The following is a 56365-nucleotide window of genomic DNA, read 5'->3' as shown; positions in this document are numbered from 1 at the left end:
CCGCCCTCGGCCTCTGACTTCTCGCGATCAGGAATCCCCGCATGAGCCCTCTCCCGCCGGACGCCGTCGAGTTCATCGGCTTTGCCGCCCCCCGCCTCACCTCGGAGATTCATCCGGCGACGGGCCCGGTCATCGACCGTGACTACCTGCATCGTCTGGCCCGGGCGCACGAAGCCGGCGGCTTCGACCGCATCCTCGTCGCCTTCTACGCGACGGCCTCCGATCCCCTGCTCCTCGCCTCCGAGATCGCGGCGGTGACGGAGCGGATCGGCCTGATGATCGCCCACCGCACGGGCTTCACCGCCCCCACGGTGGCCGCGCGACAATTCGCGACCCTGGACCAGCTCACGGGCGGGCGCATCGCGATCCACGCCATCAGCGGCGGCGACGACCGGGATCAGGCCCGCGACGGCGACCACCTCACCAAGGACGAGCGCTACGCCCGCACCCGGGAGTTCCTCGACATCGCCCGCCTCGCCTGGACCGCCGAGGCGCCGTTCGACTACGCGGGGACGTTCTACCAGGTCGTGCAGGGCTTCTCCGAGGTGAAGCCCGTGCGAGAGGGCGGCATCCCGGTCTTCTTCGGCGGCGCGTCGGCCGCCGCCCTCGACGTGGCGGGGCGCCATGCCGACACCTACGCCCTGTGGGGCGAGACGCTGGACCAGGTCCGCGACCTGATCGCCCGCGTGCACAGCGCCGCGGCGCCCCATGGGCGCAAGCCCCGCTTCAGCCTGTCGTTCCGGCCAATCCTCGCCGACACGGAAGGTGCGGCCTGGGCGCGGGCCGAGGCGATCCTCGCCCGAACCAAAGCCGTGCGGGCGGCCCAGGGGCTCGGCCCCGCCGCACCACCGCAGAACGAGGGCGCCCGCCGCCTCCTCGCCGCGGCCGCGGGCGGATCGCGCCTCGACCGGCGCCTCTACACCGCCATCGCCGCCGAAACCGGGGCGGCCGGCAACTCCACCGCCCTCGTCGGCACCCCGGATCAGGTCGCCGAGGCTCTGCTGGACTATCACGACCTCGGCGTGCGTACCTTCCTGATCCGGGGCTTCGACCCCCTGGACGACGCGGTCCGGTACGGCCGCGAACTCCTGCCGGCGTTCCGTGCCGAGCTCGCCCGCCGCGGCGCCACGGCGGATGCCGCCTGATGCGCGTGCTCCTCACGGCCCTCGCCCTCCTCGCCGTCCTCGTCCCCGCACGGGCGCAGGAGGTTCTCCGGGTCGGCGACCAGCGCGGCAACGCCCGCGCCCTGATGGAGGCCGCCGGCGTCCTCGACGGCTTGCCCTACCGCCTCGCCTGGAGCGAGTTTCCCGCCGCCGCTCCCCTGCTGGAGGCCCTGAACGCCGGGGCCATCGATGCCGGCGGCGTCGGCGACGCGCCCTTCACCTTCGCGGCCGCCGCCGGCGTGCCGGTGAAGGCCTTCCTCGCCTTCCGCAACCGCCAGGACGGCCTCGCCATCCTGGTGGCGAAGGACTCGCCCCTCCGCACGGTCGCCGACCTCAAGGGCAAGCGCATCGCCACCAACCGCGGGTCCATCGGCCATCAGGTCGTGCTCGCCGCCCTCGAAGAGGCCGGGCTGCCCGCCGACAGCGTCACCCTGAGCTTCCTCCCACCCGCCGATGCCAAGATCGCCCTGGCATCGGGCAGCGTCGATGCCTGGGCGACCTGGGAGCCCTACACCTCCACGGCCGAACTCGCCGGTCTCGCCCGCGTGGTCCGTGACGGCAACGGCATCACGCCGGGCCTCAGTTTCGCCGTGGCGAGCGATGCGGCGCTCAAGGACAAGCGCGCCCTGCTGGCGGATTTCGGCGAACGCCTCGCGCGGGCGCGGGCCTGGGCCCTCGTCGATCCGGCGCCCTACGCGGCCGCGTGGTCGAAGCTCATCGGCCTGCCCGAGGGCGTGCCCCTGCGCTGGTTCGGCCGGGCGCAGTACCGCACCGTCCCCATCGACGAAACGGTGATCGCCGACGAGCAGGCCAACATCGACCTCTACGTGCGCGCCGGGCTGATCCCGAAGGCGCGGGCACCGAAGGCCGAGGCGATCTTCGATACCGGGTTCCCCCAGGCCGCCGCCGTGCGATGATCGGCCGGCCAGCGAGATTTCAGGCCAGGATTTTGGCGATGCACGAACAAGATCATGACGACCACGCTCATCCGCACGCCGCGCCCGCGGCGCCCGCCGAGGCCGCGCGCTGGAAGCACGACGGCATCCGGGTGATCCCCGGCGACAAGCTCGACGCCAACACGGCGCAGACGCCCGGCATGTTCCGGCAGGCGGCCATCAACCATGCCCGCGTCGGCGCGCAGAAGATCTGGGCCGGCACCGTGGCCATCGAGCCCGATGCCAAAACCGGCGTTCACCATCACGGCGCCCTGGAGAGCGTAATCTTCGTGCTCTCCGGCCGCGCCCGCATGCGCTGGGGCGACCGCCTCGAATACGTCGCCGAGGCCGGCCCCGGCGACTTCATCTTCGTGCCGCCTTTCGTGCCGCACCAGGAGATCAACGCCTCCCCCGACGAGCCCCTGCAATGCGTGCTGGTGCGCTCGGACAACGAGGCGGTGGTGGTCAACATCACGGATGTCGAGCCCGTCGAGCGGCCCGAGACCGTCCACTGGGTCGATCCGATCCACAAGCACCCGTAAGACGACGCGTCGCCGGGCGGGAACGGACCCGCGACGCGTCGGCGTCGAGGCCGCCCGGGGCGTTCGACCGCTGGAGGTGGACATGGGCACAGCGGCTCGAACGAGCCTCGGGCCCGACCGGCTGCCCCCGGCGCAAGCGCTCCTTCACGATTGGTCGCCATACTCGGCGGGGCCGCTGTCGGAGCAGGGCGTGTCGGGGAGACTTCGATGGGCGCGCCCGACATTCCAGCTGCCGCAGCGCGCCCTCGCGATGACGATCCCACTATGGCACCTCCATGGCCGGCAGCACCCGTCACCACGGCAAGTCGCGCGACGTTCTTCCGCAATCTGTCGACCGAGCTCGGTGTTCTCGTGGCATTCTGCTGCTCGGCGATGCTGCTCACGTATTTGGGCTACCACTACGATCACCCCGGCGGCCTCCCCTTCGAGAAATTCCATCCGGCAACCTTGATATTGATCGTAGCGTTCGGCTTCCTTTTGGCAGAGATCGGGCCATCCACAGTTTCAGCTCAGATGATTAAATATCATCCTCTGGCGCTGATCTATATCCTGTGTACATTCTACTACGCGCTGTATGTGACATTGATCGTCGCGCGGCCTGTCAGCTTCATCCTCGACACGCTTGTCGTACCCGTCGTGGCATGGGTGCTTCTTTTCCGCACCGAGCCCGCCCGACTGAATCGCTATGCCCGGTACATCCATATCGTCATGGCGATCAACGCCGTCCTCGGCATCGCGGAATCCGTATTCGGATTCCACCTGATTCCGATCTACACGGGCGGCGAGTTGCTCAACTACGAAGAAGCCCGTTCGACCGCGCTTCTCGGACACCCGCTGCAGAATTCCGCCATCGCAGCCATCTATGCGCTTCTCCTCCTCACGGGTCCTCGCGGAAACCTGCGCTGGTCGCTGGCCCTTCCGCTCTTCTGCCTTCAGCTTCTCTCCCTGCCCGCCTTCGGTGGACGCACGGCAACGGTCCTGCTCGGACTCTTGATGGCGCTCTGGATCCTGAAGAAGATCGTCTTTGTCCTTCTCGGGAACAGATTCCCGATCAAGATGATCGTCTGGGCGAGCCTGGGGCTACCGGCGGCGGCCGTGATCGGACTGCAGCTTTCCGAAACCACCTATTTTGCGAAATTCATCGATCGATTCATCGATGACGCGGGCAGCGCCGAAACCCGCGTTCGCATGTTCCGGCTCTTCGATGGGTTCAGCTGGGGTGATCTGCTGATTGGACCGGACCCGGCGATGCTCAGCTATCTCCAGTACGTCGAGGGGACGGAGATCGGCATCGAGAGTTTTCCGATCGCCTATATCCTGAGCAGCGGCATCTTCGCGGCGAGCCTCATTTTCATCGGCTTGACGCTTTTTGTCATCGATATCGCGCGTCTCGTCTGCCTGCGGTCGTTGATGGCCGTGGCCATGTTCATCGCCCTCAACGCCTCATCGACCGGACTGTCGAGCAAAGGCATCGCGTTCCTCCTGCTCATCATCATCATCATGTGCATGGAGGGGGCCGAGCGCGATTCGCGCCTGAGCCGAAAGCGGCGTGATTTCAACCGCGAAGCCTTGGGCAGAACCGCGCCGGCGGGCGCAGGTCGATCCAGCCTGCAACCCGGCTGACGACCGTTTTGCCGATTCGACCTCGCCGTTCGGGCCGGCATCGTGGGGGTCCCCATTCCGGAACCGCGGCAGAGCCCGTCCGTCCACGATTCGGTGAGCCCCAGCCGAAAAAGGCATCCCGCCAGGGCCTTTTGAAAGCCTGATGGCAATGGATCGACGCTATCTCTCAGACACAGACCGCGCCGCGCCGGCGGTCCGGCATCGGAGAACGCAACCGTGAAGCGCATGGTACACAACCTTACGCGCCGAGGGCTCCTGGCGGGCGCCTGCGCGCTCGCGTGGGACGCGCGCGCGGCCTCCGGCACCGACGACGGCAAGGCGATCGCGGATATTCCCTCGCTCGGGAGCCTGGCCGCCAAGCGGGGGGTGCTGTTTGGCGCCGCCATCGACCACACGGCTCTGACCGACCCGCGGCTTGCCGCGCTCTATCGCCACCAGACCCGTATCGTCACCACGGATACGGCGCTGAAGCTCGGCTCCCTGCGGCCGCAACGGCCGGAGGTGGTCGATTATTGGGAAGCGGACGCGCTGATCGACCTGGCGACCCGCTCCGGCCTTGCGGTGCGGGGACACACGCTCGCCTGGAACGCCTGGCAGCCGGACTGGGTCGAGCGCCTGACCCGCCGTGAGGCCGCCTACTGGCTCGAGCGGCACATCGAAGAGACCGTCGGCCGTTATGCCGGGCGCCTCCATTCCTGGGACGTGGTGAACGAGCCGCTGTGGCCGGACGACAACCTCCCGGGCGGCCTGCGCGGCGGGCCGTGGTACGCAAAGCTCGGACCCGACTACATCCGGCAGGCGTTCACCATCGCGCATCGCGCCGACCCGAAGGTCAAGCTCGTCCTCAACGAGGCCGGCTCGGAGTGGAAGAAGAGCTTCACCTCGGGAGAGCGCCAGCAGGCGCACCTGATGCGCCTCATCGACGATCTGCAGCACTCCGGCATCCGGCTCGATGCCGTGGGGCTGGAGTGCCATTACTTCCCGAACTTCGAATTCGACCCGAAGGGCTTTTCCGATCTGATCGGGTCCATCGCCGATCGAAAACTCGACGTGTACCTGACGGAGATCGACGTCAACGACACCGAGTTCCCGGCGGATCTGGCGACCCGCGACAGGCTGGTGGCGGAGAAATATGCCATGCTGCTGCGCCCGGCACTGACGAACCCAGCCGTGAAGGTCGTCCAGACCTGGGAGCTGACGGACGGACAGACGTGGCTTCAGGAGCAGGCCAAGGGTTCGCGCCGGCCAAGGCCGCTCCCCTTCGATGCCGACTGCCGACCGAAGGCGGCCTACCACGCCATCGCCGCGGCATTTGGGACGTAGGGTCTTTCATAAAACTCCCGTGGCACCGGAGTGCCCAGGGCGAGCACGGCTGGTGATGGGGAGTTTCGTGAGGTGCTCTTGGAGCGCCGGGGCGGGGCTCAGGGCGTCCGAGGTCCGTTTCGAGCGTCGAAGTGAGGATCTCGGGTCGGGCTCCCGAATCGGAATGCCCGCGATCAGGTGGACATGACGGCCTCGGTCAATTCCACCTCCCCGTCGTCGCGAGCCCCTGATGCGCGGGTCACCAGGAGACGCTGAAATCGCGTACGCCGTTCGGGCGGGCACGCAGTTCGACGAACCGCCGCTCCAGCGAGGCGGGACAGGGGATGCGCTTCTTGAAATCGAACAGGTAGCGCTGGCCGCCGATATAGGTCTGCTGCAGGGCGATCGCCGATTTAGGGAAGCAAAGCATGTACGGCCCCCGATGCGCCGAGATCCCCTGGACCGGTTCGATGACCCCGAGAACGTCCCCGTCGGTCAGATAGGCCGTCCGATCGGTCACGAGATAATCGATGGGTTGAGCCTGGACGAAGTCGCCGCCCCTGTCATCGCGCATGGCCTGGTAATAGGCGACCGGTCCGACCAGGCCCTCGGTATGCAGGAAGCGGTAGCGGTGTCCGAGAAAGAACCCGAACGAGCCGGCGCGATCACCCATGGCGAAGTAAGTCTCGTCGGGGAACGCGCGGCTGCGAATCGCTTCGATGAGCGCGATGTTCTGGATGCCGGATGTCTTGCGATCCGTATAGCCGTGGGTCGGACCCAAGGCCATGGCGACGCGATCCCAGGCGAAATGGACCGGCCGAAGCACGAGCACGAGGCACGCCGCGAGGGGAAGCAGCACGCGGAAGTCCGACGGCGACCCGCGCGTCCGGACGCTCGATGCGAGCACGTTGACGAGGTTGAGAAGCAGGTAGAAGTCCAGGAGCATCGCCGGCCAGAAGTACCAGCCCCAGACGCCCCATCCCGAGTTGACCCCATAGTAGGTCGCCGAGACCGCATAGGCGATCAGCAGAGCCGCCATTTCCCGGCGACACAGAATTTGCGGCCACGTCCGATTGAGTCCGGCCGACAGGACCACGATCCCCGCGGCGATGAGCGGGTACTTCAGGCTCGCGGCGAAGGTCAGCACGACGCCGAGATTTTCACCGCGTGCGTTGCCGATGGCCTTCACCAGGCCGGAAACCGGGACGGGCACGCCGAACAGAGCGACATTGAGGATGGCGTAGGCGGCGGCCGCCGGTATCAGGACGACGTAGTGGCAAACGGTGAGACGTCGGTCCCTCACCGCATTGACCAAGTCGTACGCGACGATCAGGGCCAGCGCATCGAGGCGGGTGAAGAACATGAGGGTGGCCAAACCACCGCGAACGCGCCAGTCCCGCGTGTTGAAGTAGCACAGGACGAGAACCGGCAGGAGCGCGGTTTCCATCCCATAGAGACTGACCAGGGTGAAGTGGAACGCCGCCAGGACAGCCGGTGCCAGGACGCCGTAGAACACCCGCGAGGCCGCGCAGAACAGGACGACGGCCATGACGTTCATCGCGAAGGCCTGAATGGCGAGCGATCCATCCGACGTGCCGAACAGGACCGCCGATGCCCACAGGATCATCTGCCAAAGCGGTTGATACCCGTTGGTCTCGAATGGCGGCAGGAACCAGCTCCGAGCCTGCTCCGCCAATCCGCGCGCGATGCCGAGGTAGTAATATCCGTCGTCGAAGATGACATCGACCCACCAGGACCTGTCGTAGATCAGGATCGATACGACCGTCGAGACCAGGACGATCAGCAGGGCGAAACCATGGACCCCATCGACGAGGGCGACGAGCCGAAGGTGCCGAGGTCGAGCCGTGGGTGAGCCCGCCAAGGGTGAGCTCGCTGGGAGGGATCGCGCAACGTCCGACGGCACGTCTGACCTCATGGCTTGGTTTCGCCGCATCCGTGAATGAAATTCGATACGCAGCGCATCGCCCGTGGTTCACAGAACGCCCGGTCACGGTCGGTTCTCGCTCCGAGAACGACGGCGCGACGGGCGTTTCGCGAGGGACACTGAGCGCCGATCCGCGTACCATGGAGACGTTAATGCCGCGTTCGGGCGGGCACGCCCCCGATGTCCGGGTGCCCTCGCACAGCCCGACCTTCACGGCGGCGCGCATTGTTGCCCGAGGGCGACGCTCGCCCCGCAAATGGGCACCGCACGCACGAGACAGCCGCATAATCCCGGCCGCCATGCGATGAGAGCCGACCTCGAGGACGGGCTGGTTTGGACCGCGGAATGAAGACAGTTCAATTTTTCCAGGCGACACATATCGGTGCCGTCGCCACCGCCCTCGCCCTGGGGTGGGCCGGCACGCCCGTCATGGCGGGCTCCTCGGCGCAGCCCGGACAGACCGTGGGGCAACCCCCCGGCGCGCCGCTGCCCATCGGCCTCTACTTCATCGACACATCGAGTTTCGGCTCGCGGGACATCACCCCGCGCTCCACCGACTCGACCATCAACCTGCCGTCCTTCCTCTGGGCGACGCCCGCCGAAGTGGTCGGCGGACGGCTTCAATTCGTCGTGCTGCAGCCGATCACCGCGTCGAGCACGCGGGGCGCCGCCTACCAGAGCGGGTTCGGGCAGACCCTGCTCGCGGCGCAGGTGGCCTGGAAGCTCGGACACGACCTCAACTTCAGCTACCTGCTCGGCGCCTACCTGCCGAGCGACACCAAGATCGTCATCCAGAACCCCGTCCTGCACCAGCGCTTCGCCGTCACCTACAACGGCGATGGCTGGAACCTGACGGGCAACGTCCTGTACGGGACTTTCTTCGATACGCGATCGGCCACCGGCACCTTCTATCCCGACTTCCTCAACCTTGACCTCACGGCCACGAAGCACTTCGGCAAGTGGGAAATCGGGCCGGTTGCGTTCGGTTCGACCGATCTGCCGACGAACAATCCGTCCTATGCGCGGCAGGGCCAGTTCGCGGTAGGCGGGCTCGTGGGATACAATTTCGGACCGGTCAATCTCCAGGCCTACGTCACGCGGGACGTGGTCCAGCGCAACTATGCCGGGCTCGAGACGCGCGGCTGGCTGCGGGCCACGGTGCCGCTCTATCAGGACAAAGGCGAGACCCCCGCGCCGAGCGCGCTCATGCGCAAGTTCTGACGCGCTCAGCGGCGGGACCTCGATGCCCCCCCGCCGCCTATGCAATCTTCGAAGCGTGTTCGGAAAGGGCCCGATCGACCGTCCTGACGACATCCGCGACGGAGATCTCCCAGACCTGAGCGTGGAAGCCCGGATTGAGATCGGCCCACGGGCGCTGGGCGGTGCCGATCGCGCAATCGTAGTCGAGCCCGCGCAGGGCGGCGATTCGACGAAAGCACCAGTTCAGGTACGCATCCATCATGAGTTCGATGACGATGCATCCGGGCGATGCGAAGCCGATATTCGTCAGTCCGGCCCCATGCGGTGAAACGATGATAGCCGCCTGACGAAAGAGCGCGACCTGCCGGTCGATGGTCAGATCCTCGAGCCGGACCGGCACGAAGCCCATCGCTTCGAGGGCGGTCACGACCTCGTCCTCGTTCAGCAGCCTCCGCTGCTGGGACCCGCGTCGATCGATGTAGAGCCGCTCGATCCGATTCCGTCCGTCGAGCGTATGGTGCCTCAGCACCGTATCGAAGAAGCCATTGAGGACGGGGTGATAATCGAACACCCCGTGAAGATCCCACGGGAGAACGAGGGTCTCGACCCTGAACGTCTCCCCTGGCTGGACGGGCCGCAGGGCCACGGACCGCGGCAGGCCGGCCAGCCCGAGAAACTCCTCCTGGCCGATGGCATCGGACGAGAACAGAATCGTCTCGATGGCGTCCATCCGAGCCCCGGGAACGACCGACAATCTGGCGACGCCATCGATGAGCGCGTGCCAGTAATTGCCGGCCCCGGGCGTCAGGAGACACAGATGGGTGCCGGGCAGGAGCGGGACCTGATCCGCCTCGATGCGAAGCCCGGCGTCTTCCATCCGGTACCGATGCCGGCCCGGTTCGGTGTGCCACGTCGTTTCGGTCACCACCTGGCCGCCGATGCCGATGAGGCCGGCCGATCCGTGGACGAGGGCGTTCGCGATGACGTAGGCCGACGTCGGCAGGGACAGGTACGCGGTCTGCTGCCAGAAGCTGTGCCGCTCGTTCTCCCGGATCGCGACCCGGCCGAGCGCCTCGGCGCCACTGCGGAGGGGCGCGAGCGCCACGGTCTCGCGCGGATAGGACACCAACGTTGTGATCGGCTCGGGACCACCCGCGGCGTCCCGAACGATGTCGGCGAGCGGACGCAGTCGCAGGGTCATGACGACTGGCTCCGACGGCCTTTGCGGTTCGTCCGAGGGACCCGGCTCATCCGGCGTGGTCGGCGGACCGGCGTGGTCGCGAGCCTTCCGCCTTGGGCGAACAGCGGCGAGAACGCTGCGTATCAACTGACCGATTGCCGCGCGAACGGTGCCACCGCCCCGCAATCGCGTCGGTTCGTTCACAGATCGTCCCCCCTCCAGTCCGAACGCGATCTTGTCCGCAACCCCCGACGTAGCCGGGCTCCGACCGCCGCCGCGACCGTCGATGGCCGCCCCGCGTCCCGCGCGGTGTCGATCTGAATCGGCCTCATCGTGCTCTCGAAAACCTCATGACCATGGAAACCCGATCACATCCACCGGCAGGAAACCTCCCTGCTTCGGGGTGCTCGGACGCTCATCGGCGGCGCACGCGAAAGCTGCACCGACCCCAAGCATTCGTCGCTTGAATGCGCGATTTTCCTGATCCCAGAATAGAATTCCGGTCCGTTGGAACAGTGGCAAGAATCGTCGGTACACCGGCGACCGACAAGGCGCCCAGCCCAACATTCGAGCCGATGGCGGATCTACACGGGTCATATCCCGACCGCCAGCAGGACCCAACAGCCACACGAGCTCCGCAAGCACGACAGCCGCATCAAGCCGTTGAGTCCGAACGCGTTCTTCCATCCGATCCACAGACTCGATCGCGTCCAGCGACGCAGAACGACCAGTCACGCTTTTGTGATTCTGCAGCGATGAAACCTTCCAACTCCTTCATACGTAAATGTCCTCCTGAGCAATCTCCATTCAAGATTAGACTGGTATAGAAATTCTGCCAACGCCCTGATATCGCACAATTTTTTCCTTTTTGCATCACAAAAAAGTTATTTCGATGGATGCCGCTTGTAAACAAGTCGGCATTTCATCTACGATCTGGCGATCGATTACGTCCGATCAATACAAGGGAGCGAACAAGAACCATGGAAAACACTTCCGATCTCCAGCCCAATTTTGCCGGCTTTGACTACACTGCTGGACGCCGGGCGTTCATGCGGACACTCGGTCTCGGTGCAGCCGGCGCGGCGCTGCTGAGCGCGGCCGGTGGCCCGGTCAATGCGCAGACGGCCACCGTCGGCGCGGCGGAGGTGTTCAACTTCGCCCTGAACCTCGAATACCTCGAGGCTGAGTTCTACCTGCGCGCCGCGTTCGGTCGTGGGCTCGCGGATTCCGACATCTCCGGCACCGGCACCCTCGGCGCCGTCACGGGCGGTCGTCAGGTCACCTTCGCCACCCCGCTGATCCAGGGTTACGCCAACGAGATCGCCGACGACGAGGAGAAGCACGTCCGGTTCCTGCGTGCGATCCTGGGTGGCTCGCGCGTCGCCCGTCCGACCATCAACTTCGTCGACAGCTTCAACGCCCTGGCCCGGTTCTCCGGTCTCGGCAACACCTTCGACGCCTTCGCCAACGAGACCAACTTCCTCCTGGCCGCCTTCGTGTTCGAGGATGTCGGCGTTACAGCCTACAAGGGCGCCGCCCCCCTCATCCGCAACAACGAGTTCCTCGAGGCCACCGCCGGCATCCTCGCCGTCGAAGCCTACCATGCCGGTATCATCCGCACGGTGCTGGCTAGCCGCGGTCTGTTCCAGCAGGCCCAGGCGATCTCCGACCTGCGTGACTTCTTCGACGGCCCGAGCGACCTCGACTTCGGCATCGGCACCTCCGCGCGGCCGGACCTGGTTCCGACGGATTCCAACGCACTCGCCATCAGCCGCACGCCGGCCCAGGTCCTGGCCATCGTCTATGCCAGCGGCACGGCTCAGCCGGGCGGCTTCTTCCCGAACGGCCTGAACGGCGCCGTTCGCTAGTCGAGCCTACTGGGCCCGCCATCCGTCCGTGCGCGAACGGATGGCGGGCGTGATACGGAGAGATCCGGAAGGAGACCGCGCTTCGGCGCGGTCTCCCTTTTTCCGCCTACTCTGCGGCGTGGTTTGGCAGGAACGGTCCCCTGGTTACGCTGATCGACGGACTGGCCTGTGCGACGCTCGTCTTCGTCGCGGTGGAGGATGCCCGGCGGTTTCGCATCCGGAACAGTGCCATCCTGGTTTTGGTCGGCCTGTTCGGTCTCGCCGCGGGGTTGTCGGGCACCGGTCACGATGCCTTCTGGCACGGCGTCTTCGCGACCCTCGTCTTGGTCCTGATGTTCGGCGCCTTCTCCCTCGGACTGGTCGGGGCCGGGGATGCGAAGCTGATGGCGGCGGCGTGCCTGTGGATCGGTCCGGAGAATGCGCTCCTGTTCGCGATCGCCCTGCTCTGCCTGACCGGCCTGTACGGCATCGGAGCCACATTCGGGTTTTTCCCCGCACGGCGGGATGACCACCGGGTCAAGATCCCCTTCGGTCCAAGTATTGCCTTGGCCTGGATCATGACGATTGTCTTATCGCGATAGGTATTGAACGCAATGCATCGGTTCGAATGCATTATCTCCAGGTTTTATGGTTGACGAGCGACGCATTCAGATTGACACCCGAACGGCCTTAAGGGATCATTTACCATCTTGGTTCGGCACGGCAGCGGAACACGCGCGCCGGGCGACAAATGGGAACAGGTCACATGAAGCATCTCATCAAGCGCTTCTGCCGCGAGGACGACGGCGCGGCGATGGTCGAGTATGCGCTGCTGGTCGCGCTGATCGCCCTCGTGGCCATCGTCGGCCTGACGGCGACGGGCACCAGTCTGAACGCGCAGTTCGCGAAGATCAGCTGCAAGATCGCCACGCCGACGGCGGATTGCACACAGACCCAGTGATCGCCACCATACGGAAACCGGCAACCGCGCCCCATCGCGCGGCACGGAACGTCGCGCCGGATGGGCGGGGGTGGCTTATGGGTGTTCAGGAGCGCGGCGCATGAGGGCATCCTCGGCGATTTCCCTCGGGGTGGCCCTGACATTCGGCGCCCTGGCCGCCTTCCTAGCGCGCGGCCTGCTGCTCAACGTCGATCCGCAGGCGCGGCGCCCGGTCCAGGGGCGCATGGTCGTTGCCTCCGCCCCCGTTGGGTTCGGCACGGCACTTACCTCGGCAAATCTGCGCGAGGTCGATTGGCCGGCGGGCGACGTCCTCGACGGCGCGTTCACCTCCATCGCCGACCTGACCCGGGACGGGCGTCGCCTCGCCCTGGCGCCGCTCCAGCGCAACGAACCGGTACTGGCGGCAAAAGTCACCGCCCCGAACCAGCGTGCCACCCTCTCGACCCAGATCGACGAGGGCATGCGCGCGGTTTCCGTGCGCGTCGACGAGGTGCGCGGCGTTGCCGGCTTCGTGCTGCCCGGCGACCGGGTTGACCTGATCCTGACCCGTGGTGAGGGTGGAACCCAGGACAACGCCTATGCGGACGTGCTGATTCAGAACGCCAAGGTCCTGGCCATCGATCAGGTCGCCGGGGACCGGCAGGACAAGCCCACCGTGGCTCGCGCCGTCACCCTGGAGCTCTCCGTCGCTGAGGCGCAGAAGGTCGTGCTCGCGCAAGGGGTTGGGCGCCTGTCCCTGGTCCTGCGCCAGACCGGCGAGCCAGTGGCACAGGCCGCCCAACGCGTCACCACCGCCGACCTCGGGCCCGGAGAGAGTGCCGCCGCAAAGGACCGCATCACCGAACTGACCGCCCAGGTCGAGGCGCTGCGCAAGGCGTCCGAGGCCGCCGCGGCCCAGGCCGGCGAGGGTGCGCGGGCGCAGCTCGCCGAGATGGAAACCCGCCTGCGCGTCGAACTCGGCCAGCGCATGCCGCCCGGCATCGCACCGTCTGCGCCAGCGCCGCCGAAGCTGACCATCAACGTCATCCGCAACGGATCGAAGCGCGAACCCTATTCGGTGGATGCCGAGGATTGAGACGCGCGTGACCACCACCGGTCGCGGCCGGCGCGTACCGATGTCCGCACCTTGAATCCATTGCCCCTTCCGGAGCCGTCGTGAACTGTTTTCTCATCGCGGCCGAGCGCGGCGCGGCCCGCGTGCAGGCGCTGGTCAGGCTCGCCGAGGGTCTGGGCTACACGGTGCTGTACGCGGCCGACTTCGCCGCCCTGAACCGCGACCGGGCCTTCACCGAAGCGCGCCGGCCCCTGGTGCTGGTGCCGGAGGGGGAGGGGGCCGCCGAAGGCGCGATCCAGCTCGCGCGCGCGGAGCCGAGCCGGGCCTTCGTGGTCTACGTGGCCGACGCCCTGGCTCCGGAACTCTACAAGGCCCTGGTGCGCAGCCAGTCCGGCGAGTGGATCGGCTGGGGCAACGCCGCCCAGGAACTGCGCGACGTGACGAAGGGGCTCGGCGCCGCCGAGCCGGCGGATCGCGCCGCCCGGATCGTCAGCTTCCTGCCGAGCAAGGGCGGGGTCGGCAACACCACCCTCGCGGTGGAGACCGGCATCCGCCTGTCGAGCCGGCGCAAGCAGCCCCTGCGCGTCGCCCTCCTCGACCTCAACCTGCAGGGCGGCACCCTCGCGGACGCCCTCGACGTCGAACCCCGCTTCGACATCGCCGAGATCGTCGCCCAGCCGGAGCGCCTGGACGAGCAGCTCGTCGACGTATTCACGAGCCGGCATACCCCGCGCCTCGACGTGTTCGCCTGTCCGCCCCGTCGCATCGCGCTCGGCGACGTGCCGCCGGCGATCCTCTTCACCTTCATCGACACCATCGCCCGGCGCTACGAGGCGATCCTCGTCGATCTGCCCCAGGCCTGGGTGCCCTGGATCGACAACATCCTGCAGGGCTCCGACGCGATCGTCCTGTCCGGCGGCGCCACCGTGCCGGGCCTGCGCGTCCTCACCCAGTCCCTGACCCATCTCGAGACCCTTGAGATTCCCGCCGACCGCCTGGCGGTGGCCGTCAACGCCTGCGAGACCGATCTCCTCGGCCGCATCGCCCATCGGGCGCAGATCGAACGGCCCCTGTCCGGGCGCTCGGTGTTCTGCCTGCGCCGCGACGGGGCCACCGCCGAGGGAGCCCTCGATGCCGGGCGATCCTTGTTCGAGATCGCCCCCAACGCTAGGCTGACCCGCGACATCGGCCGTCTGGCGGAGTGGTGCGTCACGGCGGCCAAACTCGCGTGAGCCCACCACCGGAGGACGCATGAACGCCGGATTGTCCGATCGCTGGCGGACCGCGAAGGCGGAGGCGCCGGCCGTGCAAGGCCCGGCCCCGGACGTCGCGGCCCACGTCGTGCCCAAGGTCGCGCCTAAGCCTGCACCGCCGCCCGAGCCGGCGCCGCGGGCGTCCCTGACCGACGCCAAGGTGAAGCTCCACGGCCAGATCATCGACGAGTTCAACCTCGCCCTCATCGACAAGATCTCGCCGGAGGACCTCGCCCGTCAGGTCGGCCGCTTCGTCGCCGAATACGCCCTGAAGGAGCGCCTCGCCCTCAACCAGCGCGAGCTCGAGGCGTTCTCGGCCGAAGTCCTCGACGAGATGATCGGCCTCGGACCCATCGAGCCCCTGCTGAAGGACCCGAGCGTCAGCGACATCCTCATCAACGGCCACCGCTCGGTCTTCGTCGAGCGCGGCGGCCAGCTCGAACCGACCCTGGTCCACTTCAAGGACGAGGCGCACCTCCTGCGGATCGTCAACAAGATGGTCGCGGCCGTCGGCCGGCGCATCGACGAATCCTCGCCCATGGTCGATGCGCGCCTGCCCGACGGTTCGCGCGTCAACGTCGCCATCCGACCCATCGCCGTCGACGGCCCCCTCGTCTCCATCCGCAAGTTCTCCAAGCGCCCGATCTCCATGGACCGCCTGGTTGAGCTCGGTGCCCTGCGCCCGCCCATGGCGGAGCTCCTCAAGGTGGCGGTGAAGGGGCGCATCTCCCTCATCGTCTCGGGCGGCACCGGCTCGGGCAAGACCACCATGCTCAACGCCCTGTCGTCCTACATCTCGCCCTGCGAGCGCCTCATCACCATCGAGGACGCGGCCGAACTGCAGCTGCAGCAGCCCCACGTGGCGCGCCTCGAGACCCGGCCGCCGAGCGTCGAGGGCCGCGGCGAGATCCGTCAGCGCGAACTGCTCAAGAACGCCCTGCGCATGCGGCCCGACCGCATCATCCTCGGCGAGTGCCGGGGCGAAGAGGCGTTCGACATGCTCCAGGCCATGAACACCGGCCACGAAGGCTCGATGACCACCATCCACGCCAACACTCCTCGCGATGCCATCGCCCGCGTCGAGCAGATGATCGGCATGGCGGCGGCCAACATGTCGGTGACCTCCATCCGCAGCCAGATCGCGTCCGGCGTGCAGATGCTGCTCCAGCTCCAGCGCCTAAGCGACGGCCGCCGCCGGGTCACCAGCATCGCCGAGATCACCGGCATGGAGGGCGACGTGATCCAGATGCAGGAGATCTTCCGCTTCGTGCGCGAGGGCGTCGATGAGCGCCATCAGGTGCTGGGCCATTTCCGCGCCACGGGCGTGCGGCCGAAATTCCTGCAGGAGCTGAAGGCGCAGGGCGTCGACATGCCGGCCCAGGCCTTCGATCCGTCGGTGGCCCTGTGAGGCCGCGTCACCGGGAGGAACGCCGTGGCTGAGCCCTGGCTGATCTACCTCCTCATCTTCGTCTGCTCGGTGGTGGCGGCCCAGCAGCTCCAGGTCGGGCTGGCCGGCGCCCTGCGCGGCCGGAAGCGCCGGCGGCAGCGGCGCGCGGACCTCGACGGCCCCGTAGTCGCCGCCGCGCCTGAGTCCCTGCGCCGCCGCGAGGCCGGGAAATCCGCTTTCGTCGTCGCTTGGAACCGGCTCCTGCTGCAATCCGGCACGGGCAAGAGTTCGGCGGCCCTGGCCGGACGGACCCTCGGCCTCGCCGTCCTCCTCCTGCTGGTTCTGCCGGTTCCGGGCTTCTGGCTGCGCCTCGCCGCGAGCCTCGGCGTCGCGGGCCTGCTGTGCCTCCTGGTCCTGCGGATCAAGCGGGCGCGCCGCCTCGCGCGCTTCGGCGAGCAATTGCCGGAGGTCCTCGACGTCATCGTCCGATCCTTGCGCGCCGGCCATCCCCTCCCGGTTTCCCTCGGCCTCGTCGCCCGCGAGACGCCGGAGCCGGCCGGACCGGAATTCGCCCTCGTGGTCGACGAAATGAACTACGGCCGCAGCATCGCCGAGGCCCTCGACGGACTCTACCTCCGGGTCGGCCATCCCGAGCTCGCCTTCGTGGTGGCGGCGATCTCCATCGCCAACCAGACCGGCGGCAACCTCGGTGAGGTCCTGGCGCGCCTGTCGCGGATGCTGCGCGAGCGCTTCCGCCTGTCGCGGCGCGTGCGGGCGCTCACCGCCGAGGGGCGGTTCAGCGGCTACGCCCTCAGCGGCCTGCCGATCATCCTGTTCGTCGTGATCAACCTCGTCAGCGCCGCCTACTACGCCGAGTTCTGGGTGAGCCCGTCCGCCAACACGATCCTGGGTGTCGCCATCGTCCTGCTGCTGCTCGGCAATCTCACCATCTACCGCCTCGTGAACTTCAAGGTCTGAGGTGGCATGAGCGTCGTCCTCCTCGTCACCGTGCTCGCCTTCGCCAGCGTGGCGCTCGCCCTCTACACCGCCACCTCCGCCCTCTCCCGGCGCGAGCGCGTGCGCCGCCGCTACGGCGGGCTCGGTGCACCGGCCGCCACGGCCGAGGAGGTCGAGCGCGATCAGGAGAGCTGGCTCGACATCGATCCGTCCCGCCTCGGCCTCGACGTCGATGCCCGCCGTGCCCTACGGCGCGGACTCATCCGCTCGGGCTTCTTCGCGCCCTCGGCGGTGGTCATCTTCACCCTGGCGCGCCTCGGCCTCCTCGTCGGCCTGCCGACCCTCGGCACCGTCGTGGTGACGCGTTTCCTGCCGAGCTCGGGCCTCGCCGAGGCGGCGCTCATCGCCCTTGTCCTGTTCATCGTCGCCCATTACCTGCCGCGCGCGTACCTCAGCCGGCGCCAGCGCCACCTTGAGATCCGCTACCGCTCGGTCTTCCCGAACTTCCTCGACATGCTCGTGGTCTGCATCAATGCGGGCCTGAGCCTCGACGCCGCCCTCGATCGCGCGGCCGGCGAGATCGGCGCCTCGGACGCCGAGTTCCGGGCGAATTTCGACCTGATGGCCGGCGAGATGCGGGCGGGCAAGAGCACGCCGGAGGCCCTGAAGGCCTGCGCCGAACGCCTCGGCCTGCCCGAGGCGCGCTCATTCGCGGCCCTGCTGCAGCAGACCATCGAGCTCGGCACCGACGTGTCGCTGGCCCTCACCACTTTCTCCGACGAGATGCGCGACCGCCGGATGTCGCGGGCCGAGGAGAAGGCCGCGTCCCTGCCGCCGAAGCTCACCCTGCCGCTCGGCCTGTTCATCTTTCCCGTAGTCCTCATCGTGATCCTGGCGCCGGCGGTGATGAAGGTGCTCCGTGCCACGGCCCCGTGAATTCCTCGCCCGTGAGTCCCTCACCCGACGGCTGCGGGCCCTGCGCGACGGGGATTCGGGGGCGGCGATCCTCGAATTCGCCCTGCTGCTGCCGATCCTCGTCGTCCTCGTCTACGGCTGCTTCGAGGTCGGGCGCGCACTCCTGGTGCGCCAGGCCCTGGAGGGGGCCGTGCGCACCGGCGCCCGCATCCTCGCGCGGGTTCCCGATCCGGTCTGCAACCCCGCCTGCGCGCCGGGTGCGGCCCGCGCCGTGCGGATCACGGAAGGCCAGATCCGCGACAACACCGGCCTGCCGTCCGACGCGGTGACGGTGGCGCCGCAGCCCGACCCGCCAGCGGGCACGGTGGCCATGCAGGCGAGCGTCGCCTTCGACGTGATATTTCCCGGCCCCGTTCCGTTCAAACGCTGGACCCTCAAGGCCCGGCATCAGGAGCCGCACGTTGGCGAATGACCTGACCGCCTTCCGGCGCGACGAGGACGGCGCCGCCCTGGTCGAGGCCGCCCTGGTGCTGCCGATGCTGCTGATGCTCGTCTTCGCCCTGGCCGACCTATCCCTGTACTTCTGGCAGCGGGGGCTGGCCGCCAAGGCGGCCGATCTCGGCGTGCGCGCCGCCATCGTCATGGATTCCGTGGCGGAAGGCCCGGGCCTGACGCCCGCCGACGGCGCGGCCTACTGGTCCGGGCGCCCGCCCGGCGCCCGCTGCGCGTCCGGTGGCGAGGCCAGTCCGTGCCCGGCGTTCCGGGTGGTCTGCGATCTCGCGAGGGGCTGCGTCTGCCCAGGGAGTTCGTGCCGGTTCGGCTATTCGCCGGCCAACCTCGCGCCGATCCTGCGGGCGATGCAGGCGGTGCTGCCGCGGCTCGAACCCGCCAACCTGCGGGTAACCTACGCCACCAACGGCCTCGGCTATGTCGGACGCCCGCCGCCGGTCCCCGTCGATGTCACCGTGCAGATCGTCGATCTCGCGTTCGATCCGATCTTCGCCGGGTTGCTGTTCGCCAAGGCGCTGCCGCTTCACGCCACCGCCACCCTGCCGGGCGAGGATCTGGTGACCCGCCGATGACGGCTCGCTCGCTGCGCAGCTTCGGCCGGAACGAGGACGGCTTCGTCCTCGTCTTCGCGGCTGTCTGCATTCCCGCCCTCCTCGGCCTCCTCGGCCTCGCCGTCGACGGCACCCGCCTGATGACCTTCGACACGCAGCTCGCCGCCACCGTGGACGCCGCGGCGCTGGCCGCCGCCGGCCAGCTCGACTGGACCGAGGGCGCCATCGAGCGGGCGGTGACCGCTGGGAACGCGCTGACCAACGGCGTCGCCTTCGCCCGGCGCAACCGCGCCGGCCCACGCCTGACCTTCCGCTTCGCCGCCACGCTGGCGGATCTCCGGACCGACCCCGCCTACACCCTGCCGGAAACGGCCGGCGCGCAGGCCGTGTTCGTCGAGGCGACCACGGCCGAGTTCACCCTGACCGAGAGCCTGCTGCAGGTTCTCGGCACCCCGATCCGACGCCGGGCCGTCGCGGAAGCGCAGTACTACGCCTGCGACGTCACCCCGATGGTCCTCTGCCATGCGGATCCCGAGCGCTTCGCGGCGTCCGCCCGGCCCGGCCGCCAGTATCTCCTGCGCATGGACGGCAACATCGCCGACGGCTCCGTCGTCCCCCTCGACAGGCCGGACGATCTCGCGAGCCGCACCACCCTGCGCAACCTCGCCTCGGACGCCCCGGCCTTCTGCTACGGCCAGGGTGTTTCCCTGAGACGCAACATCGCCCCGCGCGACTTCGACGACGCCCTGAACATCCGGTTCGACCGCTACTTCAACGGCATCGCGGCGGTGGCGAGCGACCTCGCGGCCTTTCCCCCGGCGCCGAGCGTGATCCAAGGGCGCCATCTCCAGGCCTGTTCCTCGCCGCCATCCTCCGGCGACGTGAACCCGCCCTACCACCTGCCGCGCGACGCGGCCTATCGCACCGTCCGGCCCTCGGCGGCCTACGACCAGGGGCTGGGCGACTGGGCGGTGACGGCGGCCTATGGCGGCCTCGGCGAAATCTCCGTGGCGCGCGCCATCGACGAGTACATCCTGTGGAATCACGCCGACAAGGACAACGGCTTCCAGGCCTCCCTGCGCGAGGCGCCGACGCGCTACGACATCTATCTCCGCGAACTCGGGCTCACGCCGGAGACCGAATCCCGGCCGGTGGCTACCCAGGGCAACCGCCTGATGGGCAAGACCATGCCGACGGGCGGACCCCTGACCGGCCCCTTCGCCTTCGTGCGCGAGAGCCCGATTCCGGTCTGCTATCCGGGCGTGCGGCCGGCGACGGATGCGCGTCGGCGCGTCCTCTACCTGTCGGTGGCCGATTGCCGCGCGTTCTCCGCCGACCCGAGCCCCGCCCGCCTGTCCCGCCACGTCGCCAAGGTCTTCCTGACGGAGCCCGCGAGCGGCGGTTCCCTTCTGGTGGAACTCGTCGGCATGCTCACCCCCCGGAAGGACGACGGCAAGCTCCGGCCGGTGGTGCAACTCGTCGAGACCCATTAACCACGAATCCGTCTCCGGCGGCGCGCCGGCCCGCGCGAACCGCGCCTTAAGGACCGCTTGCCAGGATGCGCCATGTCGCGCGCCCTGAATGCCCAGACCTTCGGCTCGCTCGTGGTGATCGGCGCCTTCGCGGCGGCGGAAGCCTCCGCCGCCTGGCTCGCGGCCGCCCCGGGATCGAGCCTCGCCTGGTACCTGAACCTCGCGGTGTTCCGGCCGTTCGAGACCGCGCGGGTGGAGACCTCGCCCCTCCACGTCCTGTTCGGGGTCGATGCCCTGCGCAATGCCGCCGTGCTCGCCCTGATCACCCTCGCGGTCCGCGCCCTGCGGTTCCGGTTCGGCGTGGCGGCCATCGCGAATCTGAGTTTCGTCTTCGCCGCCGCCCTGGCCTACGCCTGGCTCGGCCTGCGCGGACCGCTCCAGGCCGTGTCCCTCAGGCCCGTGGCGGCGATCCAGGGACCGGATTTCGCCATCATCACGGTGATGCTGGGGAGTTCCTTCCTCGCCTTCGCGATCAGCCACCTGTCCTTCGCCATGCGCATCCGATCCGAACGCCGCCGATCCGTCCCGATTCCCAACTCCGTGCCGTGACGGCTCGGCGGCCGGCTTGTCTTGGCACGTGTCTCCTGACCCTGGTCCTCGTCCCGGTGCCATCCCTCGGACAGGGCAGGACGCCGTCATCTCCCCCGCAGCGGGGGCCGGACCAGAGCTTCACCCTCGGGGCCGACGGGTGGGTCCTGGAGCGGTTCGGCCGCGATCTCGCCGTCCTGCGCACCGACGTGACGCCGGCCTCGGGCGCGGCCGGACTCCTCGTCCTGTCCTGCGAGGGCCATGAGCGGCGCTGGCGGCTGAGCCTTCCCCGACCCATGCCCGAAGTCTTGCCCGAGAACGCGACCTCCGGCGACATCCTCCTGCGTCCGTCGAGGTCGCCGGGGCGGCTCAACCTCGCCCTGATCGGCCGTGCCCAGATCACCGGTCGACGCGTCCTCACCCTGGCGGAGACCCGATCGTCGGGCGACGGGTTCGTGCCGGCCTTCGTCCGCCTGCTCAAGGCCGGCCCGGAGCGCTTCGATCTCCTGATGCGGACGGCCGGCCCGGCGCTCCGCCACCGCCTGTTCGGAACGGCCGTCCCGGCCGTCGTGTTTGCGCCCGTCGTGCGGCGCACCGATCTCATCGCGTTCGACGACTTCCTCGCGACTTGTCTCGCCACATCCGAGTGACGAATCCCGCGCGATATTCTTGTCACGGCGGTTTGGATACCCAGCGAGGGTCGATGAACCGCTTGGTCGGTCCCGCCGACTCTGGCATGTCACGCGGGAATGGATCGCTTCACTCGATCGGGTCCGTCCGAGAGGGCGTCTCACGACATGCGCGTCGGCCATCCCTGTCGTCGGGATTCTCACGGGCCGACCGAGTGTCTCTCACAGAACTCCCGTTGCGCGGCCGTGTTCGGAGAAGAACCGACCGGGACCGGACGTTTTGTGAGGCAGCCTGAAACTCTTCGCCTCGGCCGCCGTATGGGAGACACCCGGCATGTTCAGAGCTGTCCCATGCTTCTCCCCAGTCATCGCGCGATCGTGGATACAAGCGTGGCCGCTCCTATGGCAGGGTCGTCGCCTGGGCCGAGGATGACGGACGGATGAGGGTGTATCGTGCGGTGCGGGCCATGGGAGTCTGCGCCTGCCTGTGGCTGGCCGGGTGTCAGACCCGGTCGGACGAGGGGATCGCCGTCGTCCCCGGCGTGGAGCCGACGCTGCCGGCCACCAACGACGCCTATCGAGTCGGCCGGGTGAACCTCGCGGCCGGCAACAACGGTCTGGCCGAGCGGAATTTCCGGCAGGCCGTCGAGGTCAACAAGGACGATGCGGCGGCCTGGCTCGGACTCGCGGCGTCCTACGACAACCTCGGGCGCTACGAACTCGCCGACCGGGCCTACGATCAGGCCACGAGCTTGAGCGGCGAAACCCTCGAAATCGTGAACAACCGGGGGTATTCGTACATGCTGCGCGGAAACGGCAAGCGGGCGCTCGGCCAGTTCGAGCAGGCCCTGGCCATGGACCCGGGTAATACCGTGATCCTGAACAATATTCAGATCTTGCGCTCGGCCCAGCGTCCGACCCGATCCACGCCCTTTTAAGCCGGCGCCGCGATCTGATCGTTCGATCTGCGCCAGAGCGTTGCTCGAACGCCTCTCTCCTCCCGATAAAACTGTGGCAATCAGCACCTGATCTTGTGGTGACCGCGCCGGCCCGCTTAACCTGATTTTAACCAGAAGGATGTTTGCGTGATTGGTTGCCGGCGAAAGGCTCGACCGACATTTCGCCGGGTGATCGATCTCGCCGTGGTGCTGTCGTTGACGACCGCCGTACTCCCGGCGCCGGTCGGCGAGGCGCGGGCCCAGGTCCGTGCCGTGCCGCGCACGGGCGGCAACGCGATCCTGAGTCGCCTGAAACTGACGATCAACAAGTCTCAGACCGTGAAGGTCGGCAGCGCCTTCGCCGACGTCCTCGTCGGGTCGTCGGACATCGCCGACGTGGTGCCGATCAGCGACCGGACCCTCTACGTCCTCGGCAAGCGCGCAGGCACCACCAACGTGTCCCTCATCGATTCCGAGCGCAAGCTCGTCGGCCTCATCGACGTCGAGGTCCGGCCCGACACGGGCGTCATCGAATCGCAGGTCCGCCAGAGCACCGGCGATCCGGGCCTGCGCGTGGAGAGCCAGGGCGAGCGCGTGATCCTCGGCGGCGTCGCGGGAGATGCGGTGAGCGTCGACCGGGCCATGCAGGTGGCCCCCCCCGGCACCCTCAACCTCACCCGCGTCCGCTCGCCCCAGCAGGTGATGCTCAAGGTCCGCTTCGTCGAGGTGAACCGCAATGCCGGCCGCGAGCTCGGGGCGCGGTTCGAGTTCGGCGGACGCAGTACCCTCGCCAGCGTCGGCGCCTACGGCGCCCAGAACCCGGTCTCGTCCTCGGGCGGGGTAATCTCGGGCATCGTCGGCTCGGCGGTCAACGCCGCGACCACGGGCGGCGTGCCGTTCGCGAGCCTCGTCCAGGGGTTCCGGGGCAATGCCGGGCAGCTCGACCTGTTCGTGAGCGCCCTGGAGACCAAGGGCCTCCTGCGGCGCCTCGCCGAGCCGAACCTCATCGCCATGTCGGGCGACCGGGCCGAATTCCTGGCCGGCGGCGAGATCCCGATCCCCATCGCCAACCAGAGCCTCAACGGCGCGCCGCAGATCACCGTGTCCTACAAGGAATTCGGCGTGAAGCTCGGCTTCACCCCGACGGTCCTGCGCAACGGCATGATCCATCTCCAGCTCGAGCCCGAGGTGAGCGACATCGACCCGACCCTGGCGGTGGCGGTGGGCGGCGGCATCTCGGTGCCGGGCCTGACCAAGCGCCGGGCCAAGACCAATGTCGAGCTCCGCGACGGCCAGAGCTTCGCCATTGCCGGCCTCCTGCAGACCAACTCGACCCGCTCCATCGACCAGTTGCCCTGGCTCGGATCGATCCCGGTCCTGGGCGCCCTGTTCCGCTCCTCGGAGTTTCAGGAGCGGGAGACCGAACTCGTCGTCATCGTCACCCCGTCCCTGGTCAATCCGGCGCGGCCGGGCCAGATGCTGGCGACGCCCTTCGACGCGAGCGTGCCGGCCAACGACGTCGATTTCTTCGTGAACGGCAAGACGGAGCTGCGCCGCAACATGCGCCAGTTCGTGAATCAGCGCGGCGGCGCCGTCGGCCCCCACGGCCATATCCTGCCCGAGGCGACGCTGCCCGCCGCCATCGCCGTGCCGCAGGGCACCGTCCAGGTGCTCAATTGAGTCCGGCGGCACGTCGGTCCGCGCGCGCGCGCGCGGTGCGTCCGGGTCTTGCCGTCGCGATGATCTTCGCGGTGGCCCTGGCCGTGTCCGGCTGCACCGATTACCTCAAACGGCGCGACACCCTGACCCTCGAATCCGGCGAGGCCGTCCAGGCCAACATGGCGGTCCACGTCATCGATCCGTCGCCGCCGGCCTCCGCCCGGATCGTGCGCGATACGGACGGCGAACGCCTCCAGCACGGCATCGAGCGCTACCGCAATCCGCAGGCCGGTTTCGGCGGCGGCGGCGGGATCGCTCCGGTTCCCATCGGCGCGACGGCGGCGCCGCCGGCGGGAAATCCGCTGAACCGGTAGGACCGCGCGCATTCGAAAAGGACCAGGAGGACGCGGGGGGCACGGTGCCTGTTCAACTCGACATCGAATTTCCGGACGACAACCAGATCACCCTGTCGCCGCGGTTTCTGGAGGAGAGCGACGCCGTCGTCACCATCCGTGGCCGCGGCAACCGCCTGCACGTCGAGACGCCCTTCGCGCCGAATGCCGCCAAGTTCATCCTCTCGGGCGGGGCCGCCGTCATCGTCGGTGCGGACACGAACCTCAACCAGCTCGTGGTCACGGCCTCCGCGGAAGGGGCCGTGGTCGAGATCGGTGCTTGGTGCTCGTTCAACGGCTGCAGCCAGATCACGGCACACGAGCGCGCGACCATCAGGATCGGCGCGTTCTGCCTGTTCGGGCCCGGCTGCCGCATCGCGTCGAGCGACGTCCACAAGGTGCTCGACGTGGTGACCCGCGAACGCCTCAATCCCGCCGGCGACATCACCATCGGCGATCACGTCTGGGCGGCGGGCGGGGTGACGATCCTGCGCAACGCCGTGATCGGCCGCGACAGCGTGATCGGCGCCGGCTCCCTGGTCCGGGGTGCGTTCCCCACCAACGTCTCCCTCGCGGGTGTCCCCGCGCGTGTCGTGCGGACCGGCGTGACCTGGGAGTTCTGAGGCGCCGTCCGGGCCTCCCGATGCTCCCCGCAACGCCATTGGGATGCAACCGTTGGGGTACGATTCGACAGCCGTGACCGCTCACGTTGGACTGGACTGATTGACAGGAGGAAGCTGTCGCACAGGCCGCTGCGGGCGATCAGGTCACAGTCGGTGCCGGATACGGAGGCTGCGGCGCCCGGATCGGTGGGCGACGCCCCTCCGCCTTGCCCACGCGCATCCAATGAACGAGGGGGGCGGTTCCCGCCGCCTGAACGTCCGGGTAGTGCTCGGCGTAGGCCTTTCCGTCGAAGAAAGCGGCCGGTTCCCGCCCTTCGCGGAAGCCATCGGTGATGTAGTGAACGATGGGATCGAGGCCGCTCCCCGCGATCTCGGGATTGGTCTTGAGGTAGTAGGCCGCATCGAACAGGCCGCTGCGGGCCACCAAGGCATAATCGGTTCCAGGCCGGTCCGGCGAAGACGCGGACCGGACCGGAGCCAAGCGCCCCTCGGCGCTGCCGAGACGAAGCCAGTGGACCAGCGGGTTGACGCGTGCTTCGCGCACATCGGCATTCTCGGCACGGTAGCGGTTGCCATCGAAGAACGCCGAGGGCTCGCGTCCGTCGAGGTATCCAACCTGAAGGTAGTGAACGATGGGGTCCTCGCCCGAGGCGCCGACATCCGGATTGCCGGCCAGATAGTAGCCGAGGTCGAACAGGCCGCTGCGCGCCACCAGGGCATAGTCGGACCGGACTTCGCCGGGTAACGACGCATTGTCCTTTCGGACGGGCGCGGACCGACCCTCGCCGGCGCCGGCGCGGAGCCAGTGCACGAGGGGATTGATGCCAGCGGCCTTGATGGACGGATCTGCCTCCCAGTAGCGGGTGCCGTCGAAGAAAGCGGACGGCTCGCGCCCTTCCAAGAAGCCGATGGCAAGGTAATGCGTGATCGGATCCGCCGCGGCCTCGGCGACATCGGGGTTCTCGCGCAGATAGTAGCCGCTGTCGAACAGGTCGCTGCGGGCGAGAAGATGGTAATCGGATTCGAGGGTTGGGTCGGTTTCGCGGCGGGCGCTGGGGCCGAACAGGGCTTTGATCCATTTCATCGGTTGAGAGTATCCAGCAGCCGCATGATTGCACTCAGAGCCTTCCGGATCCGCATAGGAATGCCTCACATAACTTACGGTCGCCAGTGTCAAGAGAGGGTTGAAGGCGCGAAGGGGGCAGGGTGCCCCAGCGTGATGGGCACGCGGCGTCGGTGGCCGTCACCGGGATCGAGTCCGTCGACGGGTCCCACGGCGAAGCGGGTTCGCGATCGCCGGCTGACCGCGAGAGCGTCGTCCGCCTCCGGCAGAACCGGGGCGGAGGGCGGGGCAAGGTCCAGGCCGAGGAATGAGCGCGTGAACCCGATCCGGGCCGCTACCGCGTCGGGGAACGGACCGGGCGCGCCAAGCCCCCGATTGCCTCGATGATCACGTCGAGACAGTCGGCGCGTTGCTCGTGGCGCCGGTTTTCGTGAAACAGATCGCCCGCCATCGCCCCGGAGGGCAATTGCTGCTGATGGACGAGGTGGCGCCCCGGCACAAAGCGCCCACAGCGCGGCAGATCTTGCCGATACGCAGCCTGCAGGAGACGCCAGGACTCTCGCTAACCCTTTGTAAATCCTGACAAACAACGGCGGCACACGGATTGCTGATCCGAGGGGAAGCATCCCCCGCGGACCCCAAGGCCGATCATGGACATCTTCAGTGCGTTGCAGACGGCGGTGTCGGGCCTCCAGGCCCAGTCGTATTCGCTGAACAACATCTCGGGCAACATCGCCAACTCGCAGACCACCGGGTTCAAACGGGTCGATACGAACTTCGTCGACATGATCGCCGAGCAGCCCCTGAACAAGCAGGTGTCCGGTTCCGTCGGCGCCTTCTCCCGCCTGACCAACACCCTGCAGGGCGGCCTGATCTCCACCGGCATCGACACCAACATGGCGCTGAGCGGGCAGGGGTTCTTCACGGTCCAGACCAAGACCGGCGACGCGGCGGGCCAGGCCAGCTTCTCGCCGACGCCGTCCTATACCCGGCGTGGTGATTTCAAATCGGACAACCTGGGCTACCTCGTCAACGGCGCCGGTGGCTACCTCACGGGCCAAAGCCTCGATCCTCGGACCGGGCAGACCACCGGGACCGGCCCCATCAAGATCTCGACGGCCTCCCTGGCGGCCAAGCCCACCACCAGCATCGCCTATGCGGCGAACCTGCCGATGACGCCCTCGACGAAGAACGCTTCCGCGGCGACGCCGGGCTCGGAATTGCTCACGACCCTGACCTCGGGCGCCTATACCCCCGTCCTCGCCAATCCGACGACCCCCGCCCTCGGGACGGCGATCAAGGGCGGCGACACGACGAAGTTCCTCAATGATACGCTCTCGGGCGGATCACTGACCACCTACACCGAGACCGGCGCGCCCATGACGGTCCAGGTGCGCTGGGCCAAGGTTCAGAACGGGGGTGCGGCGACCGCCGCCGTCGCCGCCGATCCGACGGCGACTCCGCCCGTCGTGGCGGTCCCGGCGAAACCCGCCACCGACGACGTCTGGAACCTGTTCTACCTCGGGAACTCGAAGGCCGGTGCCGCCGACGACGCCTGGCAGAACACCGGGCAGGCCTTCATTTTCAAAGGCGGCCAGCTCACCGAGCCGACATCGCCGGTGATCCCCAACCTGACCGTTGACGGGGTCAAGCTCAGCAATATCGGCCTCAACATCCCCGCCGGCGGCCTGACCCAGTACGCCGCCAGCGAGGGCATTGTCCGCACGGACACGATCCAGCAGGACGGCTACGCCTCCGGCACCCTGACCTCGCTGGCGGTGACCAGCGACGGCAAGATCACCGGCACCTATTCCAACGGCAACTCCGCCGCCCTCGCCCAGGTCGGCATCGTTCAGTTCAAGAACCCGGACGCGCTGAAGGGCGAGGCCAACGGCAACTACACGCAGACCCTGGATTCGGGCGCACCGATCTCCGGCCTGAACGGCTCGTCCGTGGTCGGTGGCGAGATCGAGCAGTCGAATACGGACATCGCGGCCGAGTTCTCGAAGATGATCGTGACCCAGCAGGCCTACTCGGCCAACACCCGGGTGATGTCTACGGCGCAGACGATGATGAGCGACCTGATCAATATCATCCGATAATGTTCGATCCGGATGTCAACCGATGGGTAACCATCCGGATCATTTCTTCGGGTACGCCCGATAGCCGACGCTTTTCCCACCCCGATTCCGCGGCAGGGTGGCGGCGCCCGAAGCGAGATCAACGCTCCCCCGATGGTCCCGCGGTGGCGCGACCCGTGCGCGACGACGAAAGGCTGTCCCGATGTCGCTGAATGCGATCAACACGGCCACGGCCGGCCTGCAGGCCGTGCAGGCGCAGATCGGCGTCGTTTCGCAGAACATCGCCAACGTCAACACCGTCGGCTACGTCAAGCGCATTCAGTCGCCCGTCAGCCAGAACGACGGGACGGGCGTCAACGCCGGCACGGTCTCGCGTATCCTGAACGCGACCTCGCAGAAGCAGTTGCGCCTGGAGACCTCGGGCGCGGCCTACACCAACACCGCCGCCAACGTCGCGATGCAGCTCGACGCGCTCTACGGCGTGCCCGGCTCCAGCACGTCGCTGGACGGGGTGCTGAACGGCTACACCCAATCGCTTCAGGCGCTGGCCAACGATCCCACGGTCAGCTCGGTGCGCGCCACCGTGGCCAGCAACGGCGCGACCCTGGCCAGCCGGATCGGCACCATCGCCAACGGCATCCAGACCCTGCGCACCGGGATGGAATCGCAGATCGCCAGCGACGTGAAGAGCGCCGGCTCGCTCCTCAAATCCATCGCCCAGCTCAACGTGAAGATCGTCGCCGCCAACGGCATCGGCGCGAGCCCCGACCTCCTCGACCAGCGCGACCAGGCCATAAACCAGCTCGCCCAGTACATGGACGTGCAGGCCAACCAGGTGGGCGACGGCTCGATCACGGTCATGACCCAGTCGGGCGTCACCCTGGTCGATCACGGCACAGCCGCGTCGCTTGGCTTCGACAGCCGCACGGTGCTCGGCCCCGGGAACCTGTATTCGGCCGATGCGGGGAAGAGCGGCGTTGGCACCATCACGGCGACCACGCCCGGCGGCGCCCGGATCGACCTCATCGCCACGGGTGCCCTGCGGTCGGGCTCCCTCGCGGCCGCCGTGACCGCCCGCGACGACACCCTGGTTCAGGCCCAGCGTCAGCTCGACGAGCTGGCGGCCGGACTGGCGCAATCCACCACCGACCGCACGGTGAGCGCCCCGGCTGGCACAGCCATCGACATCGCCGGGCTGAAAAGCGGCAACCGCATCACCCTCGCCCTGGCGGACGGCTCGCAGATCGCCCTCGTCGCCTCGAAGGACGGCAACGCGGCGTTCCGGCCCGGGGATGTGGATGCCGGCTCGGTCCGAAGCTTCACCCTCGGCACCACCGACGCCGCCATGGCGACCAACATCGGCGCGGCCCTCGGGGCGGACTATTCCGTCGCGGTCACCGGCGGAAAGCTCACGATCACCCGCAGCGCCGCGTCGCTGACGCCGGCCGTCGGGACGGTGGGCGCCACCGTGACGGTGCCGTCCAGCGCCACCGAGACCAAGAACTCGGCCAACAACGCCGAGATCGCCCTGTTCGTCGATTCCGGCCGGGCCAACGGCCTCTACACGGGCAACTTCGACGGTGGTTCACAGCTGACGGGGTTTGCCCAGCGCATCGCCCTCAACCCGGCGATCAAGGCCGACACCAGTGCCCTCGTCCTTTCGTCCCCCACCACGCAATCCGGCGACGCGACGCGGCCTCAGCGCCTCCTGGCCGGACTAACGACCAACACCCACACGTTCTCGTCCGCCTCCGGTATCGGCGGCGTGCGCGCGCCGTTCACCACCAACGTGGCCGACTTCGCCCTGCGCATCATCGACGCGCAGGGGGCGAACGCCGCCTCGAGCCTGAGCCTCGACGAGGGCCAGCAGATCGCCCTCGCGACGGCCCAGAGCCGATTCGCTGGCGAATCCGGCGTCAAGATCGACGAGGAGATGGCCAACCTGATCCAGCTTCAGACGGCCTATGGGGCCAACGCGCGGGTGCTCACGGCCGCCCGCGACATGCTCGACACCCTGCTGCGGATCTGACGCATGCCCCCGCAGACCACCGACCGCCCCTCGATCCCGAGTTCGCGCCCATGACCATCACGCCTTTCGCGGCCGGCAGCTACAACACCACCCTGAACACGCAGCGCCTGCTCGCGACCAAGGAGAAGCTTGACGGCCTCACCACTCAGCTCTCCACGGGGCGGGTGGCGGAAACCTATGGCGGTCTGGGGGCCGCCCGCACCACTAGCCTGACCGCGCACGCGCAGGTCGCCCGCCTCGACGGGTATGCCGCCAGCATCACCGGCGCCCTCAACCGCATCACCCTCGGATCGGCCAGCCTGCAGAACCTGTCGAAGGTCACGTCGACCACCGTCAGCACCATCGCCACGGGACTGACCAACACGAGCTCATCCTCGGCCCGCGACACTACCCGCACCACGGCGGCGGCCAACCTCGACCTGTTCGTCGATACCCTGAACCAGAACTACGCCGGAACCTACATTTTCGGGGGGCGCGCCACCGACACCCCGTCGGTGGCGTCCGCCGACGCGATCCTCAACGGCGACGGCACCAAGGCCGGCCTCACCGCGATGATCGCCGAGCGCAAGGCGGCCGACGGGGCCACCGGATCGCCAGGGACGGGCAATCTGAGCATCCCGGCCACCACGACGGCGACGGTCACGATCTCGGAGCCCGCGAACGTCACCGGCGACAACGGCAAGACCGCGGCCGACCGCGCCAATTTCGGCTTCACCCTGGGGACGATCACAAGCTCCAACCCGACCGCGTTCAGCCCCACCGTGGCCGCCGCGGCCGCCGCGCCGACCGTAACCCTGGGATTCGGCACGCAGCCGAAGGACGGCGACGTGGTCCGGGTGAGCGTCAACCAGGCCGATGGCAGCCAGACCTTCGTCGACTACACGGCGCGGACGGCGACGACGGGAGCGACCAACGAATTCGTCATCGGCGCAAATGCCGCCGCGAGCGGGGCCAGCTTGAAGACCGCCCTCGGGACCAGCCAGATCGCGGCCGCCCAGAGTTCGTCCCCGCCCGGCGTCACGGCGACGTTCAATGGCGGGACGGCCGCCAGCACCACCCTGACGGTCAGCAGCACGACGCCGCCCCAGAACGGCGACACCATCACGGTGACCCTCGGCCTGCGCGACGGCACCACGACGACACTGACCCTCACGGCCAAGACCACCACGGACGGCAAGGACCCGTCGGTGTTCCTCATCGACGCCGACCCGGTGGTGACCGCGCAGAACCTGCAGCAGGCCCTGTTCGCGACAACCAAGGCCAGCGCCGGCACCACGCTCTCGGCCTCGTCCGCCGTTCTGGCCGCGAAGGATTTTTTCGCGGGCTCGAAGTCCGACGTGTTCGCGCCCCGCCGGGTGGATACCGCCAAGGGCGGCTTCGCCAGTAACCCGGCCGGCAAGACCGTGATCTGGTACACGGGCGACGAGAGCCTGGCGGACCCGCGCGGGACGGCCACCGTGCAGGTCAGCAGCGGCCAATCCATCGGGATCGGTGCCCAGGCCAACGAGACCGGCATTCGCAATGCCCTGTCGGGCATCGCCGCCCTGGCGAGCGAGGGCTTCGCCAGCACCAAGGACCCCAACGACGCGACCCTCTCGGCCACGGACCGGACCTTGGCGTTGAGCGAGCGCAGCCGCTACACGGCGCTGACCGACCGTGTCCGCTCCGTCCTCACGCCCAAGCAGGACGATCAGGGCATCGCCCAGGTGGCCACGGAACTGAGCCTCGCCTCGGCCCAGATCACCAACGCCAAGGCGCAGAACGGCGCCACCCGCGCCCAGCTCCAGAATACCCTCGACGGGACGGACACGATCTCCACCGAGGAAGTCGCGGCCAACCTTCTCGCCGTGCAGAACCAGTTGCAGGCGAGCTATCAGGTCACCTCGATGCTCTCGAAACTGACCCTGGTGAACTACATGTCGTGATCGAAGATTTCAGGATCGGCCTCAGCAGCCCGAGGCCGAAGATCTCGGCATCGATCGAGACGTCGAATTCAAAGTTTGATTGACCTTCGAAATCAACGAACTTCAAGCAGTTACGGGATAGGTACAATTGCGGGCCGATCGCGAGCCGGCACCGTCAAGCGTATGAAGCGCCGAACGCCGCCGTTTGACTGAAGGGACATCTCGTCCGCGAAGTCGCCTGCATCGCGACGAGGCGATGAGCATCCGCAAGGTCGCTGATTGCACCGAGAATGGCGCGCCCTACGGGAATCGAACCCGTGTTTTCGCCGTGAAAGGGCGACGTCCTGGACCGCTAGACGAAGGGCGCTGGTCGGAGCGAGGCCTCTATAGGCGGGATCGGAGGCGGGGGCAACGGGCGTTTCCGGACAAGTTTGTCGCTTGACGAATGGGCCGGTGGCCGGTTTGTCGCGGGAGACAGCGGCGGGCGCGTCCCGCCCGCGCACGACAACAGCGGACGACCCTCATGACCACGCGACGCGACGGCCCGCCGGGCCGGCAGACGAGACGGCCCGGGCCCGGCGGCGACCGGTTCCGGCCCCGACCGGCCGGGCCGGAGGGCGACCACGTGGTGCTCTACGGCTGGCATCCCGTGGCCCAGGCGCTCGCCAACGAGGGTCGGCGCCTGCACCGGCTGCTCGCCACGGAGAATGCCATGGTGCGACTGACGGAGGAGATCGGTCAGCTGCGCATCGATCCCGAACTGGTGCGGCCGAGCGCCATCAACGCGCTCCTGGGACCGGACGCCGTGCATCAGGGCCTCTACCTCGAAGCCGATCCGCTGCCGGGGCCGGATCTCGAAGACCTGCCGGACGACGCGCTGCTCCTGGCGCTCGATCAGATCACCGATCCGCACAATGTCGGGGCCATCGTGCGCACCGCCGCCGCCTTCGGCGTGGCGGGCATCATCACCACGGCGCGCCATTCGCCCACCGCCACCGGCGTCCTCGCCAAGTCGGCCTCGGGTGGCCTGGAGCACGTGCCCCTCGTCGTCGTGCGCAACCTCTCGGAAGCGCTGATTGATCTGGGCAAGCGCGGCTTCACCCGCATCGGCCTCGATTCGGAGGCCGGCACCGACCTCGACACCCTGGGGGCCAAGCGTCCGGCGGTGATCGTGCTGGGTGCCGAGGGCAAGGGCCTGCGCCAGCGCACCCGCGACAATTGCGACGTGCTGGCGCGGATCCCGTTCCGGGGCGAGATCCGCAGCATCAACGTCTCGAACGCCGCCGCCATCACCCTCTACGCCCTCAGCGTCGAGCGCTGAGGGCGCGGCCGCCTCAGCGCCAGAACGGCTTGAGATCGACGAGGTCGGCATGGGCGTCCGCCGCCTTGCCGAGCAGCGCCTTGGTTTCGACCTCGTTGTCGCCCGCCGTGAGACCGGCGGCGAACAGGGTCGGGGCCGGGATCGTGCTGCCCTCCGTGGCCAAGCTGGCCAGAACCTCGTGGGCGGTGGCCATGTCGTTCAGGGCGCCGAGGTGGTCCTGGAGTTCGGACACGGCCTGGACGAAGGCCTTGTGGCGCCGGTGCGGTTTCTTGTCGGTGTAGAGGCTGGCGAAGAACTCGGCCCCGTAGCGCAGCTTCTTGCCTTCGATGCGCACGCGGTGGCGGGCTTCGGCATCGAGGCGTTCGAGGTGGCGGCCGCGCTTGCGGATGCGGCCGCGGATGCGGTCGAGGATATCGGCGGCAAACTCCGCCGCCGGAGCGTCGCGGGCGGGCCCATCGCCCTGCGCATCCCCTTCCGTGCGCCAGGCCCCCGTCTCGATCCAGGCGGCGACATCGAGGATCAGGCTGCGCCAGGCCGGCGATTCGAGGGTGGCGATGACGGCATCGTGCGCCCGGTCGCGCTCGGCTTCCAGGCGCGTGCGCAGGTCGAGGAGACCGGCCTCGTCGGGCCGCTTCTCGAGTTCCGCCGGGAGGGTGGTCTCGAGGAAGACGTCGAGATTGCGCGCCCGGCCGAACGGCTCGGTCACCCGCTTGATCTCGTCGCGCAACTGCGCGGCGGTGGGATCGGGCGCCAGGATCGGCTTGAACAGGGTGAGGGCCGAGCGCAGGCGCCGCAGGGCGACGCGGATCTGGTGCAGGCCCTCCGGGTGGCGGCCGTGGAGGAACACGTCCTCGTTCAGGCGCAGGTGATGCAGGCAGGCTTGGGCGACGGCCCGGAACGCCTCACCGGCCGTGGCATCCGGATTGAGGCGCACGGCACCCGCCTTGCTGGACTTGCGCAGGGTGCCGTCGACGAGGCTCCAGCCCCGGGCGCTCTTGCTCAGGGCACCGAGACGCAGGGGCACGGTCTGGGCGAGCACCTGGGCGAGGCCGAACAGGTCGGCAGGACTGCCCTCGTCGAGTTCGAGCTCGACTTCGCAGAGGGGCACGTCGCCCTCCGGCGTCTCGATGCGCCCCTGATCGAGGGTCGCGGAAATGAGCGAGGCGCCGTGCACGACGAGACGCGTCGTGCGGTCGACCACGGTGGTGAAGACAGGCACGAGATCGGCTTTGGATGCCGCCGCCAGGAGGGCGGGCACCGGCGTCTCCGCCAGAACCGCGAGGTCGGGGGTCTCGCCCGCGATATCGGACTCCCACTCCGCCCGGTCGAACAGGCCCGCGCTCGCGGAGGCCGCCTTCACCGTCTGGATGCGACGGTCGCCCTCCCGGCGCACCCGCAGGGTCAAGCCGCCCTTGCGCAGATCGCCCTTGGCCGTGTCGAAGTAGGTCGAGGTGAGAACCACCGCCTCGGGTGTCCCGTCCGCCCGCAGCAGGGGATGGTTCGCGAGAGCGGCCAGGTCGGCGACCTCGCATTCCAGCTTCAGCTCGATCTCGCGCGGCGTTGTCATGGTCAGTCCTGTTGTGGCGGCCGGGTCGGGAGAGGGCCGAACGGTGGGACCTCAAGACCGTGGTCCCGCGTCCGTTCCCCCATGGGCGGTCGCGCTCTGGCTTGCCAGTATGCGACAGGTGTGGACGGCGGCGCGACCCAGGCGTGCATGATTTTCGTTCGCGGACGCCACTTTGTGGTGTAGCGGAGGGCCATCCGTGCCGGCGTGCGGACAGCAGGACGCCGAAGGTTTGAGTTTGGGAATGACGCGGGACCGGATCAGGGCCGATCGCCTTCTGGTCGAGCGCGGCCATTTCGAGAGCCGGGCCCGGGCGCAGGGCGCCATCGCGGCGGGCCTCGTGCGGGCCGATGGCCGCGTGGTGGCGCGTGCCTCCGACCTCGTCGCACCGGATGCGCGGATCGAGGCTGAGGCGCCGCACCCCTTCGTCTCGCGCGGTGGACTCAAGCTCGTCGCCGCCCTCGACGCCTTCGGGTTCGCTCCGGCTGGGCTGACCTGCCTCGATGTCGGGGCCTCCACGGGCGGGTTCACCGACGCGCTCCTCGGGCGCGGGGCCGCCTATGTCTATGCCGTCGATGTCGGGCGCGACCAGCTGCACGCGTCCCTGCGCACCCATCCCCGGGTGACGAGCCTGGAAGGACGCGACGCCCGCAGCCTCGACGCGGCGACGATCCCGGTGGCGCCGATGCTGGTGGCCATCGACGTGAGTTTCATCTCGCTCCGCCTCGTGGTGCCTGCGGTCGCCACCCTGATGGGGGAGGGGGCGGCCCTGGCCGCACTCGTCAAACCCCAATTCGAGGCGGGCCGCGATCGGATCGGACGCGGCGGCATCGTCCGCGACGCCGCCGTCCACGACGCGGTCTGCGCCGAGATCCGAGACTTCATCGCAGGCGTGGGATTCTCCATCCTCGGCCTGATCCCGTCCCCCGTCACCGGCGGCGACGGCAATCGCGAGTTCCTCATCGGGGCACGCCGGAAAGCAGTTCCATGATCGATTCCCCCGACCTCGTCACCATCGCCAAGCTCGGCGCGCGGGGCGACGGCATGGCCACGGACGGCACGGCGGTGGCCTATGCCCTGCCGGGCGAGCGCGTCGCCATCCGGCGCGAGGGCGTGCGCGGGCAGCTTCTGTCCGTCGAGACCGCCTCGCCGGAGCGGATCGATCCGTTCTGCCCGTATTTCGGAACCTGCGGCGGCTGCGCCGTCCAGCATTGGGCCCCCGAGCCCTACGCCGCCTGGAAGCGGGCGCTCGTCGGTCAGGCCCTGTCGCAATCCGGCCTCGACGCCGAGCCCGAGGCTCTTCGGGACGCCCATGGCGAGGGCCGCCGCCGCCTGACGTTGCATGTTCGGGCCGGTGAATCGGGGGCCCGGGCCGGCCTGATGGCGGCCCGCAGCCACGACCTCGTCGCCATCGACCATTGCCCGATTACCGTGGAGGCCCTCCACCGGGCCCCCGTCGTGGCGACGGCGCTGAGTGCCCCCCTCGGCCATGGGCGCAAACCCCTCGACGTCGCCTTCACGGCCACCGATGCCGGCCTCGATGTCGATGTCCGGGGCCATGGACCCGTCGCCGAGGGCGTCCGCGCCGTCCTCGTGCGTCTGGCCGGTGAGCTGGACCTCGCCCGCCTGTCGCTCCACGGCGAGATCCTGGTCGAGCGCCGCGCGCCCGTCATCGAGGCCGGCGGCATCCGTCTCAGCCCCCCGCCGGGCGGCTTCCTCCAGGCGACGCAGGCCGGCGAGACAGCCCTGACGGCACTGGTGCTCGCCGCCCTCGACAGGAAGACCAAGCGCGTCGTCGATCTCTTCGCCGGCAGCGGACCGTTCAGTTTGGCCCTCGCCCAACGCTGCGACGTTCACGCCGTCGAGGGCGAGGCGGCGGCGCTGGCGAGCCTCGACCGGGCCGTGCGGGCGACCCCGTCCCTGCGCCGGGTGACCACGGAGCGGCGCGACCTGTTCCGGCGCCCGCTCCTGCCCATCGAGCTCGACGCCTACGACGCCGTGGTGTTCGATCCGCCCCGCGCCGGAGCGCAGGCGCAAGCCGCCCGCATCGCCGAGAGCAAGGTGCCCCTGGTCGTGGGTGTCGCGTGCGATGCCGGCACCTTCGCGCGTGACGCCGCCGCCCTGGTGGCGGGCGGCTACCGCCTGGAGACCGTCACCCCCGTGGACCAGTTCAAGTATTCGAGCCACGTCGAGGTGGTGGGGGTGTTTCGCCGGACCGTCGTGCGCAAGCGCCGCGCGTCCCTGGCGTGATTCCCCCCTAGAGAAGGTCCGGCTCGACAAGCGCGGAGCCTCCCCTAGTTGGCGCTTTATGCGCATCCCGTTGACGATCCTCGGCCTCTCCCTCGCCCTTGCAACGCCGGCCCGGGCGGATCGATGCGGGGATCTCATCGACCGTGTGATGGCGGCGACGGGGGCGACCCTGGTTCGGCGAACCATCGACTTCGCCGAGTTCAAGGCCGCCGAGGATGTCGGCCTGACCCTGGCCTGCGGCGACCTCTCGGCCGTGGGCGCCCAGTTCAAGGGGCCGACCCTGCCGGCGGGCTACTTCGCGCTATTCGGGTGTGCCGGGCAGGCCATCAACGGGCTCACCGCGGAGGCTATCGCTGAGGCCGGCCGCACGGCACGGGCGAGTGCCGAGACCAAGCGCCACAGCAAGGTCGACGCGGGCAAGGCTCTGGTCACCTGCTCGGTCTCAAATTCCGCCGACGGTCCGGTCACGGCCTGCGCGGTCATCGACAAGGACGACCGGACCTGACGCGCAACCGCGACGCCCTCACGACCGCATCGCGAAGACCATGTAGCCGGAGTAGGTAACGGCCGCGGCCATCCAGAGCCAGATTGTGGTGTCCATGGCGCGACGGTAGGGTCATGCTGCAGTGCGGTCGATTGGGCGGGTTGCCGCTGCGTCATCGCACGGTTCATGGCGGTAAGCTCTTCTTAACCATGCGGCGGCGATCGTCCGCCGGCACCACAGCCGACCGGGGAGCCGATGCGCCGTTCGATCCTCGTCCGCTTTGCCGTCCTGGCCTCTGGCGTACTGAGCCTCCCGGCTGCTATCCCGCCGGCCAGGGCACAGGAGCCGGCGCTGGAACCGCTTCTCCTGCGCATCAGGCCGCCCGGTGAGACGCCGCGCGACCTCGGCGTCGGATCGGGGGCGATGACGGACGACGAGGTCCGTCAGGCCCGCGCCCGCAACGAGGCGGTCTGGGCACGCGCCGAGCGCCGCGCCCGTATCGCCATCGCGTCGGTCTGCACCGGCTGCCTGCCCCCCGCCCGGCCACCCGCCGAGCGACCGTCCGCGGCCGCCGTCGAGGCGGCCGCGCCCATTCCTTCCCCCTCCGCCCAGACAGGTGCCCCATGACCCAGTCCCACCCGACCAGCGGTCCCGTCGCCGATCCGGCCTGCCCGGTCTCCCTCGATCTCCTGGGAGAGGTCTACCGGGCCGATGCCGACGACCTGCCCGAACTCCTGGCCACCATCGCCGAACCGACCCGCTCGAAGCTCGCGGTCTACCTCTACGGCAAGAGCCACATGCACCAGCTCGGCCTCACGGTGGCCCGGGCCTGCGAACGCGACGACCTCGTGCGCGTCGCCGGCGAGATCGGCTCGGTGGTCTTTGGCCAGTCGCGGATGAAGCCGGCCCGGCCCGCCGTCCCGACGGAGGCCGCGCCCGCTCCGGCCCGCAAGATCAGCCTCGCCGGCTCGCCCCCGAAGAAGATCAGCCTGGGCGGGTCCGCCGCGAAGGGCCGCTCGTTCGATTGACGGCGGGGCAACCGCGCACGGAGAAGACAGCATGTACGGTGCGTGGTGGAAGCTGGGTCTCGACGCGACTCTGCTGGCGATGGAATCCCAGCACGTGATCGGCCTGCGGCTGGCCAAGCTCGCCGCCGGCGGAAGCGGTGCCCAGGCCGAGGCGCACCGCATGGTGAGCGAGAAGATCACGGCCGCCAACGAGGCGGCCCTGCTCATGGCCACGGGCGGCTCCACCGCCAAGGTGGTCGCCGGATATCGCCGAAAGGTGCGGGCCAATGTCCGGCGCCTGACCAGGGGCTGAGGCCTCCGGGAACGGTTAACCCGACATTAACCGTCCGCTTTCATCGTCGGCCTCGAATCCACGGGGAGACCGCGATGCATCCTTTCGAGCAACAGGTGCGCGAACGCGCCTACTTCATCTGGGAGGGCGAAGGCCGGGTGTTCGGCCACGCCACCGAGCATTGGCTGCGGGCCGAGCGCGAGTTCTGCGCCGACACGCCCGTCCAGGTCCGTCCGGTGGCCGCCGAGATCAGCTTGGCGCCGAGCCCAGCCCGCGCCCTGAAGCCCAAGGCCGGTGCCCGCAGCGCCGCCGCCAAGGCAGTCGCCGAGACCGCGAAGCCCGCCAAGGCCGCGGCTGCCAAGACCACCAAGACCGCCGCCCCGAAGACGGCCGCAGCCAAATCCGCGACGACCAAGTCGGCGTCCACGAAGTCGGCCTCCGCCAAGGCGGCTTCGGCCACAGCCGCTCCCGCCAAGGCCCCCTCCGCCCGGACTGCGGCGTCCCGCGCCAAGGCGTTCGAGGCCGGAGTGGTCATGCACTGACGGCGTCCCGCGCCCGTTTCCAATGCCCTCGAAGCCCGCCGTTCGAACAGGACGGCGGGCTTCGCCGTTTCGAGCGTCCACACGGGAACAGGCCGATCAAGCGTGACGTTGGGTCACGGAACACTCCCCGTCCGTTGCCGTGCCGTCGGCGACCTTGGCTCCGGCCGCATTCCGCGAGGTCGCTCATGAAGACCCTTCTTCCCACCCTCGTCGCCCTCGCCATCGCCGTCCCCGTGACCGGGCAGGCCACGCCCTACGGCTACGGCACCGCCCCCATCCCGGGCGAGGTCGAGACCGTGGCGGGTGTCGGCGGCCGCGCGCCGTGGAGCCGCCCCTACGAGTACGATTCCGGCAGCGACAACGACCGCCGCCCCGAGTTGCCCTACTACCAGCAGGGCCGCGGCCAGCAGACCGGCGGCCCCGCCCGCAACCTTCTGCCCGACGACGGCCTGCACATCTTCCCGCGCTAAGGTAGCACGTCTTCTAGGCGGAGACGGAACGACGGAGCACGCCGACCGTTCGCGCAGCATCGACGGTTCGGCCGGCGCGTCCTGTCCGGATGCGCGCCGTGTCCGTCGATACGGGGCAGGGCACATGGCGTCAGCGGTCAGGGCGGTGATCTTCGATATCGATGGGACGCTCCTCGACAGCGTCGATCTCCATGCCCAGGCCTGGGTCGAGGCTTTCGCGCATTTCGGCATCGAGACGGAGCACGCGAAGGTCCGCAGCCAGATCGGCAAGGGCGGGGACCAGTTGCTTCCCGTCTTTGTCGACCGGGACCGGGTGAAGCGGGAGGGCAAGGCCATGGAGGCCTACCGCTCCGACCTGTTCAAGCGGAACTTCCTCGACAAGGTCCGGCCGTTCCCGGGCGTCCGCCCCCTGTTCGAGCGGATCAGGACCGAGGGCCAGACCATCGCGCTGGCCTCGTCCGGCAAGGCCGACGAGGTCGCGCATTACAAGGAGCTTCTGGGCGTCGCCGACCTGGTTTCGGTGACTACGACATCGGACGATGCCGAGCGCTCGAAGCCGTTTCCCGACATCTTCGCGTCGGCGCTTGCCAAGCTCGCCCCCCTGAACGCCTGGGACAGCATGGTGGTTGGCGACACCGCCTACGATGTCCAGGCCGCGGCCAAGGCTGGCCTGCCGACCATCGGTGTCCTGTGCGGCGGGGTCTCGGAAACCGAACTGCGCACGGCCGGGTGCGTCGCCATCGCGTCTGACCCGCAGGATCTGTGCGACCGCTACGGCGAATCGCTCCTGGCCCGGTGAAGCGCTCCGCCGGAATCGTGTGCTTTCCCACACATGGATATCCACGCATTTCCGACGAATACGGTCAGTCGGGCGATAAATTCCATGCCGGCTATGGATAGGCGGCAAAAAGGGGTGGCGCCGCGCGATCCCATGGCGTAGCGAGCCGCGCGGGATTAGCCTGAACACAGCGACGGATTCGCGGACCCATGCTCCAGCCGGCCCTTTCGAGCGAGACCACCCAGTTTCCCTGCGAGCAGACGCCGCTTCAGGACCTGATCGCCGCAGCGGTTCAGGACCGTTCGACACCCATCAGCCGCCTCCTGCGTCTGATGTCCGCCCTCGACGCCGATGCGACCGCCAACCAGAACCTGCGCCATCAGCTCCGCGCCAGAATCGGTGCTCCCCTGAGCGCCTGAACGTCCCGGCGCAGGATCAGCCGGGGTCGCGGCCGAGCTGGTCTTCAGGGCATCACCCAGCCGCAGCGGCCCTCGTGCCGAACCGTAAGGCACTCGAACGGCGCGCCGCCGATCATCGCCCGCTGCTCGGCGGCACCGACCCGGTCACGCGGAACCAGGCGGCAGGCCGGATGCCTTGGGAGCCGCGTCAGGGCGGTCATGTGATCGGTGGCACCGTCGCCCATCAGCTGGCGAAGCCCGACGAGGGTCTCGCAGGCGATGATCGGCCGTGCGGACTCCTGCGCGGCGGCCGCGGCCCCAGCCAGCAACAGGACTGCGCCGCCCAAGGCACCAATGGCATGTTTCATCGCGGCGTCTTTTCCTGTCCGCCCTTGTCCGGAACGCTCTTGCCCGGTGCAGCCTTACCGGTATCGGGCTGGGCCCGGCGTCCCGGACGCGCCTGCTCGGCCGGCGTTACGGACCCGGCGACGGTCCACTGACACACGCTCGTCGTCCGAATCGTGACGCAGTCGTAGGCGTTTCCGTTGAGGGCGGCATGGTCGGCGAGCGCCGTCACGGCCTCGCGACCGAGGATCGAGCATCCGAGATGGTCCGCCCTGTCGTCGGACAGGAGCAGCGCCGCCTTGGCCGGGTCGTTGCCGGCCTGGCGCAGCAAGATGCGCAGGTTGGCGAGCGACGGGCAGCCGATCACGGGCGGGGTCGCCGGGGTCGCGGCGGGGGCCGCCAGGGCGATCGAGCCCGACAGAAGCGAGGACAGGAGCGTCGGAAGAGCGAACCGCATGGACGGCTGCGTATCATGGGTGCGGCGCGCGCGGAACAGTCGGGTCAGGGACGCGGCAGTTTGCCGAAGCGCTTCACGGCCCGGTCCCGGCGCAGGCGCGACAGGCGGTCGATCCAAAAGATGCCGTCGAGTTGGTCGATCTCGTGCTGCAGGCAGGCGGCGCGGAACCCCGCCGCGCTTTCCTCCCGCACGGTGCCATCGAGGTCTTGGAAGCGCAGGCGTACTTGAGTCGCCCGGTCGACGAGATCGGTGACGCCCGGCATCGAAACGCTGCCCTCCATCTGCGGGGCGCGCTCCGGCGAGGCCCAGACGATCTCGGGGTTTACGTAGATGGTAGCAGGGTCGCCGGGCTCCAGCCAAACCACCATCACCCGTTGCAGGCGACCGAGATGCGGCAGGGTGAGGCCGAGGGCTGAGACTGCCTTGAGGGCCTCGAACAGGTCATCGGCCGCCGCCCGCAGGGGGTCGTCGAACGCCTGGACGGGCTCGGCCGGCAGGCGCAGGCGTGGATCGGGGTAGAAGAGCAGGGATCGAGCGGGCAAAGCGCGGCTCCGATGGGCGAGGTCCGTGGAGGGATGCATGTGGGGCGGGGCCTGCCTGCCCTCGACGCTGGGATCGAAGAAGGTGCTGGCGCAGGCCTTGCGGCGTTTCGCCCGTCACGCCGCATGCGGCGGCGCGGACAACGAAGAGGATACCGAATGGCGCGCAACCCGCACGATGCGAAGACCCTGACCGCGACCGGCGCCCGGCGTGGCGCCCACGAGTTCGGCGAGGTCATCCTCCTCGGCCTGACGAGCGTGCTCGGGCTGCTTTGGGCCATCGTGCTGGTGACCCATTTTCACGCCCCCTTGAGCGGGTTCGGCCAGTCGCTGTGGCTGATGCGCTGACGGCGTTCACCGAGCCCGCCGCTCAATACTCCCACTCGGCGCCGACGCCGACGGCGGTGCGGCCGTCGCTGCCGGCCTCGCCCTGGATCTTGATGCGGCGGGTCACGTCGTAATCGATGGTGGCCGCCGTGTCGGCGGGCTTGGCTCCGGCCTTCACCCCGACGCTGAGCTTGTCGCTGAGGTAGCGCGAGGCGCCCACCGCCGGGCCGCCGCTCGCCCCCGTGGAAATGTCGAGGCTGTCGAGGCCGAGGCCCTTGCGGGCCTGCTCGAACACGTCGATGCCGCCGGCACCGCCCGAAAACTGGGCCACGGCCTGGGCGAGCTGCAGGGCTTGGAACGGCGACAGGCCGCCTGACGCCTTCTTGAACAGGAGGCGCGACAGGACCTCGTCCTGCGGCAGGGTCGGATCGGACGTGATGGCGAAGACCGGCTGGCTCGCGGGCCCCGTCACGGCGATGCGGGCCGTGATTTCGGCGGCCTTGGTCTCGGCCAGGAAGTCGAGGTCGGGCTGCGCGATCTCGCCGCCGAAGGTCAGGCGCCCCCGGGTGAAGTCGAGGCGCTGACCGACCACGCTGAGGCGGCCGCGCCGCATCTCGAAGTCGCCCGTCGCCACGGGGTCGCGCGACGAGCCGGTGAGCCGCAGGGCCCCGCCGAGTTCGGCATCGATGCCGCGTCCGCGCACGAAGATGCGGTTGGGGGCGTTCACCGCCACATCCAGGGTGGCGTCGAAGGGTGGGGCAGCCTTGCCCCGCCGGCGTCCGGCCGCCGCGACGGCGGCCTTGCGATCGGCCCGGGCGGCGAGGCGGGCGCGCACGTCGGGCGGTGTGTTGACGTGCCGCACGCCCTCCAGGGGCTTCACGCTGGCCGGCAGGCGATCGGGTACCGTGACATCGACGGAGACGAGGTCGACGCGTCCCGAGACCTTGGGTGTGCGGGCAAGCGGACCGCTCAGGGCGAGGTTGAGGCTCGCCACCACCGTCATCAGCGGGCTCGACACGAGTTCGGCCCGCTCGGCGACGAGGCGCAGGTTGCCGGGAAACCCGGCCGCCGGCTGGAGGGCGACGCGACCGTCGGCGCGCAGGGTACCGCCGTTGCGGGTCAGCGCGGTCAGGCGCTCCACCAACAGGGTGTCGCCCCGCCCGGTGACGCGGCCCTCGATGTTGGTCAGCCGGATGCCCTGGAGAGGGTCGGTGAACGAACCGCCCGTGAGGGTGGCAGCGCCCTCCGCACGCGGGGCAGCGAGGGTGCCGGACACGCCGGCATCGATGGCGACGCGGCCCGTGACGCGCTGCCCGCCGACGCTGAGGAGGGAGTTGGCGAGGGCCGCTTCCAGGGTGCCCCGGAGTTTCAGCGCGATGTTGCCACCGGCCGCCACCGGGACGGAGCCCGAAACTGTCATATCGGCGCCGCGCCCGGCCGAGACGCGGCCCTCGATGCCGGCGCGGCCATCGGACAGGGTGCCGCTGGCCTTGGCGTCGATGGGCGGCAGGCCGGCCTTGCGTGTCTCAGGGGTAACGAGGCGCACGAGGGTGAAGGCGTAGTGCCCCTCGGGCCGCTCCGATGTACCGCGCAGATCCGCTTCGCCATCGAGGGTGCCGGTGAGGGCGAGCCCCGGCGAGGCGATGCGCGCCATGGCGAGCGGCACGGCGCGGAGACCGAGCTTCAGGTCGAGCTTCGAGCCGGCCCGACCCGACAGGCTGACCCGCCCGGTGCCGGCGGCGATCACGAGATTGTCGATCACGGCGCCACCCTCCGCGAGGGTGATGGTGGCGGGTCCGGCCAGCGCCAGGCGATCGCCGCCGCGCGCGGCGGAGAAGCGCGCGAGTTCGATCCGGGTCCGGTCCGCGGGCACGAGGCGCGCGGCGCCGTCGAGGTCGAAGGCGCGGGCCTTGGCGGTCAGGGTGATATCGCTGGCACTCGGCGAGCCCGTGGCGACGAGGCGCACGGTATCCAGGGTCTCGCCCGAGGCCACGACCCGGTCGGCATTGACGCGGCCGTCGATGACGGGCCGGGCGAGGAGGTCGCGCCCGGTGAGGTCGGCGTCGAGGCGGGCGAGGCCGAGGGCGCCCGCGCGCAGCGACGCGCCCTTCGCCCGGATCGCCGCGTCCTGGCGCCCGCCTGCCCGCGTGAGGGTGACGGCCGCGTCGACACTTCCGCCCAGGGAGGTCAGGGCCAGGGGTGTGAGATCGTCGAGGTTCGCCGCCGCGATGGTGAGGCTACCCTCCGCGAGGAAGGAGCGGGCATCGACGCGGGCGCTGCCCGCGATGGCGACGGAGCCGAGGTTGAAGGCGAGGCGATCCAGCGACCAGTCCTGGGGCAGGCGGGCGAGGTGGGCATCGGCGCGAAGGGCCTTGCCGGCGACATCGCCGGTAAGCGTCACGGTCCCGTCGAGGGCGCCGGTCAGATCGCGGAGCGCCGTCTCCAGGCGCAGAGCCCGGATGGGCCGTCCTTGTGCGCGCAGGTCGTCCCCCGTCACCGTCGCCGTGAGGTCGGGCTTCTCCAGGGTGCCGGTCAGGCGCCCATCGAGGAGGGCGCGGCCGGACAGGGCGGCATCGACGACGGAGAGGTCCTTCAGGTCGACGAGCAGCTTGGCGTCGGCCATGCGGGCGGTGGCGCGTCCGTCGAGGCGGGCGACCATTTCGGCGCCCTCGAGGCGCGCCCCGTCGAAGGCATAGCCGTCATAGACCTGGGCAAGGCGTCCGGTGAAGCGCGGGCTACGGCCGAGCATGCCGTCCAGCGTCGGCACCGAGAGGGCGAGGCGGTCGGCGCGCAGATCCACATCGGCGGTCACCGCCTTGCGGGCCGGATCGCCGCCGAGCTTCGCCTGCCCGGTCAGACTTCCGGCGAGCGGCCGGCCGGCAATGTCCGAGAAGGCGGCGAGATCGGCGAGTGCCGCATCGACGGTGCCCGTCAGGGTGTTCTGGCCGACAGTTCCGGCATAGGTCGCGCGGGCCGTCGGGCCCTCGATGGCGAGCTTCGCCACCTCCACGACGCCGCTGGGCTGGAGCGTACCCCGGAAGGCGAGGGCGGCCCGCGCTCCGATGGCGCGGCGCAGGGCCGGATCGGCGAGGCTCAGGCCTTCGACCTTGGCGTCGGCGCTGAGCGCGAAGCGGCTCGCGGCGGAATCCGGCCCCGTCGGCGCCATGGCGATGGCGGCCTCGACGCGGTCGAGGGCATTGCCGTCGGCGCGCAAGCCGGCGGCTTTGAGGATGCCGTCGACGGTCGGACGGGCGATGGGGCCCTTCAGGCTGCCGTCGAAGACGAGGCTGTCGAGCTCGGCGTCGCCCGCCTTGGTGGTGGCGCCGTCCGTCGGCACGGCGCGGGCCGCGACGACGAAATCCGCAACGCGATCGGCGGTCAGGGTCCCCCGCGCTTCCAGGCGGGCGGTCCGCGAAGTAAGATCGAGGCGGTCGATGCCGAAGGCGCCGCCGTCGGAGAAGCGCAGGCCCCCTTCGAGCTTCGTCGTGCCCGAGAACACCGCCGCCGCGGGGCCGGGCAGCAGCGCCTCGATGCGCGAGGCGAGGTCGAGGGCGAGGCGCCGGTCGGTGCCGATGCGCGAGATCCGGGCCGAGCCCTTGGCGCCGAGGTCCGGCCCGGCATCGAAATCGAGGCGGGCGTTCCAGGAATCCAGGGTGCCGCGCCCGTCGAGATCGAGGTTGATCGCCGGCGTCCCGGGCAGGTTGGCCGCCTTGGAAAGCAGGCCGCCCACGGGCTCCACCAGGGTGGTCTTGAGCTCCAGGGTCTCGCCCTTGGGGACGAACAGCAGGCGAGCGGCGAAATCCCCCGCCGCGTCGAGGCGACGGACCTTGAGGTCGAGGTCGAGGCCTTCGGACGGGGCGCCGAGCTTGGCCCGTCCGTCGGCGGCCAGTCGCGCGGTCTGGCCGGCCAGGGCTTCGCCCAGCACGAGTTCGGCGAGCTTGAACGCCTTGACCTCGACCTTCACCGGCAGATCGGGCAGCAGCGCGCCGTCGGGCTCCGCCTTGGCCGAGACGGGGGCGGGCAGGGGACGACGCAGGATTTCGAGGCGCCCGACCTCCAGGCTGTCGATCTCGAGGCGGCCCGAGAGCAGGGCGAGGCGGCGCCAGACCAGGCGTGCCCGGTCGAGCTTCAACCAGACACCGTTCGCATCGCTGATGGCGATGTCACGCACCGTGGCATCGGAGGACAGGGCGCCGTCGACGGCCCCGATGGCGACCTGCGAACCGGGGGTGGAGAGCGCCTTCGAGAGCAGGCCGCCGAGGACCGATTTTTCGGCCTCGTCGGCACGGGTGGGGCGTGCGGGGCCGAGGAGAAGCACCATGCAGCTCAGCGCGACGATGGTGCGCGCGCCCCTCCCCCCGCAGAGGGGGGAGGGATTCTTGCGCGAACGGAAAAGGTCCCGAAATCCCATCAGAACGATTGCCCCAGGCTGATGTAGAGGGCCACGGGGCGCTCGCGGTTGCCCTTGATGCGGTCCAGGGGGAAGGCGACGTCGACGCGGATCGGGCCGATGCCGGTGTAGTAGCGCAGCCCTAAGCCGGCCGCGTAGCGGATGCGCTCCTCGAAATCGGGCAGGCTCGACGCGAAGGCGGTACCGGCATCGAAGAACGGCACGACGCCGATGGTGTCGGTCACCTTGATGCGGGCCTCGAATGAGGCCTCCAGCAGGCTGCGCCCACCGATGGGCAGGTTGAACGGGCCGCGCGGCCCGAGGGTCCGATAGGGGAAGCCGCGCACGGAGCCACCGCCACCGGCGAAGAACCGGATGTTGGCCGGGATCTCGTCGAGGTTCGCGCCGGAGATCGAGCCGAAGCCGATGCGGCCGGCGAGGATGTAGCGGGCCTCGTCGTCGAGGGCATAATAGGTCGAGCCCTGCGCCTTCGCGACGAAGATCGACGGGTCAGAGCCGAGGAAGCCCGCATAGGGCGTCGCCGAGGCGATGACGCGGACCCCCTTGGTCGGATCCAGGAGGTTGTCGGTGGAATCGTAAGACACCGAGAGCGGCACGCCGACGAGGCGGTAATCGACCTTGCCGAGGGCGTCCTGCGAGCGGCCGGCCTGCCCGTCGACGCCGATCTGCGCGAAGAACGCGTCGGAGAAGCGGTGGCGCAGGCCGATGGTGCCGCCGGCCGCGTCGCTGACGTAGGATTGCTGCGCCTCGCGGCCGACGAACAGGTTGGCGACGAGATCGTTGCGGGTGCCCCACAGGGCCGGCTTGACGAAGGTGGCCGAGAGGCGACCGCCGAGGCCGTTGGAATCGATGCCCGCGAGCTTGCGCTGCGTCGCGTAGAGGTCGTTGCCGAGGTAGTAGACATCGGCATCGAGCCGCAGGGTCTCGCCGCCGCCGAACAGGTTGCGGTTGGCGTAATAGGCGCGGATGCCGGGGCCATCGACGGTGGAGTAGCGCGCCGCGACTCCGATGAGGTTGTGATCGCGCTCTGTCACATCGACGAAGATCGGCAGGTTGCCGGCGGGATCGAGGGCCTCGCCCTCGCGCACCCGGATCGAGCCCAGGGCCTCGACCTTCGCCACGGACCGGCGGATGTCGGCGATGGCCTTGGGCGAATACGGATCACCCGGCTCGGCATAGATGAACGAGCGCACCACCGCCGGATCGAGGCCCGCGGTGCCGCGCACGGTCACGTCGCCGAGGTCCGCGATGGGGCCGGGATCGATGGTGAAACCCACATCCATGACATGGGCCGTGTCGTCGACCACGGGTGCGCGCGCGACCGCCTTGGCGAAGGGATGTCCGAGGGCCCGGAAGCGGTCGACGACCTTGGCCTCGCGGGCGAGCACGGTAGCGGAGCGCGCCGGCACGTCGTCGTCCACGCGGGTGAAGCGGACGGGCAGCACCTCCTCCGGAAACGGATTGCCGGCGGAATCGCGCACGGTGACGGCGCGCAGGGTGTAGAGCGGGCCGGCCTCGACGGTGATCCGCACCGGTACGAGAGCGCGGGCGCGGGACCCCTCCGCAGCACCGGCCGCCGCCGCGACGCTCGACTCGCCCGAGAGCGTCACCCCGTCGATGCGGATCTGGACGGTGCCCTGATAATAGCCGTAGCCGGAAAGCACGTCGGCGAGACGGCGCTGGTCGGCCTCGGCCCGGCGCACGAGGCCCTCGCCATCCGGCGGCGCATCCTGGCGCAGGCGGTAGAGGGTGGAGGTGTCCTGAAGCGCGCGCAGGACATCGTCGTCATCGATCCCCTGAAACTTGACCGTGTAGGGCAGGGCGCCCGAACTGGGAGCCGGCGGCTCTTCCTCCGAGCCGAACAGGCCGAACAGATCGAAGGCGACGGCCGGCTGTACCGCCATGCCGCCGCCGACAAGTGCGACGGCCAGGGGCAGGGCGGCCCGCGCGAGGGCGCGCGTCACGGCATCACGTAACAAAGCCACCATCACGAACGGCGCGTCCCACGAGGGAGCCGGCCCGCGCCGCTCCCCGGCCGGTTCGGCCCCCACCCGTTCACTGCCGTCATCCCGCCCCCGCTTCGATGCCGGTCCGTACTAACTCACCCGACCCATCTCCACGCGGTTAAGGGCCGCGCCGACATGACCGGAGACGTTTCGCGACCATGCGGGTTCCTCACGAAAGCCCCCGACGCGCCGTTCCCATCGGGCTGTAGCGTAGCCGTCACACCGTCATGCAGCAACCTCGGGGGTGTCGTCGTCCCCGTCCAGGGCGCCGTCCCGGGCGCGGTTGAAGACAGGACGCGCGGGCCCCTCCGGATGGGCCGCGGGAACCCCGCCCGGCTTCACGCCTTGTCTGTCCGTCGCAGGCTTCCCAGATCACCACGTTCTCCGCATGGTCGCTTCCCCAGCACGGCCGCGCAGCCTCCGGTCCTTTCGGGACCACCGGTCCCACGGGACCGCGCGAGGATGCCGCCCTCGGTCCTACGGCATCTCACCGCCCCGCTTCCCAGGAGCCGCGCCTGCACGGGCGCGGGGCTGCGGGCACGACTTCTCACGACGAAAGGATAAGCCATGAGCACGGGTACCGTGAAATGGTTCAACGAGACCAAGGGCTACGGATTCATCCAGCCGGATGACGGCAGCAAGGACGTGTTCGTCCACATTTCCGCCGTCGAGCGCGCCGGGATGCGCAATCTCATCGAGGGGCAGAAGCTGTCCTACGAGATCGAGAGCGATCGCCGCACGGGCAAGCAATCCGCCGGAAACCTCCAGGCGGCCTGAGGGCGGGCCTCGTTGCCCGCCCACTGAGGCATCGATTCAACATCTCGACGGGAAGCCGCTCGCCACCGGGCGGCTTCTGTTGATTCCGGTCCGTCGTTCAGGCATTGGCAGCCCCGATCGACACAGCTTTCCAAACGTTCTGATTCACCCTAAGGCCGCGCGCCCCGCGAAGCGGGCTCGGCCGCGACACACCACGAGAAAGGTCAGATGGGCGCCTTCGACTACAGGAATTTCGACGATCGCCGCAAGAACTCCGCCAGTGCTAAGCAGATGCTGCTGGAAAAATTCAAGGCCCGTCCCCCGGCGGATGACCCGGACATAATCGCCAAGGCCGAGGCCCGTGCCGCGGTCTCCCGCGCCCGCGAGGAACGGGCCCGTGAGCGCGAAGCCGCCCGGATCGCCGCCGAGCGCCAAGCCGCGGAAGAGAAGCGCGCCCGCGAAGAGGCGGAGCTCGCGGCTCAGATCGCCCGCGAAGAGGCGGAGGCCGTCGCGGCCGCCGAACGCAAGGCCTCCGACCTGGCGGAGAAGAAGGCCGCACGCGATGCGCGCTATGCCGCCCGCAAGGCCAAGGCCCGCCGCTGAGCGGTTCGTCTCCGACACTGAACGAGGAAGGGGCCGACGCCGTGTCGGCCCCTGTTTTTGGCCGTCGCCGCCGTCGTTCAGGCTTCGGTTTCGGTCTCAGTCTCGTTGGTCTCGGCGGCCTCGTTCTGACCTTCGGCCTGCTCGTCCTTCGGCTCGGTATCGGCCTCGGGGCGCGGCCCGGCCTTGAACGAGCGACGCGGCGCATTCCCACGCTTCATCTGGGCGGGCTTCTCGATGGCGCCGAGCCGCTCCGAGAGGCGCTTGGCGCGCTCGTTGAAATCGTCGGTCGTGCGCGATTGGGATGCACCGCTCTTGAACGCGTTCGCCACTGGGGCCTCATGGAGTTGCCCAGGGCACGGAGTCGTGCGGGGTTGGCCGACCCCTAGCACGCTTCGTCCCCGCGGTGGGGACTATCTTCGTGCGCGGACCGGGCACGGCTTGCGGACGGGCGCGGCGTTGGCAAGAATGCGCACCATCCACCTGCCAACGAAGGATCGTTTTCCATGGCCGATGCGACCGCCGAAATGGTTCCCTGTGCCTGTGCCGACTGCGTCTGCAAGGTGAAGACAGGCACCGGGATCGAACGGGACGGCAAGACCTTCTGCTGCGAGGCCTGCGCCGACGGTCACGCCTCCCACGACGGCTGCGGCCATTCCGGCTGCGCCTGCCACGGCTGAGTCATGGGCGTAGGGGGGAGGGCGGCCTCGCCCTACGCGCTCTTGACCACCGGCTTCGCCTCGTCCTTGAGCGACGCCGCTTCGCGCGCTTCGGTGCCCTTGCCCACCGTGCGCCGTGCCCGGAAGGCGGGGCGCACCTCCGTCTCCTTCCGCTTGAGCATGGCGCGGTACTCGTCGCGGCGCTCGTGGATCGAGGCGATGACGAGGCCCATGGGTACGCCGACATCGACGAGGACGGCCTCCGACAATTGCAGGGAGGCTTCGATGGTCTCCGGCACCGCGTCGTCCACGCCCATCTCGTAGAGGGCCGTCGCATGGCGCGCGTCGCGGGCGCGGGCCACGATGGTGATGTCGGCCCGCTCGGCGCGGGCGGCCTCGACAACGGCCTCCACGGCATGCGGGTTGTCGAGGGTGACAACCAGTGCCCGCGCATTGGCGATGTCGCAGCGGCGCAGGAGCTCCGGATTGGCCGAGTCGCCGAAGTAGACGGGGTTGCCGAGGCGCCGGTGCTCCGAGACGCGGGCCGCGTCGGCATCGAGGGCGAGGTACGGGATCTTATGGCGGGCCAGCATCTCGCCGACGAGGCGGCCGACCCGGCCGTACCCGGCGATGATCACACGGTTCTGCTGCTTGTCCGGCACGGGCTCCGCCCGGGCGCGGCCGAGCTGCCCGTGCGTCATCCGTTTGCCGAGGCGGCGGGCGAGGACGGCGAGCGCCGGAATCGCGATCATCGTCACCGTGGTGACGATGAGGGCGGCCTGGCCGACTTCCTCGGGGACGAGGTTTCCGGCGAGAGCCCCGCCGATGAGCACGAAGGCGAATTCGCCGCCGGGGCCGAGCAGCAGGGCCGCCTCGAGGCCCACGGCGCGCGACAGCCTGAGGAAGCGGGCGGCCGCGACGATGACCACGCCCTTGAGCAGGATCAGCCCCAGGGCGAGGCCCAGGATGGCCCCGGGCGCCGCCATGAGGTGGGCCGGGTCGAGGTTCATGCCCACGGACACGAAGAACACGCCCAGCAGCAGGCCCTTGAACGGATCGATGGTGGCCTCGATGGCGCGGCGGTACTCGGTCTCGGCGAGTAGCAGGCCGGCGACGAAGGCGCCCAGCGTCATGGACAGGCCGGCGGCGGCGGCCGTGAGCGCCGTGCCGATGATGACGAGGAGGCAGGCTGCCATGAACAGTTCGGGCGAGCGGGTGCGGGCCACGAGCTGGAACAGGGGTCGCAGGGCGAGGCGCCCCGCCACGACGATGACGACGATGGCCACCGCCGCCTGACCGAGGGCGAAGGCCAGGGCGCCCCCGACATTGGCCCCGTCGCTGCGCCCCAGCACCGCGATGGCGAACAGGACCGGGGCCACGGCGAGATCCTGGAACAGAAGCACCGCGAAGCTCGCCCGGCCGGAGGGCGTGTTAAGGCGCTTCTGCTCGGCCAGGACCGGCAGCACCACCGCCGTGGAGGACAGGGCCAGCGCCAGACCGACAATGGCGGCGGCAGCGAGGGGCACCGCCAGGGCGTACAGGATCGCGCCGATCACCAAGGCGGAGGCGACCACCTGGATCGAGCCGAGGCCAAAGACGAGGCGGCGCAGGGTGCGCAGGCGCTCCCAAGAGAGCTCGACGCCGATCATGAACATGAGGAAGATCACGCCGAACTCGGCCAGATGCGCGATCTCGGCCCGGTTGCCGATGGTGACCCAGGAGAGCCACGGATAGGCCTCCGCGAGACGGCCGAGGCCGAACGGCCCGAGGAGGGCCCCCGCGCCGATGAACCCGAGGACGGGGCTGATGCGCAGGCGATGGAACAGCGGCACCACCACGCCGGCGGTGACGAGGAACAGGATCGCTTCCTTGTAGGAGCCGGCGTGCATGTCCGTCATCGGGTCCCAGGGTCTCCTTCCGGCCGGCGCCATCGGCCGATCCCTCGTGCGGGGCTCGGTCCCGGCGATCATGCGGTCCGGGAGAGCGGACGCGCAATCGCCGTTCGCGTCGGATCGCACGAATCCCACGCCCTGCAGCGTTGCAAGGACAACGCACCGCACGGCTTGGCGCAAAAACGGCACAATACCCGCTTAGCCGGGGGCGTAACGGAATGTTAAGTGCGGCGTTCGTCGCGTTTCGAGACACGAGTGCCCCATGCGAAAGACGCCGCCCAGCCGGGATGTCCAGCGCGAGCGCCGCGAATGGCAACGGGAATCCGATCGCTGGACCCACGAGCGCCACGTCGAGAAGGGCTACCGCATCAAGTGGGGCTACGTCGGCATCGCCTATCTCGTCGAGTTCATGGTCATCGGCGCCTCGCTCTGGGGCGCGTGGCTGTTCGCTGGGGTCTACAGCGACGGCGATTCCCAAGCGTTCTACTTCATGCTCCTGGCGCCGCTGGTCTACGCGGCGGTGGAGCTGTGCCGGGTGCCGCTGGGCATCCTCGCGCGGACGCAGCGCTCCTACGCGATCCGCGCCATGGCCATCATCGGGATCATCTTTGCCGCCGGAGTCACGACGAAGTCGGTCTCGCAGCTCGGCGAGATGATGTTCCATCCCCGTCTGATGGATGCGGCCAAGGCCAAGACCGCCCTCAAGGACGCGCAGGCCGACCGGAGCACCATCGACGGTCGGATCGCGGCGGCCGACGCCCGGGTGACGCAGTACACCACCGAACTCGATCAGATCGAGAAGCGCGCCGCCGAGAACGCGAGCCAGCTCTCCGCCCTGCCGCCCCAGCGCTGCGAGCGGGTCTCCGGCACCAACAGCCGGGGCCAGCGATACTCCAACCTCAAATGCGTCACCGACCCGCGCACGGCGACCCTCAACGCCAGCGTCGCCAAGGCCGGCAGCGACCGCGCCGGCGTGACGAAGGCCCTCGAAGAAGCCCGCAAGGCCCGCAGCGCCCTCGACCGGGGCGCGGCCGACCGCAAGGTGGCGGATGCCGAGCAGACCTACCGCAACTCGGTCAACCGCTCGCAGCTGCACTCCTTCACCGCCATGGTCTACGGCGTCGATCCCATCGACGTGACGGAGGCGCAGGTCCATGCCTTCCTGCGCATCTTCGTGTTCGTGCCGGCCCTGTGCGCCGCCTTCGCCTCGACGATCCTGGCCCTCTGCGCCGTCTCCGTGCGGAAAACCTTCATGGACGAGGACGACCTCGGCGCCACCGTCGATCCGGCAGCCACCCCCTATATGCTGGATTCCATCACCGACGCCCTGCGCCAGGAAATCGGGCTCTCGCAGCCGAAGCCGGCGCGTGAGGCGAACGCCGCCTCCGGCGCGGTCATTCCCATCGACCGGCCCATCGACCGGCGTCCGACGGGCCAATCCGCGTTGCCGGCCAGCGCGGGAGCCGGCGCATGAGCATCCACACCACCGGTACGCCGGAGAACGTCGTCCTGGCGCAGAACGTCAACGGGCGCCTGCGCGCGGAGACAAAGATCATCGCGGCCCGCGCCTTCCTGTTCCGGTCCCTCGGCTTCGGCGCGTTCTGCGCGCTGGCCGGCATCGGCCTCGGCGCGGCGTCCTACGGCTACGCCTACATGAACCAGTTCGACACGGCGGCCGAGAAGATCGCCGCCGCCATGCAGGCGGCCCTCTCCGACGTGACCCTGAAGACCAAGGGTGAAGTGACGCTCACGGACAACGTCCTCAAGCTCGAAGGCGGATTGCCGAAGGCCACCGGTACGCCGACCCCGACGAAGGCGCAGCTCGGCAACGACGCGGCGCCGGCCTCGAAGGCCATCGTGAACACCACCTTCACGGTGTTCAAGCAGGTGCCCTACATGGACGGCCAGATCGTCACCGGCTGGAACTTCAAGGCCAACGAGGACCAGCCGTTCCAGCAATACTGCTACTTCTCCCGCCGCACCAACGAGGCCAAGGGCCAGGTCGAGATCAAGATCGATCTCGCCATGGACGGCAAGACCCTGCCGCAGCCGCAGAAATCCGACGTGAACCTCGGCATCCTGGCCTCGAATTGCGTCTGGCACGACGGGAAGACGCTCTGAAGCGGCATTCTACCAAGCGGCGCTGAGGAATAGGCAAGTGGCGCTGAGGAATAGGGATGCGTCGGCCCGGTTGGTCATTTGGGCGATGACGGATGCGGACGGCGTCGGCGTCCCGAGGTCGCCGACGATGATGGTAGCGCAGAGATAGCGCGTCACAGCTCAATCCGGCGGTCGACCTCACGGCCGGTCATTTGGAACCGATCGATGCCGCACTGGGGAGTCTGAACCGACAGGCGCTGCACGCGCTTCCGAGATGCGTTGTCCGCGAGCAACCTCCGCGGTATCTCCGGCTCATCCGGACGAGACAAGAAACGGACGTGGTACCGTCTCGGCCAGTCCGCCCCGCACCACCGCCCACGGACAGATCCCATGCGCTTTACCGGCACCGCCGACTACGTCGCGACGTCCGACCTCACCACCGCCGTCAACGCCGCCATCGTGCT

Annotated in this window: 56 protein-coding genes and 1 tRNA gene (2 of these 57 running past the window's edge); 45 read left to right on the top strand and 12 right to left on the bottom strand. The window is 69.2% G+C overall.

From position 1 onward, the window contains the following. From ASF28_RS15815 to ASF28_RS15790, 6 genes are all read left to right on the top strand, one after another. A protein-coding gene (locus ASF28_RS15815; RefSeq protein ID WP_056094623.1) for an acyl-CoA dehydrogenase family protein crosses the window boundary here: on the top strand, positions 1 to 17 show its final stretch. It extends 1126 nt beyond the left edge of the window; the window shows 17 of its 1143 coding nt (coding positions 1127-1143); its start codon lies beyond the left edge, outside the window; it ends in the stop codon at positions 15 to 17. A 24-nt stretch (positions 18 to 41) separates the two neighbouring features. Further along, positions 42 to 1145 (top strand): LLM class flavin-dependent oxidoreductase, encoded by a 1104-nt coding sequence (locus ASF28_RS15810; RefSeq protein WP_056094621.1) that lies wholly within the window; start codon positions 42 to 44, stop codon positions 1143 to 1145. Beyond that, complete coding sequence (locus ASF28_RS15805; RefSeq protein WP_056094618.1) at positions 1145 to 2080, top strand: ABC transporter substrate-binding protein; 936 nt, start codon at positions 1145 to 1147, stop codon at positions 2078 to 2080. Before ASF28_RS15810 ends, ASF28_RS15805 begins: the two co-directional genes overlap by 1 nt. Before the next feature lie 38 nt (positions 2081 to 2118). Next, complete coding sequence (locus tag ASF28_RS15800; protein ID WP_056094616.1) at positions 2119 to 2640, top strand: cupin domain-containing protein; 522 nt, start codon at positions 2119 to 2121, stop codon at positions 2638 to 2640. 207 nt (positions 2641 to 2847) lie between these two features. After that, complete coding sequence (locus tag ASF28_RS15795) at positions 2848 to 4263, top strand: VpsF family polysaccharide biosynthesis protein (RefSeq protein ID WP_157085619.1); 1416 nt, start codon at positions 2848 to 2850, stop codon at positions 4261 to 4263. 225 nt (positions 4264 to 4488) lie between these two features. Beyond that, positions 4489 to 5586: an endo-1,4-beta-xylanase gene (locus ASF28_RS15790; protein WP_244475060.1), complete on the top strand. Its 1098-nt coding sequence runs from the start codon at positions 4489 to 4491 to the stop codon at positions 5584 to 5586. A 238-nt stretch (positions 5587 to 5824) separates the two neighbouring features. Here the strand turns inward: ASF28_RS15790 and ASF28_RS15785 are convergent, their stop codons facing one another. Next, complete coding sequence (locus ASF28_RS15785) at positions 5825 to 7261, bottom strand: hypothetical protein (protein ID WP_157085618.1); 1437 nt, start codon at positions 7259 to 7261, stop codon at positions 5825 to 5827. Between the two features lie 594 nt (positions 7262 to 7855). Here ASF28_RS15785 and ASF28_RS15780 point away from each other — a divergent pair. Then, on the top strand, positions 7856 to 8731 hold the full coding sequence (locus ASF28_RS15780) for a transporter (RefSeq protein ID WP_056094603.1): 876 nt from the start codon (positions 7856 to 7858) through the stop codon (positions 8729 to 8731). 37 nt (positions 8732 to 8768) lie between these two features. Here the strand turns inward: ASF28_RS15780 and ASF28_RS15775 are convergent, their stop codons facing one another. Next, positions 8769 to 10094: a glycosyltransferase family 61 protein gene (locus ASF28_RS15775; protein ID WP_157085617.1), complete on the bottom strand. Its 1326-nt coding sequence runs from the start codon at positions 10092 to 10094 to the stop codon at positions 8769 to 8771. A gap of 776 nt (positions 10095 to 10870) precedes the next feature. On the opposite strand from ASF28_RS15775, the gene ASF28_RS15770 reads away from it, so the two are divergent. The 17 genes from ASF28_RS15770 to ASF28_RS22885 all read left to right on the top strand — a co-directional run bounded on the left by ASF28_RS15770 (position 10871) and on the right by ASF28_RS22885 (position 25626). Next, positions 10871 to 11758: a ferritin-like domain-containing protein gene (locus ASF28_RS15770; protein ID WP_056094595.1), complete on the top strand. Its 888-nt coding sequence runs from the start codon at positions 10871 to 10873 to the stop codon at positions 11756 to 11758. 62 nt (positions 11759 to 11820) lie between these two features. Next, the gene (locus ASF28_RS15765) at positions 11821 to 12339 is read left to right on the top strand and encodes a prepilin peptidase (RefSeq protein ID WP_082476603.1); all 519 of its coding nucleotides are present in this window, start codon (positions 11821 to 11823) and stop codon (positions 12337 to 12339) included. Positions 12340 to 12503: 164 nt separating this feature from the next. Next, a complete protein-coding gene (locus tag ASF28_RS15760) occupies positions 12504 to 12698 on the top strand; it encodes a Flp family type IVb pilin (protein WP_147708472.1) in 195 nt (64 codons plus the stop codon). 100 nt (positions 12699 to 12798) lie between these two features. Beyond that, a complete protein-coding gene (gene cpaB / locus ASF28_RS15755; protein WP_056094585.1) occupies positions 12799 to 13773 on the top strand; it encodes a Flp pilus assembly protein CpaB in 975 nt (324 codons plus the stop codon). Between the two features lie 80 nt (positions 13774 to 13853). Continuing rightward, complete coding sequence (locus tag ASF28_RS15750) at positions 13854 to 14984, top strand: AAA family ATPase (RefSeq protein ID WP_056094582.1); 1131 nt, start codon at positions 13854 to 13856, stop codon at positions 14982 to 14984. A 19-nt stretch (positions 14985 to 15003) separates the two neighbouring features. Next, positions 15004 to 16413: a CpaF family protein gene (locus tag ASF28_RS15745; RefSeq protein ID WP_157085616.1), complete on the top strand. Its 1410-nt coding sequence runs from the start codon at positions 15004 to 15006 to the stop codon at positions 16411 to 16413. Between the two features lie 24 nt (positions 16414 to 16437). After that, positions 16438 to 17370: a type II secretion system F family protein gene (locus ASF28_RS15740; RefSeq protein ID WP_056094580.1), complete on the top strand. Its 933-nt coding sequence runs from the start codon at positions 16438 to 16440 to the stop codon at positions 17368 to 17370. 6 nt (positions 17371 to 17376) lie between these two features. Beyond that, positions 17377 to 18285 (top strand): type II secretion system F family protein, encoded by a 909-nt coding sequence (locus ASF28_RS15735; protein ID WP_056094577.1) that lies wholly within the window; start codon positions 17377 to 17379, stop codon positions 18283 to 18285. Continuing rightward, a complete protein-coding gene (locus ASF28_RS15730) occupies positions 18269 to 18736 on the top strand; it encodes a TadE/TadG family type IV pilus assembly protein (protein WP_056094574.1) in 468 nt (155 codons plus the stop codon). The genes ASF28_RS15735 and ASF28_RS15730 overlap by 17 nt, the downstream gene beginning before the upstream one ends. Further along, the gene (locus tag ASF28_RS15725; protein ID WP_056094571.1) at positions 18726 to 19346 is read left to right on the top strand and encodes a TadE/TadG family type IV pilus assembly protein; all 621 of its coding nucleotides are present in this window, start codon (positions 18726 to 18728) and stop codon (positions 19344 to 19346) included. Before ASF28_RS15730 ends, ASF28_RS15725 begins: the two co-directional genes overlap by 11 nt. Further along, the gene (locus tag ASF28_RS15720) at positions 19343 to 20818 is read left to right on the top strand and encodes a pilus assembly protein TadG-related protein (protein ID WP_056094568.1); all 1476 of its coding nucleotides are present in this window, start codon (positions 19343 to 19345) and stop codon (positions 20816 to 20818) included. The genes ASF28_RS15725 and ASF28_RS15720 overlap by 4 nt, the downstream gene beginning before the upstream one ends. A 72-nt stretch (positions 20819 to 20890) precedes the next feature. Next, positions 20891 to 21406, top strand: coding sequence for a hypothetical protein (locus ASF28_RS15715; protein ID WP_056094566.1), 516 nt, complete (start codon positions 20891 to 20893; stop codon positions 21404 to 21406). 56 nt (positions 21407 to 21462) lie between these two features. Further along, positions 21463 to 22035, top strand: a complete 573-nt coding sequence (locus tag ASF28_RS15710; protein WP_056094563.1) for a hypothetical protein — start codon at positions 21463 to 21465, stop codon at positions 22033 to 22035. A gap of 419 nt (positions 22036 to 22454) precedes the next feature. After that, positions 22455 to 22952, top strand: a complete 498-nt coding sequence (locus ASF28_RS15705) for a tetratricopeptide repeat protein (protein WP_082476602.1) — start codon at positions 22455 to 22457, stop codon at positions 22950 to 22952. 189 nt (positions 22953 to 23141) lie between these two features. Further along, the gene (locus ASF28_RS15700; RefSeq protein WP_056094557.1) at positions 23142 to 24632 is read left to right on the top strand and encodes a type II and III secretion system protein family protein; all 1491 of its coding nucleotides are present in this window, start codon (positions 23142 to 23144) and stop codon (positions 24630 to 24632) included. 35 nt (positions 24633 to 24667) lie between these two features. After that, positions 24668 to 24985 carry a hypothetical protein gene (locus tag ASF28_RS22890; RefSeq protein ID WP_162240007.1) on the top strand — a complete coding sequence of 106 codons (318 nt, stop codon included), beginning with the start codon at positions 24668 to 24670 and terminating at the stop codon, positions 24983 to 24985. A 44-nt stretch (positions 24986 to 25029) separates the two neighbouring features. Beyond that, complete coding sequence (locus tag ASF28_RS22885) at positions 25030 to 25626, top strand: acyltransferase (RefSeq protein WP_056094551.1); 597 nt, start codon at positions 25030 to 25032, stop codon at positions 25624 to 25626. Positions 25627 to 25765: 139 nt separating this feature from the next. Here the strand turns inward: ASF28_RS22885 and ASF28_RS15685 are convergent, their stop codons facing one another. Next, on the bottom strand, positions 25766 to 26779 hold the full coding sequence (locus ASF28_RS15685; RefSeq protein ID WP_157085615.1) for a hypothetical protein: 1014 nt from the start codon (positions 26777 to 26779) through the stop codon (positions 25766 to 25768). Positions 26780 to 27339: 560 nt separating this feature from the next. On the opposite strand from ASF28_RS15685, the gene ASF28_RS15680 reads away from it, so the two are divergent. The 3 genes from ASF28_RS15680 (at position 27340) to ASF28_RS15670 (ending at position 32724) form a co-directional block, all read left to right on the top strand. After that, positions 27340 to 28791 carry a flagellar hook protein FlgE gene (locus ASF28_RS15680; protein WP_056094545.1) on the top strand — a complete coding sequence of 484 codons (1452 nt, stop codon included), beginning with the start codon at positions 27340 to 27342 and terminating at the stop codon, positions 28789 to 28791. A gap of 181 nt (positions 28792 to 28972) precedes the next feature. Then, positions 28973 to 30799: a flagellar hook-associated protein FlgK gene (gene flgK, locus ASF28_RS15675; protein ID WP_056094541.1), complete on the top strand. Its 1827-nt coding sequence runs from the start codon at positions 28973 to 28975 to the stop codon at positions 30797 to 30799. A gap of 50 nt (positions 30800 to 30849) precedes the next feature. Continuing rightward, positions 30850 to 32724 carry a hypothetical protein gene (locus ASF28_RS15670; protein WP_056094540.1) on the top strand — a complete coding sequence of 625 codons (1875 nt, stop codon included), beginning with the start codon at positions 30850 to 30852 and terminating at the stop codon, positions 32722 to 32724. 270 nt (positions 32725 to 32994) lie between these two features. Here ASF28_RS15670 and ASF28_RS15665 read toward each other — a convergent pair. Further along, positions 32995 to 33070: transfer RNA gene (locus tag ASF28_RS15665), tRNA-Glu, on the bottom strand. A 156-nt stretch (positions 33071 to 33226) separates the two neighbouring features. Here ASF28_RS15665 and rlmB point away from each other — a divergent pair. Beyond that, positions 33227 to 34024 (top strand): 23S rRNA (guanosine(2251)-2'-O)-methyltransferase RlmB, encoded by a 798-nt coding sequence (gene rlmB, locus ASF28_RS15660; RefSeq protein WP_056094537.1) that lies wholly within the window; start codon positions 33227 to 33229, stop codon positions 34022 to 34024. Between the two features lie 13 nt (positions 34025 to 34037). On the opposite strand, the gene ASF28_RS15655 is transcribed toward rlmB, so the two are convergent. Further along, positions 34038 to 35591, bottom strand: a complete 1554-nt coding sequence (locus ASF28_RS15655) for a CYTH and CHAD domain-containing protein (protein ID WP_056094535.1) — start codon at positions 35589 to 35591, stop codon at positions 34038 to 34040. Positions 35592 to 35832: 241 nt separating this feature from the next. Between ASF28_RS15655 and ASF28_RS15650 the strand changes: the two genes are divergently transcribed. The 10 genes from ASF28_RS15650 to ASF28_RS15605 all read left to right on the top strand — a co-directional run bounded on the left by ASF28_RS15650 (position 35833) and on the right by ASF28_RS15605 (position 41830). Further along, complete coding sequence (locus tag ASF28_RS15650) at positions 35833 to 36579, top strand: TlyA family RNA methyltransferase (RefSeq protein ID WP_056094533.1); 747 nt, start codon at positions 35833 to 35835, stop codon at positions 36577 to 36579. After that, entirely contained in the window at positions 36576 to 37838 is a 1263-nt protein-coding gene (locus ASF28_RS15645; RefSeq protein ID WP_056094531.1) for a class I SAM-dependent RNA methyltransferase, read from the top strand. The genes ASF28_RS15650 and ASF28_RS15645 overlap by 4 nt, the downstream gene beginning before the upstream one ends. Before the next feature lie 58 nt (positions 37839 to 37896). Beyond that, entirely contained in the window at positions 37897 to 38343 is a 447-nt protein-coding gene (locus ASF28_RS15640) for a hypothetical protein (protein ID WP_056094528.1), read from the top strand. A 234-nt stretch (positions 38344 to 38577) separates the two neighbouring features. After that, complete coding sequence (locus ASF28_RS22880; protein ID WP_056094525.1) at positions 38578 to 38949, top strand: hypothetical protein; 372 nt, start codon at positions 38578 to 38580, stop codon at positions 38947 to 38949. Beyond that, positions 38946 to 39350 carry a hypothetical protein gene (locus ASF28_RS15630; protein ID WP_056094523.1) on the top strand — a complete coding sequence of 135 codons (405 nt, stop codon included), beginning with the start codon at positions 38946 to 38948 and terminating at the stop codon, positions 39348 to 39350. The genes ASF28_RS22880 and ASF28_RS15630 overlap by 4 nt, the downstream gene beginning before the upstream one ends. 31 nt (positions 39351 to 39381) lie before the next feature. Further along, entirely contained in the window at positions 39382 to 39642 is a 261-nt protein-coding gene (locus ASF28_RS15625; RefSeq protein ID WP_056094520.1) for a hypothetical protein, read from the top strand. 74 nt (positions 39643 to 39716) lie between these two features. Continuing rightward, the gene (locus ASF28_RS15620) at positions 39717 to 40163 is read left to right on the top strand and encodes a DUF2934 domain-containing protein (protein ID WP_056094517.1); all 447 of its coding nucleotides are present in this window, start codon (positions 39717 to 39719) and stop codon (positions 40161 to 40163) included. Positions 40164 to 40348: 185 nt separating this feature from the next. Next, positions 40349 to 40633, top strand: a complete 285-nt coding sequence (locus ASF28_RS15615; RefSeq protein WP_056094515.1) for a hypothetical protein — start codon at positions 40349 to 40351, stop codon at positions 40631 to 40633. A gap of 124 nt (positions 40634 to 40757) precedes the next feature. Further along, positions 40758 to 41432 (top strand): HAD family hydrolase, encoded by a 675-nt coding sequence (locus tag ASF28_RS15610; RefSeq protein WP_056094512.1) that lies wholly within the window; start codon positions 40758 to 40760, stop codon positions 41430 to 41432. A gap of 188 nt (positions 41433 to 41620) precedes the next feature. After that, positions 41621 to 41830, top strand: coding sequence for a hypothetical protein (locus ASF28_RS15605; protein ID WP_056094509.1), 210 nt, complete (start codon positions 41621 to 41623; stop codon positions 41828 to 41830). A 44-nt stretch (positions 41831 to 41874) separates the two neighbouring features. Here ASF28_RS15605 and ASF28_RS15600 read toward each other — a convergent pair whose 3' ends face one another. Genes ASF28_RS15600 through ASF28_RS15590 form a run of 3 tightly spaced genes read right to left on the bottom strand, consistent with a single transcriptional unit; the run spans position 41875 to position 43153 of the window. Beyond that, entirely contained in the window at positions 41875 to 42177 is a 303-nt protein-coding gene (locus tag ASF28_RS15600) for a hypothetical protein (protein WP_244475048.1), read from the bottom strand. Continuing rightward, the gene (locus tag ASF28_RS15595; RefSeq protein ID WP_056094507.1) at positions 42174 to 42611 is read right to left on the bottom strand and encodes a hypothetical protein; all 438 of its coding nucleotides are present in this window, start codon (positions 42609 to 42611) and stop codon (positions 42174 to 42176) included. The genes ASF28_RS15600 and ASF28_RS15595 overlap by 4 nt, the downstream gene beginning before the upstream one ends. Before the next feature lie 44 nt (positions 42612 to 42655). Continuing rightward, entirely contained in the window at positions 42656 to 43153 is a 498-nt protein-coding gene (locus ASF28_RS15590) for a peptide deformylase (RefSeq protein WP_056095116.1), read from the bottom strand. 156 nt (positions 43154 to 43309) lie between these two features. On the opposite strand from ASF28_RS15590, the gene ASF28_RS15585 reads away from it, so the two are divergent. After that, entirely contained in the window at positions 43310 to 43498 is a 189-nt protein-coding gene (locus ASF28_RS15585) for a hypothetical protein (protein WP_056094505.1), read from the top strand. Positions 43499 to 43520: 22 nt separating this feature from the next. On the opposite strand, the gene ASF28_RS15580 is transcribed toward ASF28_RS15585, so the two are convergent. Continuing rightward, positions 43521 to 47888 (bottom strand): translocation/assembly module TamB domain-containing protein, encoded by a 4368-nt coding sequence (locus ASF28_RS15580; protein WP_082476599.1) that lies wholly within the window; start codon positions 47886 to 47888, stop codon positions 43521 to 43523. After that, the gene (locus tag ASF28_RS15575; RefSeq protein WP_157085629.1) at positions 47888 to 49792 is read right to left on the bottom strand and encodes an autotransporter assembly complex protein TamA; all 1905 of its coding nucleotides are present in this window, start codon (positions 49790 to 49792) and stop codon (positions 47888 to 47890) included. Before ASF28_RS15575 ends, ASF28_RS15580 begins: the two co-directional genes overlap by 1 nt. 669 nt (positions 49793 to 50461) lie before the next feature. Here ASF28_RS15575 and ASF28_RS15570 point away from each other — a divergent pair. Both ASF28_RS15570 and ASF28_RS15565 read left to right on the top strand, forming a co-directional pair. Beyond that, entirely contained in the window at positions 50462 to 50671 is a 210-nt protein-coding gene (locus ASF28_RS15570) for a cold-shock protein (protein WP_056094499.1), read from the top strand. A gap of 207 nt (positions 50672 to 50878) precedes the next feature. Continuing rightward, positions 50879 to 51253, top strand: a complete 375-nt coding sequence (locus ASF28_RS15565; protein WP_056094496.1) for a DUF6481 family protein — start codon at positions 50879 to 50881, stop codon at positions 51251 to 51253. Positions 51254 to 51330: 77 nt separating this feature from the next. On the opposite strand, the gene ASF28_RS15560 is transcribed toward ASF28_RS15565, so the two are convergent. Continuing rightward, the gene (locus ASF28_RS15560; protein WP_056094493.1) at positions 51331 to 51582 is read right to left on the bottom strand and encodes a hypothetical protein; all 252 of its coding nucleotides are present in this window, start codon (positions 51580 to 51582) and stop codon (positions 51331 to 51333) included. A gap of 174 nt (positions 51583 to 51756) precedes the next feature. Here ASF28_RS15560 and ASF28_RS15555 point away from each other — a divergent pair, with 174 nt between their 5' ends. Then, on the top strand, positions 51757 to 51930 hold the full coding sequence (locus ASF28_RS15555) for a metallothionein (protein WP_056094491.1): 174 nt from the start codon (positions 51757 to 51759) through the stop codon (positions 51928 to 51930). 32 nt (positions 51931 to 51962) lie between these two features. Here the strand turns inward: ASF28_RS15555 and ASF28_RS15550 are convergent, their stop codons facing one another. Continuing rightward, complete coding sequence (locus ASF28_RS15550; RefSeq protein WP_082476598.1) at positions 51963 to 53807, bottom strand: cation:proton antiporter domain-containing protein; 1845 nt, start codon at positions 53805 to 53807, stop codon at positions 51963 to 51965. A 256-nt stretch (positions 53808 to 54063) separates the two neighbouring features. On the opposite strand from ASF28_RS15550, the gene ASF28_RS15545 reads away from it, so the two are divergent. The 3 genes from ASF28_RS15545 to ASF28_RS15535 all read left to right on the top strand — a co-directional run. Then, the gene (locus ASF28_RS15545; protein WP_056094487.1) at positions 54064 to 55275 is read left to right on the top strand and encodes a hypothetical protein; all 1212 of its coding nucleotides are present in this window, start codon (positions 54064 to 54066) and stop codon (positions 55273 to 55275) included. Beyond that, positions 55272 to 55922, top strand: coding sequence for a hypothetical protein (locus ASF28_RS15540; RefSeq protein ID WP_056094484.1), 651 nt, complete (start codon positions 55272 to 55274; stop codon positions 55920 to 55922). Before ASF28_RS15545 ends, ASF28_RS15540 begins: the two co-directional genes overlap by 4 nt. Before the next feature lie 369 nt (positions 55923 to 56291). After that, positions 56292 to 56365, top strand: partial view of an AAA family ATPase gene (locus ASF28_RS15535; protein ID WP_056094481.1) — the start only. 778 nt of this gene lie beyond the right edge of the window; the window shows 74 of its 852 coding nt (coding positions 1-74); the start codon lies at positions 56292 to 56294; its stop codon lies beyond the right edge, outside the window.

The sequence above is a fragment of the Methylobacterium sp. Leaf99 genome (assembly GCF_001422375.1).
GTDB lineage: Bacteria > Pseudomonadota > Alphaproteobacteria > Rhizobiales > Beijerinckiaceae > Methylobacterium.
The sequence above is the reverse complement of the archived record's forward strand: the minus strand, read 5'-3'. Positions and strand labels throughout refer to the sequence as shown.

Excerpts from the sequence above, each read along its gene's own strand:
- ASF28_RS15565 (WP_056094496.1), top strand. The coding sequence starts at position 50,879 with ATGGGCGCCTTCGACTACAGGAATTTCGACGATCGCCGCAAGAACTCC.
- ASF28_RS15605 (WP_056094509.1), top strand. The coding sequence starts at position 41,621 with ATGCTCCAGCCGGCCCTTTCGAGCGAGACCACCCAGTTTCCCTGCGAG.
- ASF28_RS15555 (WP_056094491.1), top strand. The coding sequence starts at position 51,757 with ATGGCCGATGCGACCGCCGAAATGGTTCCCTGTGCCTGTGCCGACTGC.
- ASF28_RS15720 (WP_056094568.1), top strand. The coding sequence starts at position 19,343 with ATGACGGCTCGCTCGCTGCGCAGCTTCGGCCGGAACGAGGACGGCTTC.
- ASF28_RS15770 (WP_056094595.1), top strand. The coding sequence starts at position 10,871 with ATGGAAAACACTTCCGATCTCCAGCCCAATTTTGCCGGCTTTGACTAC.
- ASF28_RS15600 (WP_244475048.1), bottom strand. The coding sequence starts at position 42,177 with ATGAAACATGCCATTGGTGCCTTGGGCGGCGCAGTCCTGTTGCTGGCT.
- ASF28_RS15545 (WP_056094487.1), top strand. The coding sequence starts at position 54,064 with ATGCGAAAGACGCCGCCCAGCCGGGATGTCCAGCGCGAGCGCCGCGAA.
- ASF28_RS15715 (WP_056094566.1), top strand. The coding sequence starts at position 20,891 with ATGTCGCGCGCCCTGAATGCCCAGACCTTCGGCTCGCTCGTGGTGATC.
- ASF28_RS15595 (WP_056094507.1), bottom strand. The coding sequence starts at position 42,611 with ATGCGGTTCGCTCTTCCGACGCTCCTGTCCTCGCTTCTGTCGGGCTCG.
- ASF28_RS15625 (WP_056094520.1), top strand. The coding sequence starts at position 39,382 with ATGTACGGTGCGTGGTGGAAGCTGGGTCTCGACGCGACTCTGCTGGCG.
- ASF28_RS15655 (WP_056094535.1), bottom strand. The coding sequence starts at position 35,591 with ATGACAACGCCGCGCGAGATCGAGCTGAAGCTGGAATGCGAGGTCGCC.
- flgK (WP_056094541.1), top strand. The coding sequence starts at position 28,973 with ATGTCGCTGAATGCGATCAACACGGCCACGGCCGGCCTGCAGGCCGTG.
- ASF28_RS15640 (WP_056094528.1), top strand. The coding sequence starts at position 37,897 with ATGCGCATCCCGTTGACGATCCTCGGCCTCTCCCTCGCCCTTGCAACG.
- ASF28_RS15570 (WP_056094499.1), top strand. The coding sequence starts at position 50,462 with ATGAGCACGGGTACCGTGAAATGGTTCAACGAGACCAAGGGCTACGGA.
- ASF28_RS15550 (WP_082476598.1), bottom strand. The coding sequence starts at position 53,807 with ATGACGGACATGCACGCCGGCTCCTACAAGGAAGCGATCCTGTTCCTC.
- ASF28_RS15620 (WP_056094517.1), top strand. The coding sequence starts at position 39,717 with ATGCATCCTTTCGAGCAACAGGTGCGCGAACGCGCCTACTTCATCTGG.
- ASF28_RS15810 (WP_056094621.1), top strand. The coding sequence starts at position 42 with ATGAGCCCTCTCCCGCCGGACGCCGTCGAGTTCATCGGCTTTGCCGCC.
- ASF28_RS15790 (WP_244475060.1), top strand. The coding sequence starts at position 4,489 with ATGGTACACAACCTTACGCGCCGAGGGCTCCTGGCGGGCGCCTGCGCG.
- ASF28_RS15680 (WP_056094545.1), top strand. The coding sequence starts at position 27,340 with ATGGACATCTTCAGTGCGTTGCAGACGGCGGTGTCGGGCCTCCAGGCC.
- ASF28_RS15630 (WP_056094523.1), top strand. The coding sequence starts at position 38,946 with ATGACCCAGTCCCACCCGACCAGCGGTCCCGTCGCCGATCCGGCCTGC.
- cpaB (WP_056094585.1), top strand. The coding sequence starts at position 12,799 with ATGAGGGCATCCTCGGCGATTTCCCTCGGGGTGGCCCTGACATTCGGC.
- ASF28_RS15795 (WP_157085619.1), top strand. The coding sequence starts at position 2,848 with ATGGGCGCGCCCGACATTCCAGCTGCCGCAGCGCGCCCTCGCGATGAC.
- ASF28_RS15645 (WP_056094531.1), top strand. The coding sequence starts at position 36,576 with ATGATCGATTCCCCCGACCTCGTCACCATCGCCAAGCTCGGCGCGCGG.
- ASF28_RS15705 (WP_082476602.1), top strand. The coding sequence starts at position 22,455 with ATGAGGGTGTATCGTGCGGTGCGGGCCATGGGAGTCTGCGCCTGCCTG.
- ASF28_RS15735 (WP_056094577.1), top strand. The coding sequence starts at position 17,377 with ATGAGCGTCGTCCTCCTCGTCACCGTGCTCGCCTTCGCCAGCGTGGCG.
- ASF28_RS15575 (WP_157085629.1), bottom strand. The coding sequence starts at position 49,792 with ATGGCGGTACAGCCGGCCGTCGCCTTCGATCTGTTCGGCCTGTTCGGC.
- ASF28_RS15780 (WP_056094603.1), top strand. The coding sequence starts at position 7,856 with ATGAAGACAGTTCAATTTTTCCAGGCGACACATATCGGTGCCGTCGCC.
- ASF28_RS22880 (WP_056094525.1), top strand. The coding sequence starts at position 38,578 with ATGCGCCGTTCGATCCTCGTCCGCTTTGCCGTCCTGGCCTCTGGCGTA.
- ASF28_RS15800 (WP_056094616.1), top strand. The coding sequence starts at position 2,119 with ATGCACGAACAAGATCATGACGACCACGCTCATCCGCACGCCGCGCCC.
- ASF28_RS15540 (WP_056094484.1), top strand. The coding sequence starts at position 55,272 with ATGAGCATCCACACCACCGGTACGCCGGAGAACGTCGTCCTGGCGCAG.
- ASF28_RS15805 (WP_056094618.1), top strand. The coding sequence starts at position 1,145 with ATGCGCGTGCTCCTCACGGCCCTCGCCCTCCTCGCCGTCCTCGTCCCC.
- ASF28_RS15580 (WP_082476599.1), bottom strand. The coding sequence starts at position 47,888 with ATGGGATTTCGGGACCTTTTCCGTTCGCGCAAGAATCCCTCCCCCCTC.
- ASF28_RS15650 (WP_056094533.1), top strand. The coding sequence starts at position 35,833 with ATGACGCGGGACCGGATCAGGGCCGATCGCCTTCTGGTCGAGCGCGGC.
- ASF28_RS15670 (WP_056094540.1), top strand. The coding sequence starts at position 30,850 with ATGACCATCACGCCTTTCGCGGCCGGCAGCTACAACACCACCCTGAAC.
- ASF28_RS15760 (WP_147708472.1), top strand. The coding sequence starts at position 12,504 with ATGAAGCATCTCATCAAGCGCTTCTGCCGCGAGGACGACGGCGCGGCG.
- ASF28_RS15585 (WP_056094505.1), top strand. The coding sequence starts at position 43,310 with ATGGCGCGCAACCCGCACGATGCGAAGACCCTGACCGCGACCGGCGCC.
- rlmB (WP_056094537.1), top strand. The coding sequence starts at position 33,227 with ATGACCACGCGACGCGACGGCCCGCCGGGCCGGCAGACGAGACGGCCC.
- ASF28_RS15615 (WP_056094515.1), top strand. The coding sequence starts at position 40,349 with ATGAAGACCCTTCTTCCCACCCTCGTCGCCCTCGCCATCGCCGTCCCC.
- ASF28_RS15745 (WP_157085616.1), top strand. The coding sequence starts at position 15,004 with ATGAACGCCGGATTGTCCGATCGCTGGCGGACCGCGAAGGCGGAGGCG.
- ASF28_RS15610 (WP_056094512.1), top strand. The coding sequence starts at position 40,758 with ATGGCGTCAGCGGTCAGGGCGGTGATCTTCGATATCGATGGGACGCTC.